The organism is Sphingobacterium sp. SG20118 (assembly GCF_044740685.1).
Lineage (GTDB): Bacteria > Bacteroidota > Bacteroidia > Sphingobacteriales > Sphingobacteriaceae > Sphingobacterium.
This window is the reverse complement of record NZ_CP172826.1, coordinates 2,652,888-2,710,558: the sequence shown is the minus strand read 5'-3', so window position 1 is coordinate 2,710,558 and position 57,671 is coordinate 2,652,888. Positions and strand designations below refer to the sequence as shown.

Below are 57,671 nucleotides of genomic sequence, written 5' to 3'. Positions count from 1 at the left end.
TTTCACAAAGCTATCCAGTAAATTACTCTTTGTTGTTTCTTCTTCTTCGACAACGTGGTAGATATGCTTCATCTGGCTCTCATCTCTTTTTAATATTCCTTTTTCAGTCATGATCTGCATCAGCTTTAAAGTAGAAGTATAGTTTACCGGTCGTTCTTCATTAATTGCCTCATTGATCTGTCTTACAGTAGAAGGCCCTAGTTTCCATAGCGCTCGAAGTATTTCAAGTTCTGCTTTAGTAGGTTCATTTTTTTGGTTCATATTAGGTATGATATTTTTCATATCATAAAGGTAGGAAAAATTTCGTACGAACAAAACTTTATCTTTAATTTTTTAGTCTACCTATAGCAGATATTGCTAAAGGTCATGGATTTAGCTTTAAGGATATTGAAAATCATAGCTGTTTAGCTGCATCATTTTTAGCAATTATATATTTGAATAGAGACCATTTAGGTGTTAACGGAGGTATCTATTCTGGGTATTATTTTCCAAACCAATCAAAAAGGCTCTACCATTTCACCTATCCATTTCCACCATTCACCGAGTTTTTTGTTGAGTTAGTCTAATCGCCATAGGGTAGGTATGGATTACACCCTACTTTTGAGTCAACAAATAATAAGAACTGCAAAGCAGGCATCAGGGGTGAGTTGGTGGATGTGGGGCTGATGCAACTTAAATACTAACATTATAAAATAAAGACATTATGAAAACTTTAGTAAAAACATTCGCAGCAGCAGCCTTGATCGCAATAACAACATTCACAATGGCAGCAGGCAAACCAGCAGGAGACAACTCTAAAAAAGCAGTCGTCAATCTATCCACAGCAAATCTAGCAATTGACCATTACGTAGCAGTTATGACAGAGGGAGAGTCGGCAGGAGTAGAGCAATTGTTTACAGCAGATTTCAACCAAAAAGTACAGGCCCCACAAGATAAAGCGAACAGCCGCTCAGAAGTTATTTCATTCTTGAAAAAGCAAAAAGGAGAGCAGTTGAAATGTAAAACAAACACCACAATCTTAGAAGACTCCAATGATTATATGGTGGCAAAAGTAACCCAACAATTTGAAGGGTTTACCAAGACCGATTTAATCACTTTGATCAATGATGGGGGTAACTGGAAAGTATCCCAATCCATCAACTCGTATAAGTAAGTTAAGTTTAATTCATATGTTTAGTAAAGGCCACATCTAGAGATGTGGCTTTGTTTATTAGTATCCTCAGCTATGCAATTAGGCAACAAACGATTAATATCGCGATTATCCACGTATTTCGGTTTGTGTAGGGCTATATAACGCTGAAACATGAGACTAGCCATTTTATCGTCATTGTTTCGCGCATTGTTGCAGTAGCTACCTTTTAAGGGCACATCAAAATAATCATTAAGTTCGGTAGTAGATTTAAATATCATAATGTATGTCTCCAGAAAAGCTATCCGAGATATCACAGACTTTATAAGTAGGTGATGCCATCTGAAGTAGCTTTTCAATATATTGCTATAATTTGTCATCCAACCAATGTATAATATTGAGCAGGAACTGCGCATTTTGTATAGCTCCAGGATGATTCATACCTCTCTTCTCACTTTTGATGCCTTGGAGCTGTGCAGAAAATGGAGCCCCATCCCCAAATATGACCACTCTGCCCTTGCCGTATTTAAGATACGCGCCGTTCACTAAGCCTCTTCCAGAGATATAGGGAAGGCTCTCCGGTAGAGGTCTTTTTATTTGAGAAACATTGCTCGGAAGATAAATATTGTAGTCATCTCCCAACGCAGAAATAACATCAGCGTGTGAAGGAAACTATAAACCCCGTTCCTCCCCAGCACATGATGCTGTCGATCTCTTTGCCAGGAGAGCTGGTAATCTGATTTGAGATAAGTGTCTTTCTTTCCTTTGAAAACACTTCTGGTAAACCATCCTTTCTAAGTGCGAAACCATTAATTATATTTATTCCAAATCTTCCTGCCAGTTCATTAACAGAAGCGCCACACGGCATATGATCCGTTACGAGAAATAAGCTCCCTCCAGCTGCAACCCATGTGGACAGTTCATTTATCTCCTTTTTAGAAAAAGCTGACCTTGCAGGTAGGTTCCACTCTTCCAAATCATACATCGCGTTCACCGTTACGTAGATCTTTGCTCCTTTTAAAAGCTCCCAGCTTACATTTTCTTTGTTGCTTACCACATTATAGCCATCGTCTCGGAGCAAGTTACTGAAACCCGAGTAGGCACCTTTCAACGTTGAGGCATTATTATGCGCCTCATCAAATAATATCAGAGGACCCTTTCCCCTTTTGTAAATAGGAGCAGAAATTGGATAGTTAAAATTTTCGTCCGACACCTGTTGAGCATCCGCAGGGTTCGCCCCAATCGCAAGCAAACACCAAATAAAAAAGACCTTAAAAAACCTTCGTTTGATCATCACGGACTATTTTACTTTTATCCAGGTATCATTTTCAAAACAGGTCACCTGCGAAGCTTCACCATTACTCAATAAAAACGTAAGCGGGAAGGTACCGTCATCATTCAGGAAAAAAGTTTCTGATCTGGGCGTAAAGGCAATCTCTTTATTATCCCACATTTGCTTTATCGTCACTCCACTTCCTGAAGAACGGATGTTTATCTTAAGATTATTATCATCATTCAAGATGTAATACCCTTCCAACCGTCCAAGTTGTTCTACAGATAACTGTTTGTTCTTTTTGGGATTAAATCCAACTTTTGTCGTCATTATCCTTCCCAGTATCTTCGCATGATTAAAATGACCAGAACTGTCTTTTAAGAATTCAATTTTGTGACCTTCTTCTTTTGATTCAAAGTTCGTTTCATTGATCCGGACCAGTTGGAATTCTTTGTTATCCCATAATTGTTTGGCAAAAAGAAGGTTGTCTCTAAGCGCAAACTCAATAAAAGCAACCTTATTAGGAAGCTGGTAGTACCCTAACAGCTGATCCAAGGGTACTGGTTTAGATTTTTGACTCTCTCCCTGTATAGTAGCATTTGAATGTTGCGCAAAACAGTGGGTTGAAAGAGATGCACTTGCAAATAAGAGATTCGCTACAATTACACAGATTTTTGAGATAGCTGCAGATTTGAATAATTTCATTGTTTTCATAATTGTATTTTTTTTATGAAGCAATGATAACCCTTTGTTGTTTATGAGCAGTTCGGATGGATACAGCTGAACATAATTGCTATCTAGAAGCGTTTGAATTTGCTTTAATGTATTCTTTTGGAGTGAGGTTAGTGGCTTTTTTAAAGGTGGTATAAAATGTCGTTTTGGAGTTAAATCCAGCCCTTATAGCAACGCCGAACATATCTAAATGTTTAGTGTCTTCCGATAATAAAAGAGATTTAGCTTCCTCAGTCCGTAACTCATTTATAAACTGATAAAAATTCTTTCCAATCCCATTATTAAGAATATAGGAAAGTTCATGCGTGCTGATACCTATTTTACTTGAAAGTACTGAAAGTGTCAGGCTTGGATCCAGATATAGTTTTTGACCTACTGTTTTTTGCATTAAGATAGATTTGAGTTCTTCAACCTGTTCACCTGTAAGCCTTTCATTGCGTATTGTTTTTGGTGTAATTTCGTCTTTTTCTGCAGGCTGATACTTTTCTAAAGCATAAATTGATTTTTGAGTAAGCGTTGCATATGCCAGAAAGATTATACCAAAAAAATACAGGATAGGGGAATAATAAGTTACGTGAACGTTGGACATACTCAATATACGAATGACAATCATGAAGAGTACGGAAATCAATAAATATCTTAGCCATTTCAGATCTATTTTATCGGTAAACGAAGCCAACATTTGTAGGTTCTTTTGGTGACGACGGAGCAGAGAATAACAAACGATCCAATAATAAATCATCTGGACGAAGAAAAAATACCGGACGATAAATCCAATCCAATGTGGCAATATGGGGAGGTCATATTGTTGATTAAACAGTTTTGGCATTAAGTAGATAAATGAAAACATAAGGAAAAGCAGGAAAGGAACGAAATGAAGAAACCATTCCTTTTTATTTAAAGAAGGCGATACATAGTGGTGCACGGCCAAATACAGACAGGGGAGCATAGCCCATCTAGGCAGTTTCCAGCAGATGAATAAGCAAACTGCCTCCAATTCCAAATTCTTCAAGGAAAATTTGAGTAAAATTGCATGCAAGGATACCATAAAATGCGCCAAGCCATCGGTTAGCTCGGACATTCACTTTTTCGAACCCGATAAAAAGCAGGGATCCTAATAGCCATAGTGCTCCAGCTGAAAAGGCATTGAAAGCAGATAAGGTATTTATTTCAGACATCAGATCAATTAGATTGTTTTCATAAATTTATGATATTTCCAAGAAAATTAAAACCTACATGCTCCAGATCGGAATCCCTATCCACCCGTGTATTGAAAATAACACCACCAGATAAAGCAAGAATAGGATATTAAAAGTCATGATGAATTTTATCCATTTTTCACCTATCTGCGGCCAGCGTTTGTACAATAAATATGCGGCGGTCAAAATACTGATTCCAAAAAAGAGCATACCAGCGAAAATGGAAAAAGTCGTACCATTCAGGGTCGTATAAAGTTCCTTGTGAATCGCATCAGTCACCCCCAATATACGATAGGAGGCTAGGAAAGAGACTATGCCCAGGGATGGTAATAGCACTAAACATAGATCTATGATTTTTATTTTTTTAAAAAAGACTAGTGGTATTCCGACCAAAGTATAGGTTATGGACAGCAAAGCTGCGAGCAGGCCAAGGTAAATCGGGATCTTTTGCAATAAAATTGGTAAATAAGGTGCTTTACTATAAAACCTGTTACCATAACCCTGAAAGAAAGGGTGTCCCTCATTATCATGACCTATCACAAATGAAGGTATTATATCACCTTTCAAGTGGAAAAGACCATTTCCTACGTGAATCAAGGAGTCTACCTGTCCATTTCCTGTATTGATAATAAGTTTGTCGTTATCAATAGACAAAAGGTTAATCCCTCCAAATATTCTTCTGTAAAACTCCCATTGCTCATTCTTAGGGTTCATAAATTGGTAATATCCCAGCATAGGTTCAATCTTCGACTTATCTATTTTTACAGTGTGTATTTTGGGAATCTCCATATTTTTAGTTAAAAAGTCTTCAATGAGTTCGGATACTGGCCATAGATTTGTATTGCAATTGGTAGAAATAGTATATGCCAATCCGGCCTCTCTGTTAAAAAATATCCAGGAACTAAAACCTTCGCCTTTACCATTATGCCCTCTAAATGTTATTTTTTTATTATTCGGGAATAAATCGTTTCCCAGTGCATATCCTGTCTGTAGTCCGTGCTGGCTTGCCAATGTGCTGTGGACTTTCTCCATATCGAGAAAATTATGCTCACGAAATAGAGTCCCAGCGTAACTTTTACTAGGATTCAGGAGGAAATGCATAAATCTGGTCATATCAGATGCGTTTGATACCAGTGCACTAGAGGCACCGTTGCTACTTGGCATATAAAACGGAAGCATGGTATAGTTTCCATTCCTAAAATCATATCCCTTAGCATAGTGCTGTCCACTTTCGCCACTTAAATCAAATAGGGTGCTATTCATCGCTAAAGGTTTAAATAGCGTCTGTTGGATATATGCATTCCAAGGAATGCCGGAAACTTTCTCTATGATGTATCCCAAAATATTATAACCCGGGTTTGAGTAGGACATCCTTTCACCAGGTTTCCACCGGGAACTAAGCGATTTTTTTTGCGCTTCTATGGCATTTAGTCCTATTAATCGTTTTCCTGTCATATTGATCATCTTATTCAGTATAATATCTTCAAAACCGGCTGTATGTTCCAAGAGATGTACAAGTCTTACAGGGTGAGTAGACTCCCATTTGTTGGTGTATGGGATTTCCGGAGCAATGGTCTGCAATCGATCTCTGAGTTTCAGTTTTCCTTCAGCTATTAAATTCTGGATTCCCATTGCAACAAAAAATTTTGTAACAGATGCAAGATGAAATTGTGTTGTGCTATCCACTTTTATTTTGTGCTCTAAATCGGCATATCCCAATCCACCTGAAAATAATGTGCTGTCTTTTTTGACAATAGCAATCATCAAACCCGGCATATGTTCTTGTCGGAGTACACCTTCTATTTTTTTTAACAATTGATCTATTGCAGGTGCAGGAAAATCATGATGCTGAAGTTGTGCATTAACCATTTTGCATGATAATATCATACAAAGTATGGTCGAAAACAATTTTATACGTTTATTCATCGTTATGTTTTTTTAGCAAATTACATCTGTAATGCACTGTTTTAGTCCGATTCTATCCAAACGAACTAATCAATCCCCTTGATTTAACCACATTGGGGCGAGGAAGAAAAGAATAGTTAGTGCGTAAATGGAAAAAGAATTTCACCACTTTTCTGGAATCTAGCTGAATATTATAGTAGTCAGCTTCGGTAGTTATTCGCACGCTGTTCGAGAAGGCTTCGGGAAATGTCTACTGTTTACCTACGGTTGCTCTACAATTTCCCTATATAAACAGTAGGCGGGGGGGTAGGCGATGTGTAGGGGAACTGTATAGCCACTCCGAAGAAGGGGCGAAGCTGGTCCGAACAAAGGCTGAATCAATACTGAATGAAATTCCCTTTCCTACCTCCCATACGGTTTCCCGCCGTCAAAGAACAGCACGTTTACATAATATTGCACACAAATGGAGATAACTCAACTACTTTGCCTTTGGTCTTTTATTTTTAGCTTATATTGATTCTGGCATTTTGGCAATAATTATTTTGTCAAAACACTTGACAATAAATATTTTGTTACTATATCTCCTTGAACTAGCGAAAGATTATCTGAAGGAAAATCACTTATTTTGCTTACCCTATAATTACCAACGTTGTCAAGGTCGTATTTTGAATTTTGAGATTTTTACTTTGTAAAAGTATATGAACAATTTTAATCACTCATATAGATTGCTTGGAGTCAACCCTTATCAATACGAAGATATTGATAATGTCTTAATTTTTAGCCTCGAAACATAGTGAGAACTAGGTGTTGTTTTATATATTTTCAGCTTCTGCATTCAGTTTTTCGATTTCCCAATCAACGTGCTTTTCAATCAAACGATATAAGGACAAATTTGACTGTTCCAAGCCTTTGTAAATTCGTTCATTTTCAAGATCATCTTCACTATCTTTTGGAATATGTAGATTGCGATAGTAATTATACCAGACATATTTACCTAAGGAATAGATGAGATCAGATTTTAACTTATTGTCATCTGTCGATTCGTATAGTTTGATCGCTTTACGAAAGCGTCTAGGGTTGAGTATTGTTCCTTCCAAATCCGCATCAGAGTCAAATAATAACCCCATTTGTTGGTTGAAAAGCTCAATTTTATCCCTAATATCATTAATATCCATACCTTTTACGTTATCTATTCTTCTATCAAGTACCAATTTAACACTTTATTTTTTGCTTTTCACCTAATATTGCAGATTTGGAGGCAGAAGCTTAGGTATTGAAATAGCAGGTGCAAAACATAAAAAAAGCCTTAGCGGTTATTTAACTGCTAAGGCTTTTTTTTCTTCTTCTAGCAGATCCTTCCAGGATCGGTGCATCTATTTTAGGCTTGAGTGTTTTGACTGTTTTCAGCGCAAACAAACTGCGTTTTATTGCATTGATAAATATTTTCTATATGCTGTAATAGGAGAGTCCTTTAGCACTCTCGATCAGTTTAGCGAGAGATGCCTTTTTGTCAAATCCAAACTGGTCTTCCTTTAGCACAAGATTTATCAATTTCTCGATATTTTTTTTTAGGGAGCTCCAATGAGATAGATAAGTCAAATCTACGCAATAGCGCTTCGTCCAGCATTTTCTTTAGGTTTGTAGTGGCTATAACCATACTACTTTGCGGTAAGTAGTCAAACAGCTGCAAAATGGTATTCACCACACGTTTCATTTCACCATGATCTTGGCTGTAGTCACGTACCTTGCCCAAAGCGTCAAACTCATCTATAAATATGATGCAATCTTCCTGAGCAGCCTTACGAAATATCTTTGCTAGGTTTATTCTTTGTATTATAACTATTAAAGACTGTAATATTGTTGTGTAATTTCGTAATTACCTCATAGGTAGTGTTTTGATTGTGGTTTTGTTGAATTTTTAATTCTTTGTATTTACAACACTATTCTCTGTATTCATTTTGAGCTTGCTTCACTTTAATTCTTTGTATTTTAAATTAAAAAGAATTTGTAGCCAAAGGAATTCCTGTTGAATATTACGAATTAATCCAAAAAGATTTGATCAATAACAACAAATTTTTCAAAGAAAACAATTATACAAACGTGGATTCAATTTTAAAAGAATCTAATAAGCAGATCAGAGATTCACTAGGGTTATAGCTGTCTAATAGACTACTCATATCGTTATTAATTCAAAATATATCCATAATAGTTAGCGCGCTAATTTATTAAAGAATTGATTGGGCAAGTTTGAGCGGAAAGCGCTCAGGTAGGACTACTTTTTCGGTTTCGCTAGGCACTTTTTTGGTTTTACTAGCTACTTTTTCAGTTTTACGAGTTACTTCTTTAGGATAAGTGTTCTCTTCTTTGGGATATATGTTCCCTTCTTTGTATTAAGTTGTTTCTTCTTTGGTACAAGTATTCTCTTGTTTGGAACATGTGTTCACTTCTTTTGGACTTGTGTTCTCTACTTTTGGATAGATGTTTACTTTTTGGGGAGAAATGTTACCTTCATTGAATAAGTGTTCTCTATTTTGGGATAGATGTTTACTTTTTGTGGAGAAATGTTACCTTCTTTGGAATAAGTGTTCTCTAGTTTGGGATAAGTGTACAATTGTTTAGCAGACGATGCTACTCGTTTACAATACATGTTAACTTGTTGTCGATAAGTGTCCTGATTTTCTGAACATCTGTCCACTTGTTTGCATAAAGGGACTACTTATTAATAAGAAGTGATTCCTTGAACTGAAGAAGTAACTAGCGAAAGGTAACAAGTAGTCAAGGAAAGCGGCATGATTTGATCTTAAACACGTATTTTGAACCTTAAAAGCTGGTTTGTGAATCATTGACCAACTGGTATAACTCCAATTTTGTTAGAATGATTAATAATTGTTGGGTTAATAAATATTCTATTTTTATTAATTTGAGATAGGAGAAACTGGCAAAGCTAACGTTTACTCTTTCCCTACAGTTGCTCTACAATTTCCCTACAGTTTGCCTAAATAAACAGTAGGCGGGAGGTAGGCGATGAGTAGGGAAACTGTATAGGCGCTCCGAAGAAGGGGCGAAGCTGGTCCGAACAAAGGCTGAATCAACACTGAATGAAACACCTCCGCCTTCCTTACGGTTTCCCGCAGTCAAAGAACAGCACGTTAATTTAATATTGCACACAAATGGAGATTACATAAAACCTATCGTGCTCCTAGATGAAGAGCATTTAGATTTGAAAGTGATTGGTGTATTTGAGAAGGTATGTAATCATGTTTGATAACTAGATTGTCCGATTAGGTGGCGGATTTAAGAGTAAGCTTAGGAGAAGGATTAGGAGAAAGTTTAGGAGAAGGAATAAGAGTAAGTTTAGGAGAAGGAATAAGTCAAAACGACGCAATAGCGCTTCGTCTAGCATCTCCTTTTGGTTTGTAGCGGCTATGACCATACTACTTTGCGGCAGGTAGTCAAATAGCTGCAAAATGGTCTTCACCACGCGTTTCATTTCACCATGATCCTGGCTATAGTCACGCACCTTGCCTAGAGAGTCAAACTCATCGATAAAGATGATGCAATCCTCTTGCGCAGCCTTACGGAATATCTTCGCTAGGTTTTTACTTGTTTCGCCTAATTTAGAAGATACGATAGCGCTAAGATGGACGACGATTATCATCTTCATTCAATTCTTTCCCGTTAAGGAATGATTGATAATCAATGGACTTGACATCATTAGGTTCCAGATTAATCGTAAATTCCTGATCAGGAAATCTTAATTTTAATAAAACTGGAGCCTGCATTTCCTTGACTAGCTCAGTAAAATTTAACTCCGGCAAACTCAATACTTGATAATTCTTGAGAACACTTTCCGTTTTTACTTTAGCTTCTAAAGGCACTTCTACCTTTTGTAATTCGATTGAGATTTCCTTAGCCATAATTTAAAAATTTAAAGTTTAAGATCTGTTAGTTCTATTCTTGTAGATATAGCATCTGTACGATTATCCAGTACCTCCACCTTACCGCTAAATATTACGGATACTTTACTATCTTTTTCAATTTTCATCGATTCGGGCATATTACATACTGTCATAGGTAGTTGTCCCTCTGTTTTAATATAATATATATAGTCACTTACCGCTATACCTTCTATAGATCTAGAGTAATTAAGAACCCCTTGTTTATTGCTCAAAGTCAAGGTTTTTGTATTTGAAGAGAAATTACATTTTTTAAACTCACTTATGGGATCTTCGTCTTTACAGGACAACATCAACATACATAAAATGGCGAAAGATATCTTTTTCATTGTATTATAATTTTAATTCCTAATTAAAACGAGTATTTTATATATTATGCTACATAACTTCAGATTTATGCATTTTGCTTGACATATAATATTTCAGTAATCATTTACAAGATAAGTAAAATAAATTTCCCAGAAAAGAGAAATTAAATACATATGGGTTAAATAAGGATTTGTGTATTCATCAATAGCATTTAGTAAACAATTGGATCAATCTGTCTAAAATAGTCCTTAAATTGAACCATTCCATTTTTTCGATTTACAACCAATAAGCTTCCTTTTATTAGTAAACAATAATTCGGATATTTGTAGAAAGACCAGTTTTGCTTTAACATAATTACCATGTCCGATATTCAAGAGTTAATTACACAGATCAGAGCATTCCGAGACGCACGCGATTGGGAACAGTTTCACAATTCCAAAGATTTAGCTTTGGCGTTGAGTATAGAAGCATCCGAGCTTCTTGAGCTATTCCTTTGGAAAGGTAATGAAGACGCGAATCCCGATAAATTGAAGCATGAACTTGCAGACGTGTTGATGTACGCGCTATTATTGGCAGATAAACATGGTCTTGATGTTAAGCAGATTGTTGCCGAAAAGATGAAACTCAATAACGAGAAATATCCGGTAGAGAAAGCAAAAGGTACGGCAAAGAAATACAACGAATTATAATGGCCAAACCTTTCCAGATAATTCCATACCCATTCGATTCGCAGTTGGAGCTTACCTTACTGCAACAACAGCGCGATTACCTGTCGTGGCCTATTGTATACTTTCTTCAGGACAAAAAGGAGGCTTATGTAGGTGAAACCACCGATATGGTCACCCGTATGAAAGCACACCTTAAGACAGTCAGAAAACAGCAGTTACATTCCGTATCCCTTATCCGGAGTGAGCTGTTCAATAAGTCTGCCACCTTAGATATTGAGTCTAATTTGATACGCTATATCGCCGCTGATGGGCAGTTTGATCTGCAAAATGGTAATCTCGGAATATCCAACCATAAGTTCTATCAGCAGAAAGAAGTGTATTGGGAACTATTTCGTGATATTTGGACCGAGTTGAGGGCAATGGGTATCGCTCGGCATTCACTCGAGCATATCGATAACTCAGACCTTTTCAAGTATTCACCTTACAAAAGCTTATCTCGAGAACAGACCAATGGATTGAAGACCATCCTCCGATGTTTGCTCGATGATCGTGCACGAGTAAGTTTGATACATGGGGGAGCAGGAACAGGTAAATCTATCTTGGCCATATTTCTTTTCAAATTATTGAAAACCGATTTACAGGATTTCAATAAAGCTGATTTTGATGAGTCCGATGAGGAACTATTTCAACTGGTGGAAGATGTACGTCAAAAATATGGAGATTTAGAAATGGCACTCGTCATCCCTATGCAATCCTTTCGTAAGACCATCAGTAAGGTCTTCAAAAACATTAAGGGATTGTCCCCAAAGATGGTCATCGGACCAGCCGAAGTAGCCAAGAAGAAGTATGATTTATTGATTGTAGATGAAGGACATCGCTTACGTCAGTGGAAAAATCTAGCCGCCTACTATGGTACATTCCGTAAAGTTTCCCAGCAATTGGGATTAGACGAACTCAACTGTTCCGAGCTGGATTGGGTACAACTGCAGTCCGATAAATCCATTATCTTCTATGACGAGTTCCAATCCGTCAAACCGTCCGATGCCGACAAGCAATGTTTTCTTGATTTGCAGGCATTGGAAAGCACCCGTATTGAACGCCTGCGCTCACAGTTTAGAGTAAAAGGAGGCGCACATTATATGGAATTCGTACATCAACTTTTCTCCGATAATACGACACTATTGCCCCAACCATTTGATAGCGTACATTACGATTTTCAGCTCTTCGATGATCTAGATGCAATGGTCAAGCAGATCAAGCGTAAGAATGATTCAGAAGGCCTGTGCCGCATGGTAGCAGGATTCGCCTGGGATTGGATATCCAAGAAAGATAGATCGCTGTACGATATCGTTATTGGCGACACACAGTTACGTTGGAATAGTACCGACGTAGATTGGGTAAACTCTACCCATGCTATCCATGAAGTCGGTTGTATACATACCACCCAAGGCTACGACCTCAACTATACCGGCCTGATTATCGGGCCCGAGTTGGATTATGATTTCCAAAACCAGTGCTTTGTCGTGTACAAGGATAGATACCGGGATAAGAACGGTAAAAACTCCATCACTGATCCAGCCGTACTTAAAAACTACATTCTCAATATCTACCGTACCATTCTGTTTCGCGGTATTCAGGGTAGCTATATATACGCCTGCAATGAAAATCTACGCGCCTACCTTGCCCAATATATCAAAGCTCATCAAGTACTCGGTCAGGAGCCCAAAGCTGAAATGCTGATTACCGATGTACCATCCGAACAAAGCATACCTTATTATGATCTAAGCATCGCAGCAGGTAGTTTTTCGGACGTACAACAACAAGGAAAAGCCCGATATGTAGAGGCAGCAGGTGCCTATGATCCAGAACGATACTTTGCCTGCACCGTAGTAGGAGAGTCTATGAATAAGATCATACCCAACGGCTCTATTTGTATATTCGAGCGTTATCAAGGAGGCTCCCGCAATGGTCTGATCTGCTTAGTCGAATCGAGCAGTTTCGAAGACCGGGATTTTGGTGCTAACTATACAATTAAAGAATATAGTAGCAAGAAAACTATCAGTGAAGAGGGGTGGGAGCATCAAGAAATCACACTTTTGCCTAAATCTACCGATGCATCCTATCAACCTATTGTACTCCGAGATGAAGAACTTTTAGACTTGAAAGTGATTGGGATATTTAAGAAGGTATTGTAACCATGTTTGATAGCTACAGGTATGAAACAGTTATAGAAGGACAGTATATGCTCCGAAAATTTGCTTCATAATCTTTCATTGGGTTTTTCCAGCTGGACGAACAGCTCTCAATTGTGAATTTAACTGCAAGTTATGAAGGAGAAATTTTGACTGTAATCTTTACAATAGACATACATCAATTAAAAACATAAACATTCTCACTTATAATAAAATAGGCAGAAAAGTGTGATTTATCCTAATAATTGCAAAATGGAGTTCTTATAGGATGAATTATTCTTGTAATTTTCTTTTTAAATGTAAGTTTATGATATACCATTGGATGTTTTTAAAAAGATTCCTCCGATACTATAAAACTAAATTTGTTTTGCTCCATTTCAATTTTTTTATAATGAATATCTAAACCTAGTTCATCAAAAATGTTCTTAACACCTACTTTAGTATTATTTGGAGTTCTTAGTCCGAATATTACTTCTGTAATTGATTCTGGATTATAGCTAAATAAACCTTTTATAGGTGCGATATATCTATATTCATTTTCATATTTCCAAACATCAAATTTAGTGGTTAAAAAAGTATTCTGATTCAGATTGCCACTAAGTGGGTCGCTATCTAAGTATTCTTTTGTGTAATTAATTTTATGTGGTCCATTCGGGGCTGATATTAATTTTCCATTTTTTAAATTAGTCTCATATAATTCATTTCCCGGTAGGAACGATAATTTTTTAGTATCAAATGACATACATACACCTGTGTGTTGCGATGAGTAATGTGACCACATCAAAATACTTTCTAAATTCTTATAATCTGAAAAACAGGTTATTCCATTATTGATAAATCTATGTTCGAACGTTTGGTTTATTAAGTTTTCAAGCTCATTTGGATGCTCTAACATGTAATCAATTTTTTTTGGATTTCCATGGAAGTGTTCTAAATAAAATAATTTTATTTTATCGCTATTATTCCAGAGTTTAAAACGAAAAATTCCTTCAAAAGGATCATTAAACTCTTTTAGATTATTGAAGTATAATTCGCTATTTTTAATGTTATTCCAGAAGTTATTATTGACTGTGCAAAATTTTATTATTTTCATTAGAGATCTAGCTTTAGTTGATGTTTTTGTATTTTTAGGATTTTAGCTTTTTTTGTCATTTTAGTTTGATGATCATTAAAGATTTCTAATACATCAAAAACTCTAGCATCTTTAATAACTTCTGTCCCTAAATCATCTAATATTTTTATTATTTCTAACCTACACTTTATACTTGTACCATTGGAAAAGCTATGTTCCTTATTTAATACTTCATTTTTAAATTCATTATCTAGTAAAGTGAAACTTATTGGTTTATTATTGTAAACTCCCTTCCATTTTATATTATTATTGTTTAATACTGGAGAAATGATTTGAATATAAGCATCTTCAATGCTTATCGGTTCAAAATCATTGTTTTCTAAAATTTGAAGTTCAAACATGTTTCTGTCTATCACTTTCTCTTCAGATGCCAATGAATAATCTTGATATAATTCAACTGCAGATATTTGGTATAATTTAGGTTCTTTAATAATTTGTTGATAAAATCTCGATTTAAAAAATTTTATTTTTTGAGTATCATTTATAAGTATAATTAAGTTCTCAACAATTTGATTTTCTTCCTTTTGAGGAATAGATTCGTTCTCTAATTGCTTTGTTAATAATTTGATGTTTAGTTTCTTTTCTTCCTTAGTAAGTTCAGTCAGTTCTTTATCTTCCGAAATATGACTGGATAACACATTTATCAGCACACCGGATATAATTGCGCCCAAATATATGACATACCTTTTGTTTTTTTTCTTCGAGAAGAATTTAAACACATCTTTTATGCCGCCTTGTTTTAAAGCTTCAATTTCAACTTTGATGTCTATTTCAATAAGATGTGAAATTTCAAAGATTAGTTTGTATAATTCTGCTTCAGATCTATTCTTTATAACAGCATCCATCGAATGGCTATTATCCTCTAAGAAGTAATGTAATTCTAAATTATTCAAATTATTATGCATAATACAAGTATTGTTTTTTTAATTTTAAAGCTATTAATTCTATAACTTTAAAATTGTTATTTGTACTTTTCATCCTTCCATGAGCTATAGATGGGATACCTCATTTATCTATTTATGTTCTTGCAAATCTGTAGTTCATTGTGATAGGGTTTTCAGTATACTTTTGAAATATAGTATGTCTGTTACGTCTTAAGTGATATGCTTATAGATTGTGTTTGATTGCTATTGAAATGTGAGTTAAATATGTTTATGAAAAATAAATATCTCCAACTTCGTGTTTATATTGTATTCTGGCTGAAAGTTCTTTTTCTATCTCTGTACTCTCACTTTGTAGGAAGATTAGATTTCCTGATCTACTTTTTTTCATTATATCATTATTGCCCCTAATTTCAATTAGATTTTTAATGATATTAAATTTAGAAGTTATACTGTGATAAATGATAATAATTCTACCTTTGGAATTTATTATCTCTAGTTTCCCCCACCATATCAAAAACTTCGTTTATATATAATGCATCGGATTTATCAAGTGAGTGGCCCCAGAAAAAGAATTGATAGAGGTCATCTTCACTATTAACTTCACGTACAAATTTTAAATCAATATTGAAATTTAACTTTTGAAAATATTTTGTGAAAGGAATAAAGTTTGGAGCATCTTTATCAACGTTTCCCCAGTCATTTATTCCCAAAACAATATTATTGCTTTTTAAATCTCCATGAAGAAATGTGGTTGGTATTTTGGAAGAAACTAACTTCGAAAAACTTGGTGTATAATTAAAGGTAAAGTGATGATCGATTCTTTGTAATAGCACTTTTTTATTATCAAACCCTATTAAATCATATAGAGGAAGTACTATTGTCTGCAAGTATTCACTAAAAATATCACGGAAAATATTCAATTCTTTTAGAACGATATCAAATAATTTATTGCTTTCAAAATCTACATAATAGTCGTCAATTAATTTAAAGTATGTAGGGTTTATCCATGTAAAGGTTGAAGTTGGATTAGATAGATGGATAATTTTAAAATCAAGAAGTGTTAAATAACTGACATAATCTATGATTTGCAAATTTTTTTGATACCTTAAATTAGTATCTTTATTAATCCTACCACTTTTTAAAAAAGTGTTTAGTCTAATTTCCTCCAAGTTTAAATGTAAAACTGTTAGCGCTTTTTCTATATGTTTTTCAAAATCTATCCAAGTCTCAATTGAATATTCCCGTGATAAATACTTATACCAGGTGTTTCCTTTAATTTTATTTTGAAATTCTTCAAAATCTGGAAAATTGGTAGAAGGTAAATTGCTTGACTCTTTTAGAATTTTGATATCATCCTTTATCATGGACCATTGAAACTCTGTTAAGCTTATGAGTTTATTACATATCCTAATAAACTCTGAATACCCTGTAGGAAGACCAAAACTTAGGTCAAACCCATTACCTGTTATAAGAATTCTTGGCATTTTAATTTGTTAATTTTTTTTCTTTTCAGTTTTTAAAACAGCTAAACTAAGATAGGTTAAGTTTTTGTTAAAAACAATAAATCATAAAGTGGTTTGTCGGAAAAGTATTGGTAACTAATTGCTTGCAATAAAATTTGAACTGGGAAGACTGTATATGTTCTTTATTTCCTCTAAATGTTTGAGACCTTGCGGTTAATTGCCTGCTGATTAAAAGAACATTTCTTCTATCGTTTTCTTAAATCTTATGTAAAGTCGTGTAAATATAGATTTAAAATTGCATAAGATTATTCTAAATGTAGTAATAATACTTTGTTAGATTGTGTCTTTTGCCTCCTCAATCAATATCAGATCATCTTCTATCTTAAGGAGACAGAGGATTACAATTCTTAAGTATGCTAAATAATCCATATTACTTGATTCGTCATTCGGTATGTTTGCACCGTGGAGGTATTTATTTCTTAAGTCCGGTCCATTTGTAAATTCCTTTTTGTTTAGGTAGTAATTTAAATAAGTGACCTCACTCTTTGTAAACAAAGTACTTTCAGTATAACACAATCCTTCATGAACCAGGATATCCAACTCTTTTCGAAATTGAGGAGGGAAGTGCCAATAGTTTATCACCCCATTTTCATGAAGTTTATAGTATACAAATAATTTAATTTCATTTTTGATTCTAAGGAAGTTATGATTATCGATATATAAATGTCCTTCCTCAATCAACTTATTTATTTGTGGTTTCATATATTCTTCGAAACTCTCAAATGGAATATTATTTTCATTTGCTAGTAGCAAATAGAAATTGTCATATTTATCTTCATATGGCTCGATATAATGGAGCATACTTTGATCGGAGAAGAACAAGTGGAACAAATTTCCTATTTCGGTATCTAAATTTGGATAGATATATTTGGTTGGTACATTGCTGTTCAAGCCAGAAAAACTAATAGGTTTGGATGATATACTCAAAAGCTCAAAATCTATTTCACCATCATTAACATATAATTGATATTGGCTGAGTAATGATTCAAGAGAAGGAGCGATGATCCTAATTTTTTCTTCGTCCTTCAGGTTTTCAGAAGGTAAGTTAAAGTACAGTTTTTTTAATTCATGATCTACAGCTGACAACTTAGATAGATGTTTGTCAATGATCTTTGAAAAACTGCGTTGTTCTTTTTCGAGTAGTGTTTGTAATAAGAATATTTGATAAAGTGAAAGCATATCTTTACGACGGAAAGCCATACTGATGTGATATTCATTTTGTGATCGCATGAATATAGATTCTAGTGTGCTTGATTCACTTTCTTTACTGATTAAGGTGAATAGTCCTTGTTCATCTGTAAAATGGAATAAATCATGAAATAACATGGCAAGATCTTCAGCATCAAGTAGTGATTTTAAAAAACTATAATTGTATGAGATCTTTAATATATTATCTTCATACCGATATAGTACCTCTTTTTCTTGCTCTTCGACTGTGCTAATATCAATGCCATAAACTTGAGTTGTTGCCAAGTTACTGTTAAAGAACAATTCCGATAATTTATTATGTGTTCTTTTGGCCTTTAATCTGGTTTTATTGGATAGTTTGAGTTCAGGAGAATCCTTGGCAAATTCAATTAACGAAACAAAGTTGAGGTTTGGTTTCTCAAGATCTAAATAGTCACAAATTATTTTTTCCTTATCTCCATGTGTCAAAGATTTTGGAAAATTAAGCTTTTGATTTTTATCTTCTGATTGTTCTGTCTCTAGAAGTAATTCAGCACAGTCCGGATGAGTTAATAAGAAGTCCCGAATGGTAGTTGAAAAAGCAGTAACAATTCGAGGCTGTTTTAAAATGTTTTTTATTTCTTTAGGTTTGGATTCTAAAACCTTTAATAATGCATCATTAGAAATGGCCTTATATACTTTTAATTGGTCAATAATTTCCCAGAAGTGATTTCGGTAATGAAAGTCTAATTGTTCGAATAAATTAAATAGTGATTCTGAATTTACAGTGGTCAAGAATGCTTTTTTAACATTGTTCCAGTCATTTTCAGCTTTATCCTTTATTTCTTTTCTCTTTTTTTCATCCCATGTATTCAAATACATTTCGTGGTCAAGGTATAATTTGGCATTATAAAGCTCTATGTGGTCATTAATATCTAAACTTTCTTTTTTATCTATTTCAGTAAAACGGTTCTCTAGCTCCTTTAGATAATGTCCAGACGCAAAATCACGAGTTGAAAAAAATTGTATTCTTCGCATAAAACTGTTTTTTAATAAATATAATTTAATAAGGCTTATAGTTATTAGCAATTTACGTCAAACGAAATTAATAAAGAAATGTCTTTAATCAATTTTTAAATTCACTTTCACCTACCTTACTGTTTCCCGTAATCTAAGTGTAGAACGATTACTTATTATTGAGAGAAAATGAAGTTTACACAACTATTTTGTTGAGTTTCTAATTCTTTGTATTTACATCACTATTCTCTGTATTTATTTTCAACTTGCTTCACTTTAATTCTTTGTATTTACGATCATAATGCTGTAAAAGGTAATCTAATGAATGTAATCCATTTCAGAGTGTCATTATTTGCCTAATTAAGGAATTACGAATCTGGCACATCTAAACTCATAGTTTTTGGAACATCTCCTTTTATGAATAGATAAATCCTTTTTCCACTTCCCTTACGGTTTCCCATATACTAAGCATAATATGATTACTTATCATTGCGTGATATTGCTACTGGTGTTTTTGAGCTCTAGTTCTACTTGATAAGTGATGCGATTTCTGAGTTGATGAAACGGAGCTAGCCTACATAGTAAATGTCTTTAAATACATAGCAATAGGTTGACTGTTATTATATAATCAATAAAATAATTATTATATTCAAAATTTATTTGTGGTCTTTCTTATATTTTCAAAATATTGAGATGGAGTGGCCACGTTAGCCATACTATTGAAAATTTATGACTTTTTTAGAAATTATTAAAAATGAGATTACAAATGTGCCTATAAAATACGAAGGTTCATTTATAAAGTTAGTCAAACAGAAAATAGACATTTTTGGGAAAGTTGTCAATGCCCTTAACCAGGAAGATATAGAAGACATAGAAAATTTTAATCTTCAAGAGTTTAAAAAGCAAAATAAAATCCTCAGAAATGGAATTATAAAAACCATATGGGCATATTATGATGGAAAACCTAGTGAAGCTTTAATGCTCTTAGAGGATACCCTAAAAGATTGTAAAATTGACCAGTATCTGAACATGAATAATAATCTCAGTCAGAACTCCAATTTGTATAGAATCAGAACAAGACAAGGGAGTTTTCCATTTTTAAAGAAAGAAATGTTTCATATCCCTTTTGAAAAACGGAATATAGTTAGTACCCAAAGATTCAGTTTACCAGGATTACCATCTTTATACCTTGCAAATTCAATCTATGTTGCATGGGAGGAATTAAAACGTCCTGATTACAATCAAATACAGGCTACTAGGTTAAAAAATCAAAGAGACTTATGTTTAATGGACTTAACGACTGATATTTATAGAGATAATTCTTGTCGTAATGTGGACCATCTAAGGATTAATGTCAATGAATTGATGAATAAAGTGATGATTTGGCCGTTAATAGCAGCATGTTCAATAAAAGTGCAACATTTTTCAGATCCATTTAAACCAGAGTATATTATACCACAACTTTTGATGCAATGGATAAAAAAGGATACAAATGTCGATGGTATAAAATATTCTTCTACAAATATTAATCCTTTATTTAAACATAATGCTCACCTGTACAATGTTGTAGTTCCTGTAAAATCTACTCAACAAGACTCGGGTTTATGCCAATATTTAATAGATCTCTTTTATTCAACACAGACATTACCATTTCAATTAAAACAATTTGTAACACAATCTGATCATTTTAATAGTCAAGGTTCATGTCATGCTACTGTGAATAATGAAGTAAATCAGATAGAGTTGATTAAAGATTCGCCAGAATATTATTTTAAAACTATTTTTGGAATGATGGAACATATGCTACAAGGTCTTAATGAAGATTCAGTTGCAGAAGTGAAAGAAATTTTCCCTAACGCTAAAAGGGTTAGGCAAAGATCTTTTTAGTAAGTGGTGTTTGCTTCAATTTTAAATTAAGATATGGCCAAAATAAAAGTAAATAACGGGATTTATTCAATTATATAGTTAATAATAAAATGGAACTCATAATTTTATATGACTTTGGGAGCTATGGGAATTATAAAGATTCAACAATCAGGAAGTTAGGGTGATACTTAGTGGAGTCAAAGTGTTTTATTTTTAAGGTGCTAGAAGTTGTACCAACTAAAGTGAATCTCATGACCCAGTCGTAGTGACATGTTGTGACTATAGGCAGAACGAGTTTTCCAGAAGAGCCATTTTCAAAATTTAAATCATAAGTGGTAAATGGTGATTCACCGGCAGATATATAATGATTATCCCATATTTCTATACAGGAATCGCTAGTTGCATCGCCGATTAATGGTTGGGATTCGACGATTACTTTGTAAAGTGAAGTCGGGGTGACAGATGGAAAGTTATTGCCTTTAAATCTTCGAAAGCCTACCTTTGTCCAGAACGCTTCTGATTCATCTGATATAAATTTCAACTCAATTACATAGATTCCACAATTAACAAATAATGAAGCTAGTTTCTCAAAAAATTGTCTACCCAGGCTTCGATTTCTGAATAAAGGATTAATTTCAAAGAGATCGATATATGCAATCCTATCTTGCAGTCGCCATGTCGCAAAACCTATTGTTTTGTTCTCAAATGTCAAACAGGACATTTTTTTCAGGTTGAATGAATGCTCAATATTATCAATCTCATTATGGAAACTATTGCTTCCAGGCCTGTGTTCTTTTAGAAGCCAGTCTTTGACTTCATCGAAGTGTCTCTGATGGGTTTTATGGTGAAATTTCATGATCAATTACCTGATGTTGTTTTCTAAAGAAATAATTGTCTTTTGTTTTTAAAAGTTTGAAAAGGTGAAGAATTACAGCGAGTTAAAGTGTCTTGCATCACTTTTGTGACGCAAGACACTTTTGCTCATTTAGACATCACAGATCCTCATTAGGTATGATAAATAATACTAAATAGCCTGATCTAAGTCTGAAGCAGTATCATCATTACCAAATAGCTTTAACTGGGGATCTTCCAAGATTAATTCACTAGTAATCAGTAGTTGATACGATTTAGGTCTTACGTTGATAATCTTCATTAGCTTCTCTGCCTTTTGACAATCACCATTAGAGAAATAAGATAATGTCCATTTTGCATTTTGACTACTTGATTCGGCTACTTTTTCAAAGTAAGGGACGTCGATCTCATTATACGAGTGTCCTAAAATAATAACTTCATCAACCTCAGTGAGTTTTGTGAAAAAATCTGATTTGTCTTTTATAATTTCACTAGTATTTTTAGCCATGTTACTATAGAATGTCTCAACAGCTTCTTCTGAAAATTTTTCATGTCCTGCTTCACTTGAATTAATATTTCCATCTTCATCATAGGATAAAAAAGCGTTCTTATCTCCATACAATGCTTCTCTGACATTGAAGTCTGTTAGATCTTTTCCATGTCCAAATATCAACTCTTCTCCAACTTTGTTATGAATATGAAGGACATTGGAGAATGGAATTCGGTATACCTCTTTTAGTAACTCTGTATAGTTAAACGTCAGGTAATATGCTTCCTTATCTAGGTTATATTTTTTACCTACTTCAGAAGTCTGTAAGGATTCAATCCATTCTTCAAACCCTGAACGAATACCGTCTAATAATTCTTTGCTCGCACGCTCCATATTTAGCTGTGCATCATACCAATCTCGATCTCTAAAATTATCTGATGAAAAATTAGGTGTATTTTCAGAAATAATTGTAGAGAATGATTCATAGTCGATATCTTCCTCTAAGCTCCTTTCAAAATCAGACCATAGTTCTGAATTTTGACCTGTGAAGTAATATTTTCCCATTATTTCTAGGACATCAGGTCTATTTGCTTCGAGATACTTATAGAAGTCTGAATACCTACATGGTAAGCCATGGCTAATATCAAAGCCGTTTCCTATTATATATAATTTCATTTGTTATTCTGATTTAGGTATTTTAGAGCACATTGTTTTGTTAAATACTCTATTCCTCATTTTTACTTTATTTTTGAAATGGCGAGATATATTTTGCGTGATCTCATCAAAATCGTCACTCATATCCGATTTTATACGGTAGAAAACTTTTATTCCAGCACAGTAGTCATTTTCAAAAATCATATTTTATAATTAGACGATGGTCCTTATTCCCCCAGAAATTTGCAATAACAATTAAAAGCAAAATTATTACAGTTGAGGTTGTAACTATATCCGATGATATTCTGCTTAAGACAGGTTTTGCAATTAAAATTTCAATTATCTCATATATAGCATAGCGAAATATGATTAATATGCTTACAGGAATTAAGTAGGTTACTATTTTCACATATTGATTACTTACTACTTTGCTATTTTTATCTTTCATTTATGATTGGTATACGGAGTTATAATTAATATCCACTTTTAGGTATTATAATGGTTGTAAATAAGAAAATACTTCACCGGGTAAAAGGTTAAACTATATTTCTCTAAAAATACAAAAATATCTTTAGCCAATGGAATCTTTATCTTTACTTTGTTGAAACGATATCAATTAAAAAATGGGCCATTGACCATCTTTAAGATAGGAAACCTCAATAAATGAAAAAATATGTTAACTGATGCGGATATAAAAAATCTTGGTGAAATTGGATTAGAAAAGGTTATTTCACTTAGTTGTCTTTATAAATATATTGGAATAGATGATGGAGTTAAATATGTTTTAGGAGAAAATACTTTTAAGTTTACAGATCCTGTCGAGTTCAATGATCCATTTGATTGTAATGAGAAGATGATTTATCTTGTTGTGTCAGCAGAAGATGAAAAGAAATATATTCTTGAGATAGGTAGAGAGAAAGGTCTGTCTAGAAAAAAAACTCGTGAACACTTCAAGAATATAGGAAATAGATCTTTGCAGCACAAAGTGCTAAAAGAAAAGAAGAAAGATTTTAAAGTCAGTTGTTTTTCTGAAATTTCGGATGATGTACTAATGTGGTCACATTATGCTGATAAACACCGCGGCATATGTATCGGTTTTGGATTAGATATAATGTGCAAAGAGTATGTGCTGTATCCTGTAAATTATATTGACAAAATGCAGAAAATAGATGGCAGGGTGATTACGGGTAATGCCTTTTATTATTGGGTTACATTTAAAGCAGAAAGATGGTCTTATGAACGAGAGGTACGGGCTGTATCTAAAACTGGAAAATCCATTATAAACTTTCCTCAAGCAGCTGTCAAAGAAGTTATTTTTGGCTGTAATGTTAAGCCTACGGTAATTTCTTCTGTAGTAAAAAGTCTAAAAAAATTGCGGTACAAAAATATTGAAGTTTCACAGATGGTTATTGATTATAAAACAATGTTATTAAAGAAAAAACCGTTGTGATTTTAAAAGGAGTGCCGTAGGTTAGGTTGCATAAGAGTCTATTTGAGCCTAACATTTTCAAGAATATCCTGTAGAAAGTAGATTTGTAGTATTTATATTTCAAAAATTAAAGAAAGATTGACTTCCTAGCAATTCTTTTGAAGACGTACAGTGTCAATGTATTTATTGTCTGGTTTTGATATTTATTGTGCACAATTTCATTCTGGTAAAATTTTTGGAAAATGCAGTGGCAGAACTCAAAAAAAGTTGAAATAAATATTTTTTGTAAACAATGATTTGAAATTCTACCTCTCCAATATCTTTCTGATCGTGTCGCGCTCTTTATCAGATAGTGCAATTGCATTTTCAAACAAGGGCAGTATATCCTGCTTGCGGTCAGTTTGCAGAAGAAGATCCAGCAGTCCGAGATAAGTACGTATAAGATCAGCTTTGATACCTACAAATGCACGAGGATCTGCAATATACAGTTCCTGTATTAGGGACAGTAAGATCTTTTTCCGTTTTATATCTAATTCAGTAGAGCTGTAGCGTGGTAGAAGATCTTTCTTTTCCAGCTCTTCCAGTTTTACTGTTACTGCCTGTTCGCGGATATACTTTTTCTGTTTGCGCACAAGAAAATCGCGTAACTCTGCCAATAATTTACGATAAACCTGTTGTTGTTCCTTTTCACTAAAGAGGTTGTCGTCCGCAGATACAGCGATATCATCTTGCTTAAAATTGTCAAAGAAATCTGATTCTATATAGACTGAGTGATGGAAATCAATTGCATTATTGTTAAAACTACTCAGCAATTTTGCTACTTCCGTTTTGTTGTTGTTTAAAAAATAGTAATAGTAGCGGTCACCGATCGGTTGTTTCCAACGGATATAATTGACCAGGAAACTGTAAGAGTTTTCTTGGTTACTATAAAGGGTAAATATTTTGCTATCCGTTTCCTGGATCAAATTATCATAATTAAGCACAGTTCCATTTATACGGATGCGGTAACCCCAATCTCGATTGAGGTGTAAGTACCATCCAAATTCCAGCGCTAGGAAATCTGTAAATTCTTCAGATTCTAGAGCTGCAGCTGTCAGATTAAAGATACCTGCCAACTTAACCGATGTCCCAGTTCCTTTAGCCTTAGCAAATGATTTAATATCCCTGATATCGTAATGCTCTTTAGTATCACGGTCTATGCGTATACTATAAGAGACCAGGTTATCGTCCATCATTACAGTCGTATCCCAAATCGCACGGGTTGCAAACAAAGAAAAAGAAAAGCGGCCTTTTCCCTTTTTTCCACGCGTATAAGAACTACGTTTTAAACTGTTTTTCTTCAAAGAATCTAAGAAATTACCGAAAGAATAGTCCAGAGTTTCTTGTGCTATTCCTTCACCATTATCGCGAATGCTGATACTTTCGATAAATCCGAGCGCATTACTTGTTATATCGACAGATACTTCAGCTGCTTTGGCATCAAATCCATTCCAGATATATTCTGCGATGACATGCTTGGCATCTTTCGGCAAACCTGCCGATTCTATACTTGCATTGGTGATCTTTGTATTATTTCTCATAATGGGTTCATCTATCTAAAAGTACGATAATAAAAGAGTAAATCAAAAAAGTTAGCTAATATTGTTAGTATATGTTGTAGCTTTGTAATAGAGGTTCTATTTGATAGATGTGTAAGATTAAAGGCTTAAATTAGACTATATCGATTTATTTTTTAATCAGATTCTAAAATTCTGATTAAAAAATGTAAAAATAGTGTTTTAAATATCTTAAAGGTACTTTAGTCAAAGCATTAACATATTAATAGCACTTGTATTGCTATTAACCATAATAATTCATTAATTTTGGTCGTAATTGTATGACTATAACTATATCAAAATGCAGGTAATAAAAAGTAAAAAAATAGAAGGTATTATTGACGAGATTATAGATCAATACAGCTATGCCGATACTTCCGAAAGACCTTGGATTATAGGCTTTAGTGGGGGGAAAGACTCGACCGTTTTATTGACTTTGGTTTGGATTGCTCTTTTAAGAATTAGAGAAAATATGCCACATCCATTTCAATTGCGTAGAAAAGTCTATGTAGTTTGTAATGATACTATGGTAGAAAATCCGATAATTGCTTCATATGTTGAAGATGTGTTAAAGCAGATCGAGACAGAAGCAAGAAATCAAGACTTACCTATTTTTGTAAAGAAAACAACCCCGAAATTAGAAGAAACATTCTGGATAAATGTGATTGGAAAAGGATATCCTGTTCCAAATAATTCGTTTAGATGGTGTACAGATAAATTGAAAATTCGCCCCACCTCTAATTTTTTACTGGAACAGCTAGATGAGATGGGAGAGGCCATTGTTCTTCTTGGAACGAGATATGATGAAAGTGCCACAAGAGAACGTTCTATCAGGAAACATGAAGTAGCGGGTAGAAGATTGTCTAAACATCAGACCTCACCGAATACTTATACATATGCTCCGATTAAGGAAATGATGTTAGAGGAAGTATGGTATGTAATTAATGCAGTTCCGTCTCCATGGGGCTTTGATAATAATATTTTGTTTCAAATATATTCTGATGCCAGTTCTGACGATTACGAGTGTCCTACTATTGTAACAGATAAAAAGCATACCTCTTGCGGTCAGAGCCGATTTGGTTGTTGGACATGTACTGTAGTTAAGAATGATAAGTCTATGACCTCCCTTGTAAATAAAGGTAGAGAATGGATGGAACCTCTTTTGAACTTTAGAAATTGGTTAGTTGAAGGTAGAAACCTTCCCGAGAATAGAAAAGATCAAAGACGTAATGGTCAGAAGGCTATTAATGATGAGGGTGAGAATAATGGCACTTATACCGAAGTATACAGGTATAAAATCTTAAAACAGTTGCTTTTGATTCAAAAAGAGATACAAAAGGAACGACCTCATATTACGCTGATTAATAATCAGGAATTAATTGCTATTCAGGTTATATGGAATAGAGACATGTATTTTGACCACACAGTCGGCGAATTGTACAGAGAAATTTATAATAAAGATATCAGTACGAATAACATTAAATCTTTAGATAATACAGAAAAGCGTATTATGCGTGAAGTTTGTGAGGAAGATATGGAGTATTTTAATCTCATCGATAATTTAATATCACTGCAGGAAACTAAAACACTATTGATTTCTAAATATGGTTTACATAACGATATTGAAAATAGAATTGAGAAATTTGCAAATGATAAAGTGAAGTAGGGCAAATATGAAAATTAGAAGAATTAAATTCAATAATTTCAGAATTTATAAAGGAGAAAACGAAATTGTGTTTGAACCTGTTTCTGGAAAGAATATAAGTATCATTGCTGGTAAAAATGGGTTTGGGAAAACCACTTTCCTAACCTCTCTTATCTGGGTTTTCTATGGTAAGATGATGGTAGAGGTTGAAGATAAATACAAAAGAGATATTAAAAATGCTGGGGGTTATGAGAAATTCCTTATTACATTATTAAATCGCGATGTAAAATCAACATTCTTAATAGATCCATTCTTACCTACACAGTTTTCTATAGAAATAGAGATAGACAATCTATCTATTCCTTCAATGCCTTGTAACTCTGTAACGATAAAAAGATCATTTGATTTAGCTACAGAAACAGAAAATTTAACTGTGTTAATCGATAATCTTGAAAATGAATTAACTAAAGAGGTCGGATACGAGGTTTTTATTAATGATTTTATATTACCGAGAGAGATTGCTAAATTCTTTTTCTTTGACGCTGAGAAAATAGTGACATTAGCAGAAGCTAAGTCCAAGGCGGAATTGAAAAATTTAAGTCGAGCATATGCAGAAGTTTTAGGGATTAAAAAATATGAAGATTTAAAAAGAAATCTTGAAACGTTAATGGTGAAACTTCGTCGTAATGGAGCAAAACCGGACGAAGAAAAGAAATTAGAAGATTTACTCTTAAAAGAAGAAGAACTCAAATCTTTAGTAGAGCATAATCTTGATAAAAAGCAAAATGTTGATGAAGAAGTTGGAACATTAAATAAGCAATCCGATGCATTACAAGAAAAACTTATCAGAGAAGGAAATGGTATTACGGTCGATGAATTGAAAGAGCTGAAAGAAGAGCATGAACAACTGAAAGAAGTCGGAGATGAAATTAGAGCTAGGCTAAAAAAAATGATGGATTTGGTACCATTAGTGATTGCAGGGAAAAAGTTGCTTTTGCTAGATGGTCAATTGGAATTGGAAAAGAAATCTAATGTTGAATTTAACTTTAATAACGAACAATTGAAAAGCTTGAAAAGAGCGGCAATTGAAAAGTTGAAAGTACTTGACATCCCCGAATCTACAAATCAAGATATTATTAAAATATTTCATGAGGTTTTGATTGAAAAATCTAAAGATGATATCGTAAATCAACAAAATATTTTATTAGATTATAATCCTGAGCAATATAGGGAATTTAAAGCTGTAGTAGATAACATTAAAAACGGGTTTAAGCGACAATTTTCTAGTATAGTTCAAGAGGATAAAAACAATCGTTTAGGTGTATCGAGAGTTTTTTATAAAATCAAACAAGCAGAAGCAAGAAAAGATAACCCTTTAGCTCAAAAAATAAGAGAAGATAAAATAAAAATAGACCACCGGATTTTCCTATTAGCAATTGATAAAGGCAAACTAGATGAAGAACTCAAAAATCTGGAGATTCAATTATCAACAAACCATAAAATATTATCTGAATACGAGAAGAAGTTTAAGTTAGTAGATGCCGATCGGGCTAAGAGTTTAGTTACTCAACAACTTATAGATAAAATAAGTTTAATTATTCAGCGAATTAAGGAAGATAAAAAATATTCCTTACAAAAATCCATTTTGCTTGGGCTTAAGAAAATTATGCATAAAAGTGATTTTGTACAGGATGTGAAGGTGAATGTACATGATGATGTCATGGATATAGATCTATTAGATAAAGATAAAAATGTAATAGATAAGGAATCTTTATCAAAAGGTGAACAGCAACTTTATGCAACTGCTTTATTAAAAGCACTGGTAGATGAGTCTGGTATACAATTTCCCGTATTTATAGACAGCCCTTTACAGAAATTTGATAAATTCCATTCGCAAAACATAATTAGAGAGTTTTATCCTTCTATTTCTGAACAAGTAGTATTGTTTCCCTTGTTAGAAAAAGAATTGTCAGAAATTGAATACGACAGTCTTAAAGAAAATTTAAATAAGGTTTATGTGATTGATAGTATAGAGGGAAATTCGACATTCAGAGCTGTTGCGATAGATGAATTATTTAATGAAATAAAAAACGAGGATTATGTTTACACAAGTTAAAACGAGTAAAGAGAACAAAGATATTGTAGTACAACTTAGCCGTAAGCTTAATTTAGGAGCAGAAAATGTAATAGCAAGGATAGCGTTCACATATTCTCTATCTCTGGATCGTAAACTTGATTTAAATCACTTATCTGATTTTGGCGGGAAGGAATATTCACGTTCAGTTTCTGTTTGGTGATTATTATGATACCTATATAGGGATGCTTTGTGTGCATTATAGAATATATAAAACTGATAAAGATCTTGCTAAATATGTGAAGTTACATATTGATGATGGTTTAGAACTTTTAAATAAGGAAATAGAGAAAGCACCTAATATTGATGGATTTGATTTTTTAAGTGAGAAAATCCTTTTAAGCATTTAATAACCAACCTATGAACTCAACAAATGTAATTCAAGGAAATCCCACAAAATTATTTTTTATTGAAATGATAACTCGAGACATTTCAATAAAAGACTCAATTCTTGATTTGTTAGATAATTCTATTGATGGAGCAAATAAAATTAATCCGATAAGCTATGACGGACTTTTTATTGATATTACGATAAATAATAATGTTTTCATAGTTAATGATAATTGTGGTGGTTTTGATTTAGAAACTGCTCAGAAGTATGCATTTCGATTTGGACGACCTGATACTGCACCTCCAACAGAAGGTTCAATAGGTAGATTTGGTGTTGGCATGAAGCGTGCCCTATTCAAGATTGGTCAAAACTTTGAAGTAGAGTCGAGAACGGCACATGATCATTTCCAGATTGATGTTGATGTTAAGAAATGGAAAGATCAAAAAATTAAAATTAAAAATGAAAAAGATGATCTTGTAGAAGTTGAAGATTGGAACTTCTCTTATACAATGATTACTGACGAAAGTTTAAATTTAAACGAAAATGGCACCTATATAAAGGTTTTTAATTTAAACAAGGAAGTCGCATCTATTTTTGAAGATAATTCATTTTTAAATGAGTTGAAGGATGATATTGAACGCCTACTGAATTTTAGTTTAGAAAAAGGAATAAAAATTACGTTAAATGGTAGGGTTTTAAGAAAGAAAGGAATCGTATTATTTAGTTCTGAATCTAAACCTTATATTGTTGAAAAATTCATAGACGGAGTTCGAATTAGAATTGCTGCTGGATTAAGTTTCTGTTGGTGAACCAAAAACCTCTGGATGGTATATTTATTGTAATGATAGATTGGTTTTGGAGGCTGATCAATCTGATATTACTTTGTGGGGTACATCAGGATTGCCGAAATGGCATCCAGATTTTGTTATGTTTAAGGGGATAATATTTTTTGATTCTGAAGACACCTTAAAACTACCCCTTACAACAACAAAGAAGGGAGTAGATTCTACATCAGATATTTTTACAAAATCTAAATTCTATATGCGAGAAGCTATGACTTCAGTTCTTGCGTTTTTAAAAGAAATTCGACAGTTGGGTAATGAAGCTAATGATTATAGGAATTTACTTGGAGAACAGGAAGATATAGTTTCTGTAATGGATTTGAAATCTATATCTATTACGCAGGAAAGAAGTTTTATTGCACCAACATTAGATTTTGAAAAGATCTCTATTAAAAAAAATAATACTCGTATATCTTTTGAGGCACCAGAAAAGACCGTAACATATTTGAAGGGATACACAGAAACAAAAACAAATAAGGAATTGGGAATGTTTTTGTTTGAATATTATTTAACTATGGAAGGTATTATAAATGAATAGTGCTAAGACCCTTAATTATGAAACTAGGCCTGTAAAATTTACTGAGAGAAAAATGATACTTGCTAGTATTTCTAAGTTGGTAAGTCAGTTTGGAGGAGACTACCAATATATAGGTTTTGGAGGGCTGACATTCACGGATTTTAAATTATTTCATAACGAGCTACATCTTCGAGAAATGTATAGCATTGAAGGGGGAGATGTATCCATAGAAAAACTTAATTTCAATAAACCATTTGGATTTATTAATGTAATACCACATTTATCAACAGTGGCTTTAACAAATGGGAGTATCGATCTAACTAAGAAGTCATTGGTGTGGATGGATTATGATGATTGTTTAGAAAATTTTTTCTTTGATGATATAACGGCTTTGTTTAGCAAATTACCTGTAGGTAGTATTTATATAGTAACTTGTAATAGACAATTAGATAATAAAAAATCTGGTGTTCCTTATTCAGTAGATGATTTTATAGAGAATTTTGGTTCAAATACCCCTTTTGATATACAATCAAAAGAACTTAATAGAAAAAATAGTTATAAAGGAATTAGGAGAGCGTTGAAGTTACATTTGGAAAATATATTAAAACAACGTTCCAACTCTGAAGGAATAGTTTATGATTTTAATCAACTTTATAATATTTTATATAATGAAAACCGAGGTGCCGAGATGTATACTTATGGAGGAGTTATAACAACAAATACAAGTACTATTCAGGAAATTAATTTATCCGAATTTGACTTTATAAGGAGAGATGATGATACATACAACTTGGTTTTACCAAATTTTACTCGAAAGGAGATAGATCTTGTTAATGTACATATACATGGTGAGGAAAAAGAACTTGTTGACAGGAAAATTATTGATCAATCTGAATTAGATATCTATAAGTCAATATATAAGTATATGCCTTATTTTCTTGATGTTAGAGTATAGAGACTTTTTGTTAGAACTATTAAAATAAACTTCCTTGCGCTATAACATTTATGCATCAAATTTCTAATGAGTGTAATTTTGGGGTATGTAAAAAGAAAATAGGGACTTACTGATACAAAAGTTTATTTTACGCTCCCAAAAGGAAAAGTTATCAAAAGAGCTTTTAGGCTGTGGTAAACTTACCAAATAACCTCAGTTCTTCTAGAAATTCTAAAATATGACAACCTTTTATACCTAGGGCAACACGTTCTGCCATGCAATTACGACTATAATTATCCATTATAGTTAATCAACAGATTTTCTTACAGTGGAATTTTCCGACTACCACAAAGTCCAGGTTCACGTTAGATATTCAAAACTAACTGACTGAATTTACTTTTTCTCATTATCCTAAATAGTAGCATTATATTCAACATAGATACCGTGTTGATTATAATGCTACTATTTAAATTTTATAGTCAATTATGTTTAACTTGTAACTTTCTACATCAATTAATGCTTGTCTAAATTTTGGTTTTAAATTATTATCTTCGCATGCAGTAATTATTTCTATTTTATCTTCTACCTTCATTTTAGACCCAAAGATTAGCTGAGTTAATGATTCTGGTTTGAATTTAACTGTACCGGGAATATTTTTGACAATTCTGTACTCGTCTTCATATTGCCAATTAATAGCTTTAGAGTAGAGTATTCTATTAACTATCTCCTCGTCTGTGTGCAGCCATGCCCAAATATCATCGTAATGTGTTTGGTATCTTACTTTTTTAGCTTGTGAATATTCTATATCATCAGAAAAATCAAATCCGAAACAAACTCCGCTATGATTATACGTGTAGTGAGACCACATCAAAATATTGTCACACTTACTACTTAGCGATAATACCCCTTTTTTATTATGCATTGATTGGATTCTGCTTGCTATATTATTTCTTTCTTTTTGGTTATTAATGTATTCATCCGTGAATTTACCATCAACTAAAAGTTTTATATCTTCCATTTTAGCACCTTCGAATTTATTTTCTTTACGGAGTTTCATGGTATATTGCGTTCGTATTTGCGCAGCCTTTATTTCATTTAATTTACCATCGAATCGTAAATGGACCTTTCCGTCAAATGGATCATTAAATGAGTTTATACTAGAAAAATACAACTCTTGGTCGTTTAAAATTTCTAAAGTTCGACTTTTTGATTCTTTGGTAAAATCTCGATATTTATATAGTATCATATTTGATTTTTAAAATGATTAACGACTTGTTCTAATGCAATACCTCCATAAAGCTTAATTATTACATTCTTTGCTTTTAAAGTGATGTTTTCAGGAGATGTAAAATTTTCTTTTAGTGTGTCTATTTCACCTTGTGTAATATAAAAGTCTAAATTTTCACCATTCTGAGCAACTTGATACATCTTAAATAATTTTTGAGGATTATAGTTGGTTAGTTTTTCTTCAATTGCCTGTCCATAAGACTTTTGAAGTTTATTAATGGTAGTCAAATTTGCGCCAGCACTAGTTCTGTTTGTAACTCCCTTTTGGATAATACTTATTAAATTAGCACCTTTTAGTGCGTTTGTTAGACCAGGTTTCATACTTTCACCTTTTAATAGTATATCAGACCATTGATTAAAGTCGGTAACTTCAAAATCCCTGTAATCAAAAAATTTTAAGGAAAGAGAATAATCATTGTTAAAGAACTTAACATTACCTAATGAGTTTATAAAAGTTATTATTTTATTTAGATTAATTGTATTTAACTTTTCAGCTTGATCAATAATAAATAGAAATAACATTTCCTGACCTACAACAGTCCTAAGTAAATTATTTTTTTGATCTTCTTCAAGCTTACCAGCCCATTCAGATAAGACTGTTTTTCTATGTAATGATTTTTCTTCATTCTGATCAATGAAAGTATGAATCTGTTTCTCAACTTTATCTGTACGTCTTCTTATATTGCTTTCAACTTTTAATGATTCGTGAGTGTTTAAAATAAAGTTGAATATAAGTTTTCTTTCTTCACCAGTATATGATAAAATAGATTCTTTAATAGACTGAGTAAACCATATGTTATTAAAAACTTGAGTTAAAATATTAACAAATATAGATGTTTTTCCCTTTAATAATTCTGTGATTTTTATAGCACTAGCTTCAAATGAGGAGTCTTTTGTACAATCTTGATTATAGATATTTAGTAATAAATTAATGAAGTCACTACGGTCTTTATCTTCTTCATGAGTCGAAATAGTGCCTGTGAAAAATTCACCTTCAGCTTGCTGAATTTCTTCAACATTTTTTGATTTTATTTGGATTAACTTTTTAAAAATATCAATCTCTGAATCTAATAAACCTGAGTTTGCAAGACGTTCTAAGAAGCTTTTTTTCTCCTTTAAGGAAAACTCCTCCACTGATTCTGCTGAGTCAATATCTTCTAAGATTACACCGTTTAATTCTAGACAGACACTTCTTATATCTCTAGTTTTATCTACATTTTTGTATTTCAATAAAATATTTCCTAAAATATTTTTATGAATTGTCATAATGTTTGATATTTCCCAAGGAAATAGGGACTTATGATTTGATAAGAATCCACGACTCTCTTCATCATCCTTTCCAGACTCTTCTATCAAATATCTATTTATAAAACTATTGTCCGAAAGTAGAAAATCATCACATTGTAGCATTTTTTGATATACATCTTCATTATTATTTCCAGGATCATTTGAACCTAGTGATTTAGAAGTTATACGTCTGTGAATATTTCTATCATCAATAAATATTAATTTTTCTTCTGAAACTAAACGTGGGGTGTTATTAACATCAATGAACAGAGTTCTTGTAGCTTGAATCAAATCTATTGCAATGTCATTTTTAAAAATTACAAATGAAACAGGAATACTTACATTCTTATAAGTAATTTCACTTCTACCTTTATAAAATTCTCGTATTGCACTAACACGATGTTGTCCATCAATAACTAGTGCAGATATTTGTTGCTTATCCCATTTAAGATTAACAGGAAGATCATATATGTAATTTTCGCCTGGATATGTTTTAGTAATTTCAATTCCGGCTATTGAATCGAAGCCTGATTGAGATTGATTAAACTGCTGGCTTGGTTCTCCGTTTGTTTTCGGCAATAAGACAACTGTAATGGCAGGGAAAAATTTTATTGTTCGGTTTTCAGCCTCTAAATATTCAGTTTTTATTTCTTTAACTCTATTAGCCGAAATATTTCGTTGAATAATTTTATTCATTCCCCATCTAGAGTCTCCTTTTAAGTCGTCTACAAGTAGAATATCTCTATTTATTAATAATTTTGAAATTGGGATATTTGATGTTAATACATTAGTCCCAAATTCAGAATCTAATTTTTGGTTAGAATGAATAGAATAATAATTACTTGAGTAATCACTATCAGGTATATTATTTATTTTTATTTCCATAATTTCTACTTATTTGTAATTTTAAATTTCCACCCTCTATGCAACATTCTGTGGCAATTTGCGCAGACGAGCATTAAATCATCCAAAGATGTTTTAGTATTTTCAACCAAAGTGTGCAATGGATTTTTGTGGTGACATTCCATAAATCCTGCACCAGCATTACCATATGCTTTTTCATAGTTAAAGGAGCAGAGTTCACATTCTAGCTTGCTATATTTTTTTAATGCTAATTCCTTTTTCTTTTTAACTAGCGTGGGGTTCCTTTCACGTGATAGGTGATACCGATATAGTAATGTACCTTCCATTCTTGAAAAATTTGGGTCTATTTCAACATCATTGGTGGACAGAATAGATTTAGCAATTTCAGGATTCTTGACACTTTCTTTTATTGCATTAGCAAGATTATGCAGTAAAGGTTTCTGGTCTTTGAACTCATCGAATATGACTTTATCCAACTTACTTGATGAAGACATACCTTTACCGGCATAAGTGTCGTCTAATGCTAAGAAATTACTCAATTTCAAACCTACACCATTAGGGTTGCGGAATCTTTCAGCATCTGGCTTTTCTTCAAATAATGGAAGGCTATTTATAGTCTCCGATAATTCAATTATTAGTGGATTACGCGCGTGTATTTGTCCTGGTTTTAATTGAAAATATAAATCCAGAGCAAGTATCAATTCGTCTCTATGCCATTTAGGGTTTCTCATTTTTTAATTCTTTTAAATTCCCAAGGAGTAATAGCTGCGGGTTCTCTCCAGAGTCCTATTTTATTTATCATTTGTCAAATAATCAGCTTGAGGGAAATCTTCCGAATTATCGATTAAGTCGGAAGGCCATTTTGGCCAGATCTTAATGTTTTTTATTATTCTGGATTATCTAATATAATCTGTTGAACAAAATCTCTGGCGATTTTAAGCTCAGGGTCATTTTTTAGATCCTTTACTAGCACATCGTTAATCCATTTAGGTCCGTGGTTTCCAACACTTTTTACAAAACTTTCCAATTCTCCAACATCTGGAATCAATAACCCTTTTTTAATAAATTTAGATTGAATTCTTTCATATGCTTGTGTTGCTTGACCACTAGGAATAAATGCTTTTCCTACTTCTTTGGCTTCAGTCCAAGGTGAACTTTTTTTGAGTATTTTTTGAATTTCTGTTACTTTGTTTTTAGGAAATATTCTATCAGATACAGATTTTAAAATCTCTTCAATTTCTAATTTTACATCTGAGGATAGAAATTCTGGACGTTTGCTTTCAATTTCAGTTTTTACACGCTTCCAGTCTGATTCAACTTCATCCCAATTTCCATTTAAGTCTTCAAAGATTGTTTTTAAAGGTTCAATATTATTTAATACATCAAAATCTGCAATTACCACAATAGGAACTCTTAATTTGTTCAGGGCTTTAATTGCAACGGGGATTCTGTGTTTACCATTAACATTTATAAATAAAATGTCGGGAATATTTGAGTCGATATCTTCATAAAGAGAATCTAACACTGCTGAATAAAAACGCGAGTCTGAATCACTTTCACAAATCACGACTTTGGAATGAAATAATCCACTCAAAATATTAGAATGACGTAATAATGAATCATTCCAGATGAGATCTATTTCAGCTTTATCTAAAATAGAAATATTGTTGACATTAGAATTTCTATTAACTCTCACTATTTTAAGATTTTTAGGGTTTTCTTCCAAAAGGCCTTTCAAAAAATCTTCACTATGTGTTGCTAGAAATAATTGTTTTTCTGAAGGTAGATTTTTCGCTATCATTTTACCTAATAGCTTAGCTTGTGGAGGATGTAAAAAAGCTTCTGGCTCATCAATAAATAACAATGTATAATTAGATATGAAAGAATTAAGCAAAACTCCCACAAAACTTCTCATGCCATCACCTTGTTGATGTAATAGATCAAGCTTTTCAATTTCAATTATGTAATTTTCAGATACTCTATCCTCACCTTCATTGGGAATTGGTTTTTGACCTACATAAAGAGGTACTTCACTGCCGGCATTTCGATGAACCAGCAGATCCATATTAAATGCTTGTTTAAAATATGAGCTAAATTTTGCTTCAAGATTATCGTTTTTTTGTAAAAAGTGAATTGGGTGCTGAATGGCTTGGTTGGTTAATCTAATGCTTTGGGCAGGATTGGCTGCAGTTAATCTCTGTTCAGTACTTAGTATATTTGAAAATATAGGTGATAGTTCTTTTATACCATCTAAATAATTTGTTATAAAACGATCAAAATTAGAAACGCTAATATTGTAACCATAACCTTGGTAGGAGGGATACCCACTATTATTATTTATAATGGAGTTTTTTTCAATTGATTCTTTAAATTCGTTTAGCTCACCTTCTCTACCAATAAGAATATTGGTAATTATTTTTGTTTTATTATTTTTATTTACAAACTTATTAGAAATTTCTTTTAAAGAAGCACTTTTACCTGTATTGTTTGCGCCAACAAAAACAATGATATCATTTTTATCACATATTATTTTCGTTGAATCGTTAAACTCAATCTCTTTAATATAAAATCTTGGATTCATAATATTATAATTTATATTTTATTAATTCTTTCTAAGAATTACTTACGCCCTTTTGATTTCGCAAGCTCAAATTGTTTAATTGCTGCGTTAAATAGAAACATAGAACCTATCAATAGATTTATAGTTACTAAAAGGATGATGCTTACTTTATTCATAACTGTTAACTCTTTTTAGTTTTTATACTAATCAGTAATAATTGGCTTGTGTTTGAGATAGCTAGCAGTTTTAGTTACAATTTATTCCTCTAGTTTTTAGAGGTCTATCTTCAAGAATATCATATATATATGAAAATAGAGTTCTCGGCTGCGCTCGTAACTCAAAGTGACAGTATTAATTTCAGTTTACTCACGTATAATAGTTATAAGGCTGGGAAATATATTTGCAGCTAGCTGCAAATCAATCTTTTTCAATTCTCCTTATTTCTTTTTGGTATTCTTCAAACTTTGAAAAAAACTCTAACAGAGATATATTTGCATACCGGCAAATTTTGGAAAAAGTTGAAATTGGCACATCGTATCCTTGACTCTTTATTAATTTTTCAATTGTAGTTCTGCCAATTGAGGTAATTTCTTCATACTGCCGTATAGTCGGTTTAATCCCGTTAACTTTAATTGGCGCAATAAATTCGACATAAATAAAACTCAATAAGTCATTTTCTAAATCTTCCTGTTGTTCGTCTTTAGCTCTTGCCATTATTTTATGATAAAAAATCTTGTCCGCTATAGCGGACAATTGAATATTATTAACTATATTTGTATTAGTTATTAAAAAAGCGACACGTAGGGCAGAACTTTAGTTCTGCCAAAAACGATGTTACTCTCGTCTGAAAACCGCTAATTGAACACGAGAGGACTGCGGTTCGCCATTTTCTACTGGAAATGCTATCTTTACGATATATTACCAGTAGGGTGAGCCGTCTATAAGTCTTCTTGAGTTCAAGATTCAAGTCTCGTGTAGACTTGATGACAGGTTTCTTAGCGGTTTCCTGGGCAAGGAGCAGGATGGTTCATCTTATTGGTTTTTCAACCAATTTGACCTTTCCCAATCTTCCAGAGTGTACATCGTTGTCATAACCATTAAATAATTATGATAGAACGAATTAAAACCATCCACAGAATCCACAGTTACCTGATCCAGGATCAGCGTCCGCGGTTCGCCCATTCCAATTTAATAAAGAACAATTTTCGCCCACCGAAATAAGCGGATACTAAAAAACATAATGCCAAAGGTGAGGGGGTTGCTTGATCCAAATCAAAAGGGCGATTCATGCGTATTGTAGTAGGGCGTATACACCAGACTAGATACTCAAGATGTCGCACTCTAGATAATTTATAACTAGCTTGTTCCCATCAATATATGGCTTATGTGACTGGTTATATTCTATTGGTATACAGTATTTGTACACAATAAAACGGAATCAATTGTCACTTTTTCAATTCGTAACTCTAAAAGTACATTTTTTCGTTTATTAAAGCAACTTATTGTCGTCACCTTTTATCGTGACACACTAATATTTTATCGTCGGTTTTTGTTCTTAACCAAATTATGCAATATCGGAAGCCCTATTATAACCAATTGTCGAAGACTTAAAATTGCATTTTTCTTATTTATTTTTTTAACCTGGTTTCCTTAAAGGCCCATGCTATGCTCAAATTAGTACGCTTTTAAGGGAGCCAAATAAAAGTTTTAAGTCATGCAAAATACTTGCTATTTGGATAGTTATGCACTAACCTTAAGAGAGGAAATGTCGTCGTACAGAAGTGAAAAGGAGATTCCTATTGTCAAAAAACCAATTATGATTAATCTTTTACCAGAACGATTTTTTAAACAGGAGTCTATTGATAGTGCTCAAGAAGCGCCACCAAAGGCATTGCAGTATGTGAAGGAGGAACGGCCTGCACAGCCTTATTATTCACTGCTGATCCGTTTGCTCGAGCCTTCGGATGCGTACAGTATGGTGGTGCGCAATGACCGTACCGATGTATTGCGGATATCGCTCATCAACATGTCGATCTATGAGATCTATTTGTTTGCTTTAGGTTTACCTGCCGAGTTTCCGACCAATCAGGTATTGGTATTGGGTGAGGAGCGCAAGCATTTTATCTCGGATGATCCATTCGGAATCTTACCTACTTATGCGTATGAGTTGGCTGTTCCCGCTAAAACAGAACGCGAAGAATACCGTCAGCGGATACTGAACGATATGAACAAACACTTCCAGTTAGAAGTGAGAGTCGAGAAATTGAGCATTGTGAAGGGTAGCCGAAAGGTATTGACCATTAGTGGTGAGTCTGTGGAGTTGATCTGGGATGAGCAGTTGATGATGATCGTGAAGGCTAACAAAGTTGTTTCTTCCTAGTGTCATGATTAGACAGGCAAAAGTCCCGCCCTAATTAGGTAGGATTGCGAGTCGTCAAGGATGACTTCATGTCGATGAAAGCGTGATGATAACCAATTATGATAAATTAACGACAGACGTATAACGCTTTTCGATCCATTCATTTTATTATAGCCTGAGCGCAAGCTTATGGACACCTGACTAGCTTCGATTGTAAGCTATCCTGGATGTCTATTGCCCTCAGGTAAGCGTCAAATTTAACCTTACAAAAAATGATTAATTTTTATAAGGATGGGAGAGTACATGCCTATTTTAAGGGTATTCTCCAGTCCATTTATAACCTAAAAAACAGGTGCAGAAAGCTAGGGATAGCACGTCGATATCCTACTGCTGAATATGCGCTTGAAAATAATATTGCACATGCAACTACTGCGTGTTTTGGTAGTCAGGTTTTCACTGATGATATTTCGTCAATACTTGGGGACAGCTGTGTACCTGAGTCGGGATTGGGCCGCCATTCGTTTGGTGGTTCTTCGCCTAAACACCAAACAATAAGCAGAGAAATAGCAAGCAAATACCAAGCGAGAAGCAAAGGAGAAGCAACCAATAAGCACAGAAACGGCAACCAAACAGCAGAGGAGAAGCAGAGAAAGACCAGAGCCGAAGCAGAGGATTTCGCAGAAATAAGCAGAGGAGAAGCAATGGATTTAGTTGAAATAAGCAGAGCCGAAGCAACGGAGGTGGTTTTGTCTGATGAACTTCTGACCAACTTCGTACCAACTTCTAACATTCTACGAGTGGGCTTCGAGTCCGCTTCGAATTTTCTTCGAGTCAAACAGGATGAAAACTCAAAGCCAACTCGAATAAAATTGGATAAAAAGCCGAAGAATGGCAGAATATGGTCAGAAGAAAGGGGGTATAAGGTCGGTAGAAGGACTGGAGTTAGTGCGGATAGGTTGTTCTCAAATTCGGGTCAGCTTCGTACTATGTTCGTACCAGCTTCGAAGTATTTACGACCTGCTAAATACCCTTTAATTACCTTCCAATTACCTTTTCTTGGGCAGCCGATGTGCGGGGGATGTGTCGGAGGTGTGCAGGAGATGGGTGAGGTACGAAGGAGGTTAGAAGGAAGTACGAACCCGGTACCCAGAATGTACTGTTTAGGTACTGTTAGTTCACGGGGAAGCTACCGAAAAGGTACTGGGAGTGTACTAAGAAGCTACTGGAGAGGTACTAAAGAGCTACTGAGAAGCTACTGGAAGGGTACGGCGTTTTGTAAGTTCTGTGTTTCTTCTGGTCGGGAAGCAAGTAGTTCGAGTTTGGAGGGATCGTTATCTCAAATAAGCGCTTTTAAGCCTTTGAAATTTTTAAGTCAAGTATTTACTCGTGTTGAATGTGATAATCCTTTAAATCGTCTAAAATGCTTTTCAAACTTAGCGCAAGGAGTAGGGAAGGGTATTGAAAATAAGGGTGTTGTCCGTTTGTTTGGTTCTGCACGGTTTTCGATTATGCCGATTTTACTGCTGCTGATGACGTTCGGAGCTTTAATTAGCCAAGCCCAGAGCAAGCAGGGCTATGTATTGCAGGGCACGGTGGTATCCGCAGAGGATAAGAAGCCACTTCAAGGCGTATCTGTGCGCGTCGAAGCAGAAAATATCAAGTTCTCCACCAAAAAAGACGGTACATTCAGTATAACAGTATCACACCGAAAAGGAATGGTCAAATTCACCAATGTCGGATACAAAACTGTTGAACAGGAGTATACTTCCGGAGTAGTATTGTCTGTGCAACTAACTGCGTCAGATAATCAACTGGAAGAGGTCGATGTTGTGAGCACGGGATACCAGAAAATCCCAAAAGAACGCGCAACGGGGAGTTTTGTGACCATCGATCGTGAGCTGTTAGATAGACGTGTTTCGACTAACATCATCGACAGACTTGAAGGGGTGACAAGTGGCCTTGTATTCAATAAGAGCGTACAGCCTGGGGAGAACGAATCACTACTCAGTATTCGTGGTCGTAGCACACTTTTTGGAAATACCAAACCACTGATTGTGCTAGACAATTTTCCATATGAGGGGGATATCGATAATATTGATCCGAATAGCATTGCGCATATCACGGTTTTGAAAGACGCTGCTGCTTCCAGTATCTGGGGAGCTCGAGCGGGCAATGGTGTGATTGTGCTCACGACCAAGCAAGGATATGCTAACCGTCCACCTACAGTAGATTTTTCAACCTCGGTCAATATTGGAGCAAAACCTGATCTGTATTATTATCCGAGGATGAGTAATAAGGATTACATTGATGTGGAGCGTGAACTATTCAACAGAGGGTTCTTTAACGGTAGGATCAACAGTAATCCTCGTCGTCCATTGTCGGATGCGGTGGAGCTCTTGCTGAAGGAACGTAATGGGGAATTATCGGCTACAGAAACGCAGGCAGCGTTAGAGGGTTTGGCCAGCCAAGATGTGCGTAAGGATCTAAACCGATATTTTTATCGAACAAGTGTTAATCAACGTCACGGAGTAGATATCTCTGGTGGTGCTAAGCGTATTCGTTACTACTTTGGAGTTGGGTATGACCATAACCAGGACAACCGGATCCGTAACGGTATGGAACGTGTCACCGTTACTAATCGCAATCATTATACCCTGATCGAAAATAAACTGGAACTCAGCTCCACGATTGCGATGAGCACTAGAAAAACCGATAGGAGTAGCAATGTCGAATCGTCACTCTCAGCCTGGCCTTATCTGTATGCGAGATTGGCCGATGATGCAGGAAACGCCTTGCCCATTCCCATTACCCACAGTTTTTCCTATACAGATACTGCCGGGCAAGGTCTGTTGGATGATTGGCTATTTCGGCCATTGGACGAGTTGACCTTGAGAAGCAATACAACCAACTTGGTCGACTATCGGATTGGGTCGACTTTGAAATATAGCCCGATGAAAGGTCTTAGCACAACTTTGTTGTACCAATACTATAGTGGTAATGAGCGTAAAGAGATGCTTAATGATGGAAATAGTTACTTTGTACGCGATATGGTCAATCAGTTTACCCAGTTGGATTTGGCAGGTGGTCGAGTGCTGAAGCGTGCAGCTCCTCAGGGGGCTATTTTAGATCGCGAATTGGATCGTTATGTGTCGCAGAAGGTGCGGGCATTGATCGAATACAATCTCCGAAAGGATAGGTCTGACTTAGCAGTATTGGTAGGCGCAGAAGTGTCAGAGTTTGCGACAGAAACAGATGGTTCACGGTTATATGGTTATGACGAACGAAATGCGACGAGTCTTGCGGTAGACCTGGTCAATACCTATCCAACATTGCCCACTGGCGGTGCACAGAATATTCAGAATTTAGCAGAGCATAGGTTTGCTTCGGACAGGTATGTGTCTTACTTTGGTAATTTTTCGTATACCTACGATGGGCGTTATACCCTAAGCGGTAGTGCCAGAAAGGATGCTTCTAACTTGTTTGGTGTTCATACAAATCAGCGAAGTGTACCACTTTGGTCTACCGGTTTGCTGTGGGATATCGGTAAGGAGACATTCTATGGTATTGAAGCATTACCGATTTTGAAGTTGCGGGCTACATACGGCTATAATGGGAATGCGGACAAGAGCGTGTCAGCTTATACCACTGCTAGGGCGGGATTCGGAGCGAATCGGTATGGGGTAAATTATTTTACTATTCAGAATCCACCTAATGCCGACCTGCGGTGGGAGCAGATTGGTATGCTCAATATCGGACTGGAGTTTGGTTTTCGTAATCAACGTCTTTCAGGTAGTGTGGAGTACTTCCTAAAAGATGGTAAAGACTTGATGGGGAGCCGACCGCTGCCTTCGAGCGTGGGTATAACCCAGTTCAAGGGTAATAATGCCAATCTGAGTACACAAGGGCTAGATGTGCAGCTCAGCAGTATCAATACCACAGGAGTATTTCGTTGGAATACCAATGCTCTGTTGAGTTTGGCCAATGATCGTGTAACAAAATATTTGGGGCGACCGATTACTCCAGCAACATATGTACAAAACAATTTTCCATATCCCTATGAAGGAAAACCCTACAACTCGATATTTGTCTTGCGCTGGGCTGGTCTAGACCCTCAGACGGGTGCGCCACGTGGATATAAAGATGGTGAGATTTCCACGGATTATACCAGTTTGGTCGGTGTAACGGATGATAGCGAAATTATTTATACCGGAAGGGGCAGAGCTGGGGTATTTGGAGCGCTACGTAATACGTTTGCTTATCGTGGTGTCGAGCTTTCCTTTAATGTGACCTATAAGCTTGGTTTTAACTTTAAAGCTCCGTCGGTATCGTATCGAACGTTGCTTACAGCAACTGGTGGAAATACGTTACAGCCAGGTTATGAGCAACGTTGGCAGCAGCCCGGTGATGAGGAACGTACACATGTGCCAGCATTTTATTATCCCGTAAATAATAACCGAGAGGTTTTCTACAGTCATGCCGAGGTACATGTGCAACGCGGCGACCATATCCGCTTGCAGGATGTGCAGGCTTCCTACAGAATAAAATCAAAGGGAATTTCTTGGCTTCGAGAGATGAAAGTATTTGCTTATGCGAATAACCTTGGTCTGCTTTGGAAAGCAAGTGATACGGTTCTGGATCCAGACTATATATGGGGCACACCGCCACCATTTTCATTGGCACTGGGTCTTAATATTGGATTTAATTGATTAAAAAAAAGATAAAAATGAGAAATAGACTTAGATATGGCTACCTCATGACAGTGATGGTGTTGCATGGGGCTTGTACAAAAACCTATCTGGATAAAAAGCCAAATTCCAGTATTGTGGTACCCACCCGTTTGGAGGAATTACGTGGATTGTTGGATAATGAGACAATTGTGTTTGAGACACCGACACTTGGAACCCAATCTGCAGATGAATATTATTTTAAATATGAGGATTGGCAGGCCATGAATCCGAAAGAGCGGAATGCTTATGTATGGGCAAAGGATCTTTATGAAGGACATGCTTTTAATATAAAGGATTGGGATGTACCTTACCAACAGATATTCTATTCCAATATCGTGCTTGAAGCTTTTCATATGGGTACCGTGGATTCATTGTCTGATGAAGCTCGCTCGATAATGGGCAATGCTTACTTCTTAAGAGGGCGGGCATTGTTCAATCTTGCTGAGCATTTTGCTATGCCTTATGACGAACAGACGGCTCATAATCTACCCGGAATACCGTTTAAAACAAATCCAGATGTTGTTGTTTATGCTAAGAGAGGTTCCTTGTCCGATACATATAAGCAGATTCTTTCGGATATGCAAAGGGCAAGAAACTTACTTGTAGATAAAAGTTTTTTAGAGAATAAATTGCGCGTGAATAGGTTGACGGTATGGAGTTACTTGTCAAGATTTTCGTTGTCGATGCGAGACTACCAAAGTGCAATGCAATATGCAGACAGTGCGTTGACTGCATATGATTATTTAATTGATTATAATGGAATCAGTCCTACGCAGATCAATCCGTTTCCTGTAAATAATCGGGAGACGATTTTGCAAAGTCGTATGATTTCGGGTGTTCGTGACCTCTCGACAACTTCTGGTACGTTACACGTTGACTCAAATCTTTATAATTTCTATAGCTCAGATGATTTAAGAAAGACACTTTGGTTCCAAAATGTTAGTGGTCGGATATTGATGAATCGATCGTATGCTGGACTTATTCAGTTCTTTAGTGGGATGACTACCGCTGAGCTTTTGCTGATCCGAGCAGAGTGTAGGGTTAGGTTGAATCAATCAACAGGAGCATTGGAGGATTTGAATAAACTACTTGTAAAGCGTTATAAATCTGGAACATTCAATCCGATTACCTTGTCTGATTCTCCCGTCCTGCTGGATCGGATTCTTTTGGAACGAAGAAAAGAGCTGATATTAAGGGGGCTACGTTGGAGTGATATTCGGAGATTAAACCTTGAAGGACGAGGAATCGTCTTAACACGAAAACTGAAAGATGACCTCTACGAACTCCAGCCGGGTGATCCTAGATATGCCCTTCCAATTCCTGATGCAGAGATAGAATTGTCTGGTTTTGAACAGAATATACGTTAATCTATAACTAACTAATTCAAAAATGAAAAATTTAATTTTATATAAAAGTCGATGGTATCTCTTATTCTTAATAATACAACTACTTGGTTACCTATCACCATTGCTTGCTATCCAAGATGTGGAGGGAGATCATTTTAAAATTAGTGGACGTATCGATATCGAAGATTGTGATAGTGTCCAGCTCCAATTGCATACTTATTATTTGCCTTTATCAATCAATTCTTTCCAAAAAATTGTGGTTCCAGTCATTGACGGTCGATTCGAATATGAAAGTGATACGCCGATCAATGGTAATCATCCCTTCAATTTGGGGATATATCTGTATGTGAAAGGTCGTGCAAAGGGGCTTTTGGAAGTGAAAAATCTGTTCTTAGCACTACCGAATGATCAAATAACACTTGATGTTGGGAAATCTGTCGTAACATTTTCTGGGCAGGGTGCTGAGAAATACAATGGCGATGGGCATTGGATCGTTTCGTTGCTAAAAAGTTGTTCGAAGGAACAATGAATGAAGTGCTGGGGAGGGCAGATGGGGCCGAAAAATTGGCTATCATAGAAGCGCAACATGACTCTCTATATCAGGAGAAATTACACTATATCGAAGCGAATAAGGGTGGGCTAACGGATCAAGAATATCGGATACTGAAGTATGACGCTCTAGGTACTCGACAGCATATATTACTCAGGACTATCTCAATACTTGCTGCGACCTTAGGAGTCAAAGATAGTTTATTGAAAGCACATTATATTGCACACTTTCAACAATTGTACCGTGATTTTGAACCAGATACAGTAGATTCGGAAATAAAAGCTTATGCACAGAATTTTGCGGAATATCAATTCGATGTCATTCATCTCAGGCATGCCTTGAATCGAGGTGGGGGCGGGAGTTTTCTCTTTGGTAATGAACGAGAAGTGTATCACTACATCAGAAATCATTATAGTGGTTTGTTGCGGGATAAGTTGCTCGTCATGACCGTACAAAGATATAGAACCATGGATTCCGACTATGTATTGTTGAAGGAAGCGTGTCAGGATGTAGAAGATGATTATTTCAATCGTTTGGTATGCTTTAGTTTGTATCGTGGGGGGATTGGAGCCAAAATGCCTGGATTTGAGTTGATGGATACTGCTGGAGTGATCCAAACTTTTGTTCCTGAAAAAGGAAAAGTAACTTTAATCGATTTTTGGTATACGGGCTGCGGTGCTTGTGCTCTCATAGCGGATAAACTACATACCTATTTGGACTCCATGCAACACGTACCGGAGTTTCAGATGGTATCCATATCGATCGATAAAGATAAAAAGGTTTGGAAAAAAAGTATTCAAAGTGGTAAGTACACGCATCCTTCAGAACTAAATTTTTATACGAAAGGACTAGGGTCTCGGCATCCCATGACTATGCATTTTGATATAATTGGATATCCGAGGTTTTTATTGATTGATAGGGAAGGAAAAATCCTGTCATCATATGTTTATCCAACGCTTCAGAATATATCCGAATTAGTTAATAAAGCATTAAGAGGTATTTAATCACATATGGCGGTATTCTAGAATACCGCCATATGCTTCGAAATTGAAAAATAGCGAATTAAAGTGGTCGATACTCCCCTCGTATTTCTGTCGAATCAGTCAACATGCTATCATGAAAGTAGCAAGAGGTCAATTCTGTCTCGGTACATTCCCATGCGCCAGGAGTACCAGCGGGCGCATCTTTCAATGCCAAATCTACTGGGGTTGGTGGATTACCTATCCCGTTCGAGATATAAACTGTTGGTGCTTTTGTTGTCTGACCTGCTGCAATGGCACCACCAATTGCAACAACCATAGCTAAGGCAGCTACTACCGTTTGGAATTTACGCATAGGCGTATAATTAAGTTAATTGTTCTCTCCAATTATTTAATCAGGCTGTCGAGATTGACCTGTATTCGAAGTGTTAAATTTTTTATTGTAGATTTCTTTTATAATGTTGTCGACCAAATGACGGATGATAATCATCGGCTTGTTATCTTCAGGACGAATCAGGAATATGGCCGTCACTCCTAATGCAATAAAGCTCATGTTGAGGAACAGCTGCTGTTTCCAAGAGAGATCAAATAACCCTGCACATGAACAAGGATATCCTGGGCCAAATGCATAGTTAAGAATGAGTATGATGTAGACACCCAAGATGATCAATAAACCTACACCGATGGTTAATGCTATCTTTCGCTGTTTGCCCAAAGCTAGCCATAATGCGATGATGCCCATTGTTGTCGGCAACCCGTAGGCTACTGGAGCTGCAAGCCAATCCCAAAAGGGCATGCGCTCCATCTGCCCTAAAAATTTAGGCATCTCACTCCATTTGTTGATGGTTGTAAACAGGAATGTTAAAATATAGATCCCCGAAATGGTGTCAATGATGTAGTTTCTTGTTTTCATAGCTGTTATATTTTTCCTGTTTACCTATTTATTCTTCGCGTTACGGCAATCCAATTTCCTGTCGCTATTTATATGCAACTATTTATTAATCAGATATTTAGTTTTGTTATTTGGTTTTTGTATTGTATCTTTGTTTTAACCATTTATAAACTCATTGTCTTCTATATATAACTATCCTAACTGACGGAAATGTACCGCCTGTATTTTCATTTATTTTTTAAATGATTGAATATCAACGATATAATTTTACTTAAAACGGTTGAGATAAGTTAAAATTGGAAGTAAAACCTAAGATATGGGAAAGAAAACCTTTAGTACATTGATTGATGATCCGGACCAGGGGATACGGCTCATCGTCGAACATTATCGAGTTCAATTATTGAGGCAGATCCGCCGTTTCATCCATAATGATGATGAATTGGTCAAGGAAGTGTTTCAGCTTACACTAATCGAGATATGGAAAGATCATCGAAACATTGGTGAAATGGCTGACCCCTTTGTGTGGATAATGGCGATAGCTCGAAATATTGCTTTAAGTACCCTTCGAGCTGAACGGAAGCATCTTAAAGAACCGATCGAAAACCATGTGGATGTATGCAGTAATGAACAGGCGGATACGGAGCTGGTCTACCAAGAGACGCTTAATGAGCTGATGCTACAGGCAACTGAACTTACTCCAAAGGAAAAAGAGATTTTTATAGGTTCTAAAGTCGATGGAATGGATAATAAGGAGCTGGAAAAAGTCCATAAGCTCACGCCGCAACGGGTCAGGAACTTGCTGAGTTTCTGCAAAGAGGAAGATCAGGAAGCTATTCAAGCGTTGATCGGAACATTCAATTGAGTTATTTATATACTAGAACGGATTAAAATGGGACACAACAATATAAATATAGAAGACTTAATAAGAAAGCAATTATTGGAAGAGATCTCTGCGGAGGAAGTGCAGTTGTTGGAGCGGGAGAAAATCAAGTATTCGGAAGATGTGTATGAGCAGATGGTTGTCGAGGTGCTACGGGAGCTGGACGGACAATTGCCCAAAGGTATACTGCGAGATTGGCAGCCCGATGTTGAGGCTATCATCAAAAAAGCGAAAGCTTTAAAACCGGAAGAGGAATTAACAGTAAAAATGCCAAAGGATGAAAAGATATTCTTGGTTGTTGCTGCTGCTGTGGCTGTAATCTTCTTCTTTGGCGCCGTCGCTATTAATTATTTCAAAGTACGAGATGATGTTAATTATATACTGCCAGTGGGAAGCAACAGTTTGCACTTTGCGAATGACGGAGATATCCCGTCTGAAGAGTCTTCCTGTATGCTATTGGTTGGTGAATCGACCTGGATAGAAGTATACCCTGATGATGTGGGAATCATAAAGCAAGTGGGGGACCTGTTGATCAGCAGAACTAAGGAAGGTCTGTTGAAGATCGAAAGAAGGGAGGGGTATGGACATGAGGCGCCGACTATAGAACATATAGAGATCTACACCAAGGCACGGCAACAATGTGTGCTAGAGATCGAAGATGGCACGCGCATCAGGTTGAATGCGCAGACTCATTTACGCTATCCGCTCCATAAAAGGGATACATCGTACGTAGATCTGATTGGTGAGGCTTATGTAGCGACCAGTAAAAACACACTGGTTGTAGGTACTGTGAAAGGTAAAGTGACTGCAACAGCGAGTGACTTTGTCATTAGAGCAAATAAGGATCATACCAAGTTGGTGCTCAATAATGGGGCGTTGGATCTGTATTCCTATAGTTTGAGGAAAAGCGAGTCCTTGTATTGCCACGGTGATCTTGGGGTACTGAAGGCAGAGCGATCGCATAAGTCAGGTTTGCAAATAGATACACTTTTTCGAGAAGTTGATATGGATTTTGAAATGGCTAAGATGTGGACTCGTAAGGTACGCTCTTATAAAAATATATCAATGCAGGCATTTGTTGAAGAAATGAGCCGTTGGGAAGGGTTTACAATAAAACGATGGGACTGTTTGTCACAGGAGAAATTAGTCACGGTATCCGTACATTATCAGAGCAATCGAGAAGTGGTATACAGCGCTATACGACATGCTGGGTTGATATTGTATGAAGACAGGGGAAGGATCAGCTTCTGTCCGGATGATGATAAAAAAACAAAATATCGATGATTGGAAGGAGGAAATGATGATGAGTAGTTATAAACGGTTTGTGGACAGTGTATTTTATAGTATCGATATCAATGAATTCATCGAGAGACGTAAATGTCGCGCGACAGGCAAGATGCGATTCAATGGTAGGGCGGAAGCTATTTTTTTTATTCACTGGATTAAATGGAGGCTTCGAAAATATTTGGAAAATCCTGATCGAAGAAAACATGGTAGTATGAATATCGGAGCGAAAGCAGCTCCTCGATATGCATACTACTGTGAGCTTTGTGATGGATACCACATCACCAAAAAGCCTCCGTATGACTATCAACAAAAGAACAATAGGAAATATTAATTCACTTATTAATCTGCCAACCCAACTTGGTTTGTTTAATTTGAAGACTTTTTATCTAATTAAACAAATCATATTTATGAGAGATCAGGAAATTTAATACCAAATTATCGTAATTTGCAATACATAAACCTTACATATGACGAGTTTTTTTAAGAAGTTATTTGCACGTAAAATTTCGCCTGTTGACTGGGAGATCGTAAAATATTCAGAAAAGGTATATCCAGAAAATTCGATTACGCTTTTATTGTTAACCATGCCAAATGGTTCAAAAGGTACAGGATGGGTAGATATGGCTTACCGAAAATATGAATTTAAAGAATTTTGCCCTTATCATGTCAGAATAAGTGTCGATTTTACTGATCAGGTTGCCGACGACAATGCTGATCTAGATATGGGAGAAATTGAAGATTTCTTTTCAGATGAATTGAAGAAAATATGCATCTGTCACATTATTTCTAGAGTAGTGTCAGAGATTGGGATGGATATAGATTATTATGTTGAAGTAGACGAACCCATTGAACAATATTTGAGAAAGCTTTCTCTGGCAAAAAACATATTTGTATCTTTCACTTATAAAATTGATTTCGACCCTAAGTGGAAGAAAGTTAGTCATTTATTTAATGCTTAGAAAGGAGTATTGACATTGAAATACGGCTATGAGTATAGTGAAAATACCGAAAAAATTTCGAGATATTTTGAACACTTTACGAAGTGGACAAATTGTAATTGGTCTAGAGCAATTAGAGAAGATAAAAGGCTTTGAACCACAGAAAGCTATCGTTAATGCAGAAATAGATTATTTCAATAGTAATTACGAAAGTGCGATGACAAACGATGAAAATGGTTTGCCATTTAATGACCAATGGTATGCTGGAAACGTTTTAAGTGAACACTTTTCTGCATACACAAATACGGCTTTAAGAACTGGCAATATTTCAAGAGCTGAAGGTTTTTACAATAATTTCTTGACTGAAAAAGAAAAATTAAATTTACCTGAACATCAAATCCGTACTTATAGGCATCAGATCAATCATCATTTAGCTAAACTAAAGGGTGAAAATGGTTTGAGTATTTGGAGTAAGCCACTCAAAATTGTAAAAGACGGGAAATCAACTGATGAATTTATTGCACAATTGAAGGAGTGCCGACCGCAATTGACATTTGATAGTGAAAAAGGAGCCGAATATCTACTTCACTTTATGCTAGAGTCAGGAAATACGGACGAAAGTCTAACTTATTATGAAAAGTTTGCTGATAAAATTTTCATTGGTGATATCCATATAAATGCCGCAAGACTTTTTCTTTTGACAGGACAAATCGATAAAGCAAATCAAGCCTTGGTAACATTTGCAAAAAATTGGTATCCTGTCGAGCACATTCAAATAACTCCAATGGTCTTGTTCGACTATGAAGATTTGTTACCGCTTTTGACAAAAGAATTTAAACAAGAAATTTTAAATATTCCAAAAGGAAATCAATAAGGCTGAACGTTTTTTGAATCAAATATAAAGGTAGTGAGTCAATAACAAAAAAATCAGCTCCTCCGTTTGGAAGAGCTGATTTTTTATTATTGATAGCATTTGTCAGCTATAGCTTTGTAGTTAAATGATAGGGCAATGTCACCTGGTCCAATTGACTAGTCCATACTTGTATCTGGCGCTTTGCCGATCAGTTCCATAAATTGATCTAACTTAGGGGTAATGATGATTTGAGTCCTTCTATTTCTAGCTTTTCCATCCTCACTGTCATTTGGTGCGATCGTATTATATTCGCCACGGCCAGCTGCGGTCAAACGTTTTGGATCTACACCGTAGTTGTTTTGCAATGCCATCACCACGGAAGAAGCTCTTAAGGTACTTAAGTCCCAGTTGTTGCGGATATTAGGCATGTTGATAGGGACATTATCCGTATTACCTTCTATGAGTACATCGTAACTGTTGTAATCTGTGATAATCTTAGCGATCTTAGATAATGTTTCTCCTGCTGTTTCTGATATCTCATAGCTTCCAGATTTATACAGCATATTATCAGCAAGTGATATATATACGACTCCTTTTAATACTTGAATATCTACATCTCTGATTTCTTCTCTGCTTAGGGAACGTGTCAGGTTGTTTGTTAACACTAAATTGAGTGAATCACTTTTGTTTTTACTGTTTACAAGCTGTTGAATGTATTTGTTAGACGAATTGATTTCATCCACTAGCTTTGAAATATTCACATTTCCTTGATTGCTAGAATTCAGACAGTTGTTTAAGGCTGTCTGTAAAGCGGCAACATTTGATTTTTCAGAAGCAATCTGCTCATCCAGACTCTTAATTCTGATTTTTGAGCCACTTAAATCATTTTCAGTAGCCTGCAAGCGGCTATTGAGGTCTTGATTACTTTGTTGTAGCTGTGTGTAATTTGCTTGTAGTGCGGCAAATTTTTTATTACTCGTACAACTGGATCCTAACGCTGCTAGCGCTAGGAGGCTACAAATTATTAGCGGATATTTCATCGTTATAAAATTAATAAGTTATTTCATCGATCACTTGACCGAGTGCACAACACAAAACTGTTTGCCGTCCGGGCGCACAATCTGATGTTGATACATAGTATAACATAAACGAATAAAAACGGTTCTTATTTTAACATATAATGGCTTGCTGTATAACCGCTATAATTTTTTGATGTAATCGGCAATGTCTTTTTCTACTGTGTTTTCGCTTTTTGATAGATGTTCTGTTATGCGATGCCGTTCAGTTTCGGTTTTATTCTGGCTCAATTTCTTTTGCCCTTGTAAATCGGTTACCTCTAATTCAAATGCAACAATTCCCCGTATCATTCCTTTTTTAAACTTATCGGGCAGACTTTCCCATTGTTGCAAATAGTCTTTTTCATAGAACTGTATCATCTGTTCCAATGCTTTCAGCTTTGCGGTTTCGTCTTCAACAATCTTTGCTTTACCGTAGGCGTGTACAGCAATGTAATCCCAAGTGGGTACGCTTTCCAGCTTATCGTAATGAACAGGTGATATATAAGCGTGTGGTTCTGTGAATATGACCAATGATGTGGTTGCCCCAATGTACTTGCTTTGCTCATTGGCTACGGCAAAATGAGAACCTAGTATCAGCTTATCCTGACTGTCCTCAATAATAAAAGGCAGTTGTGTGGCAATAGGAATACTGTCTTTTACCGTAACGATTGTGGCGAAACTATACTGTTTCATAAAAGCCACTATTTCGGCCTTGTCTGTAAACTGAAAATGATTGGGTGTGTACATATAAGCTACCTTATTTGATAAATTTTTATCGTTATTGCTTCGCTTTAAAATGGGCTACGCCCGATATTTCTACGGAAGCACCAGCTGGAAGGTCTGCAACCGCTATACAAGTTCTTGTTGGAAATCTGTTTTTGAAATAACTACCATATACGCTATTCAGTCTGTCATATTGTTTCATATCCTTTAGGTAAATGATGGTGCTTACCAAATCATCCATAGTCAGATTATGCTTTTTTAGCTCATTTTTTAGGTTTTCCATTACCTGCTGAACTTCTGCTTCAAAACTGGCATTGGAAAGTTTTGATGTAGCCGGATTGATACCTACCTGACCGGAAACAAACAGTAATTCGCCTGCCTTTAATGATGAACTAAATGGAAGTTTAGTTTCTATTTTTTCCTGTGCATTTACTGAAAAATAAAATACAGACATCAGAAGTACAAAAATTACTTTTTTCATAGTTGATTATTTAGTTACTTAAATCTTTTCTCATCATTATATCGGTCTGCTCGTCATCTCCCAATACGAAAATGTGTTTGTCAAACTCCACAAATCCGTTTTTCTGATAAAAGCGGATAGCTCTTGGGTTTTCTTCCCAAACACCCAACCATACATTTTTGACCTTTTTTTCGTTGGCTACCTGCATTGCTTTGTCATACAATATCTGTCCTACTTTTTTACCGTGATACTCCTGCAATACATAGATACGTTCTATTTCAATGCTACTGTTATCCTGCAATTCGGTTTGGGAAGCTCCAAAGTTCAGTTTCAGATAACCGATGACTTTTTCTTCCAAGACAGCAAAATAAAATTCTGAACTTTTATTGTTAAGTTCTTCTGTTAGCTTTTCTTTGGAAAATCCGTCTGCTAAATATTTGTTCATATTTTCTTCGGTATTGCTTTCCGAAAATGTTTCTGAAAATGTTTCCCTGCCTATTTGTTGTAACTGCTCAATATCGTTTAATGTTACTCTCTGTATTATTATATTTTCCATTATTATATTAATTTTTATACACTCCATTCATAATTAATCCACTCGTTATTCTCCTTCGCTCCCAAATGCTCATAAAATCTTTTTCCTGCTTCATTCCAAGAAGCAACTGTCCATTTAATCTGTCCGCAGTTATTTACTTTAGCTTCTTTTTTTAAAGCATCCATCAATTGTTCTCCAATTTTTGTCCTCTGTATTTTTCATCTACATAGAGTTCTTTCATATAAATCGCAGGTCTGTTTTGCGCGGTGTACTGGAGAAAATAATATACTAACATTCCTGCTATTTCATCGTTGTCCTCTGCAATAATGCAATGAAAATCTGGCGGATTTTTGCGAAAACCACTTTCCCTTACAATTTCCGGAGTAATGGCAAAAGCGTCAATATATTTTTCGAAAACTACTAAATCTCTCATCAACACCCAAACTTTATCGCTATCTGCCTCAACAGCTTTACGGATAACTATTCTTTTATTTTCCATATTACGATTGCTTTTCGTTTAATTGCATCAAAAATAACCTTATATTGGATTATATTTGTAGTCCAATTTAAACAAAATGGGTAGTCCAATTTTAACACAGTATTTTAACGATTTGCATATTGACCATTCTTCCGAGAGGTCTGTTTACCTGCAATTAGCGCATGGCATTTTATCCCTGATCAAAAGCAATAAGCTCCGTTCGGGACAAAAGCTACCAAGTTCAAGAGATATTTCGGCTATACTGCATATTAACAGGATAACGGTTTCAAAGGCTTTTGAAGAATTGCAAACGCAGGGTTGGTTAGAAAGCTTTGTGGGGCGTGGTACGTTCGTTTCATCACATATCCCCAAAGCAGAACCCGAAGCTTTGCGAAATAAAGTAATAAAAGCAACTCAAAAGAAGGCGGGTTTTATTATTCAATCCAAACCTCATTTTGATGTACCAATTAAGGTTGCCAATACTGAACTTCATTTAGACGATGGATTTCCCGACCCCAAATTAGCACCGATAAAAGAATTGTATCGAGCTTACCGCAACCAACTGTCAAGAGGTGGTCTTTATAACAGGTTCGGGAGCTACAGTTATCCCAACGGCTCCGAACTTTACAGAGAAGCAATATCCAAACATCTGAACGAAACAAGGGGTTTAAAGACTACTGCACAAAATATCCTGTCAGTAAGAGGTACTTTAATGGGAATAAACCTTGTATGCAACGGTTTGATTGATGCAGGCGATGTCATTGTTTCGGGAGTACCAGGTTGGAATAGAGCGGAGATGAACTTTGTTCACGCCAAAGCCAAGCATATTACAATACCTGTGGATGAACACGGTTTAGTTGTTGATGAGTTGAAAAAGATATGTCAACAAAGAAAGGTAAGGATGGTATATGTAACCCCTCACCATCATTACCCGACAACGGTATCGCTTCGTATTGACCGCAGATTGGAATTGTTAAAACTTGCCAATGAATATGGCTTTATCATTTTTGAGGATGATTACGATTTTGATTTTCATTATAAGCACCGTCCGCTGTTACCAGTTGCCAGTGCTGACGATAATGGAATGGTTATTTACTGTGGTTCGTTCAGCAAAAGTTTTTCGCCTGCCTTTCGCTTAGGTTATCTGGTGGCTTCGGAAAATGTGGTTGAACACCTTTCCAAAGTCCGTATTTTGTTGGATAGACAGGGCGACCATATTTTAGATAATGCTA

General features: G+C 35.1%; 53 protein-coding genes and 1 pseudogene (2 of these 54 cut by a window edge). 23 read left to right on the top strand and 31 right to left on the bottom strand.

What is annotated here, in order from left to right:
- Positions 1 to 282: the 5' portion of a BlaI/MecI/CopY family transcriptional regulator gene (locus ACFX5U_RS12630; protein WP_400260921.1), read on the bottom strand. The gene continues 123 nt to the left of window position 1, outside the view; 282 of the gene's 405 nt are visible here — the first part of the coding sequence; its start codon is at positions 280 to 282; the stop codon falls past the left edge of the window.
- A gap of 421 nt (positions 283 to 703) precedes the next feature.
- Here ACFX5U_RS12630 and ACFX5U_RS12625 point away from each other — a divergent pair, with 421 nt between their 5' ends.
- On the top strand, positions 704 to 1,153 hold the full coding sequence (locus ACFX5U_RS12625) for a nuclear transport factor 2 family protein (RefSeq protein WP_400260920.1): 450 nt from the start codon (positions 704 to 706) through the stop codon (positions 1,151 to 1,153).
- 342 nt (positions 1,154 to 1,495) lie between these two features.
- Here the strand turns inward: ACFX5U_RS12625 and ACFX5U_RS12620 are convergent, their stop codons facing one another.
- The 11 genes from ACFX5U_RS12620 to ACFX5U_RS12570 form a co-directional block, all read right to left on the bottom strand.
- The gene (locus ACFX5U_RS12620; protein WP_400260919.1) at positions 1,496 to 1,771 is read right to left on the bottom strand and encodes a hypothetical protein; all 276 of its coding nucleotides are present in this window, start codon (positions 1,769 to 1,771) and stop codon (positions 1,496 to 1,498) included.
- Between the two features lie 13 nt (positions 1,772 to 1,784).
- Positions 1,785 to 2,423: a hypothetical protein gene (locus ACFX5U_RS12615; protein ID WP_400260918.1), complete on the bottom strand. Its 639-nt coding sequence runs from the start codon at positions 2,421 to 2,423 to the stop codon at positions 1,785 to 1,787.
- 6 nt (positions 2,424 to 2,429) lie between these two features.
- Positions 2,430 to 3,116, bottom strand: coding sequence for a hypothetical protein (locus ACFX5U_RS12610; protein ID WP_400260917.1), 687 nt, complete (start codon positions 3,114 to 3,116; stop codon positions 2,430 to 2,432).
- A gap of 79 nt (positions 3,117 to 3,195) precedes the next feature.
- Positions 3,196 to 3,816, bottom strand: coding sequence for a helix-turn-helix domain-containing protein (locus ACFX5U_RS12605; protein ID WP_400260916.1), 621 nt, complete (start codon positions 3,814 to 3,816; stop codon positions 3,196 to 3,198).
- A gap of 274 nt (positions 3,817 to 4,090) precedes the next feature.
- Positions 4,091 to 4,312 (bottom strand): hypothetical protein, encoded by a 222-nt coding sequence (locus tag ACFX5U_RS12600; protein ID WP_400260915.1) that lies wholly within the window; start codon positions 4,310 to 4,312, stop codon positions 4,091 to 4,093.
- Between the two features lie 54 nt (positions 4,313 to 4,366).
- The gene (locus ACFX5U_RS12595; protein WP_400260914.1) at positions 4,367 to 6,259 is read right to left on the bottom strand and encodes a serine hydrolase domain-containing protein; all 1,893 of its coding nucleotides are present in this window, start codon (positions 6,257 to 6,259) and stop codon (positions 4,367 to 4,369) included.
- 791 nt (positions 6,260 to 7,050) lie between these two features.
- Positions 7,051 to 7,413 carry a hypothetical protein gene (locus ACFX5U_RS12590; RefSeq protein WP_400260913.1) on the bottom strand — a complete coding sequence of 121 codons (363 nt, stop codon included), beginning with the start codon at positions 7,411 to 7,413 and terminating at the stop codon, positions 7,051 to 7,053.
- A 335-nt stretch (positions 7,414 to 7,748) separates the two neighbouring features.
- On the bottom strand, positions 7,749 to 8,048 hold the full coding sequence (locus tag ACFX5U_RS12585) for an AAA family ATPase (protein ID WP_400263592.1): 300 nt from the start codon (positions 8,046 to 8,048) through the stop codon (positions 7,749 to 7,751).
- A 1,458-nt stretch (positions 8,049 to 9,506) separates the two neighbouring features.
- Positions 9,507 to 9,902, bottom strand: coding sequence for an AAA family ATPase (locus tag ACFX5U_RS12580; RefSeq protein ID WP_400260912.1), 396 nt, complete (start codon positions 9,900 to 9,902; stop codon positions 9,507 to 9,509).
- Positions 9,874 to 10,155, bottom strand: coding sequence for a hypothetical protein (locus ACFX5U_RS12575; protein ID WP_400260911.1), 282 nt, complete (start codon positions 10,153 to 10,155; stop codon positions 9,874 to 9,876). The genes ACFX5U_RS12580 and ACFX5U_RS12575 overlap by 29 nt, the downstream gene beginning before the upstream one ends.
- Before the next feature lie 11 nt (positions 10,156 to 10,166).
- Positions 10,167 to 10,523, bottom strand: coding sequence for a hypothetical protein (locus ACFX5U_RS12570; RefSeq protein WP_400260910.1), 357 nt, complete (start codon positions 10,521 to 10,523; stop codon positions 10,167 to 10,169).
- Between the two features lie 339 nt (positions 10,524 to 10,862).
- Between ACFX5U_RS12570 and ACFX5U_RS12565 the strand changes: the two genes are divergently transcribed.
- Complete coding sequence (locus ACFX5U_RS12565) at positions 10,863 to 11,192, top strand: nucleotide pyrophosphohydrolase (RefSeq protein ID WP_400260909.1); 330 nt, start codon at positions 10,863 to 10,865, stop codon at positions 11,190 to 11,192.
- A complete protein-coding gene (locus ACFX5U_RS12560) occupies positions 11,192 to 13,366 on the top strand; it encodes a DNA/RNA helicase domain-containing protein (protein ID WP_400260908.1) in 2,175 nt (724 codons plus the stop codon). Before ACFX5U_RS12565 ends, ACFX5U_RS12560 begins: the two co-directional genes overlap by 1 nt.
- Positions 13,367 to 13,691: 325 nt before the next feature.
- Here ACFX5U_RS12560 and ACFX5U_RS12555 read toward each other — a convergent pair whose 3' ends face one another.
- The 4 genes from ACFX5U_RS12555 to ACFX5U_RS12540 all read right to left on the bottom strand — a co-directional run bounded on the left by ACFX5U_RS12555 (position 13,692) and on the right by ACFX5U_RS12540 (position 19,107).
- Complete coding sequence (locus tag ACFX5U_RS12555; protein ID WP_400260907.1) at positions 13,692 to 14,456, bottom strand: DUF2971 domain-containing protein; 765 nt, start codon at positions 14,454 to 14,456, stop codon at positions 13,692 to 13,694.
- Positions 14,456 to 15,388: a hypothetical protein gene (locus tag ACFX5U_RS12550; RefSeq protein ID WP_400260906.1), complete on the bottom strand. Its 933-nt coding sequence runs from the start codon at positions 15,386 to 15,388 to the stop codon at positions 14,456 to 14,458. Before ACFX5U_RS12550 ends, ACFX5U_RS12555 begins: the two co-directional genes overlap by 1 nt.
- A gap of 461 nt (positions 15,389 to 15,849) precedes the next feature.
- Complete coding sequence (locus tag ACFX5U_RS12545; protein WP_400260905.1) at positions 15,850 to 16,863, bottom strand: AbiH family protein; 1,014 nt, start codon at positions 16,861 to 16,863, stop codon at positions 15,850 to 15,852.
- A gap of 312 nt (positions 16,864 to 17,175) precedes the next feature.
- Positions 17,176 to 19,107 (bottom strand): hypothetical protein, encoded by a 1,932-nt coding sequence (locus ACFX5U_RS12540; RefSeq protein WP_400260904.1) that lies wholly within the window; start codon positions 19,105 to 19,107, stop codon positions 17,176 to 17,178.
- A gap of 708 nt (positions 19,108 to 19,815) precedes the next feature.
- Here ACFX5U_RS12540 and ACFX5U_RS12535 point away from each other — a divergent pair.
- Positions 19,816 to 20,973, top strand: a complete 1,158-nt coding sequence (locus ACFX5U_RS12535) for a hypothetical protein (protein ID WP_400260903.1) — start codon at positions 19,816 to 19,818, stop codon at positions 20,971 to 20,973.
- 130 nt (positions 20,974 to 21,103) lie between these two features.
- On the opposite strand, the gene ACFX5U_RS12530 is transcribed toward ACFX5U_RS12535, so the two are convergent.
- Both ACFX5U_RS12530 and ACFX5U_RS12525 read right to left on the bottom strand, forming a co-directional pair.
- On the bottom strand, positions 21,104 to 21,808 hold the full coding sequence (locus tag ACFX5U_RS12530) for a GNAT family N-acetyltransferase (RefSeq protein WP_400260902.1): 705 nt from the start codon (positions 21,806 to 21,808) through the stop codon (positions 21,104 to 21,106).
- A gap of 168 nt (positions 21,809 to 21,976) precedes the next feature.
- Complete coding sequence (locus ACFX5U_RS12525) at positions 21,977 to 22,969, bottom strand: bacteriophage abortive infection AbiH family protein (RefSeq protein WP_400260901.1); 993 nt, start codon at positions 22,967 to 22,969, stop codon at positions 21,977 to 21,979.
- Positions 22,970 to 23,621: 652 nt separating this feature from the next.
- Here ACFX5U_RS12525 and ACFX5U_RS12520 point away from each other — a divergent pair.
- Entirely contained in the window at positions 23,622 to 24,398 is a 777-nt protein-coding gene (locus ACFX5U_RS12520; protein ID WP_400260900.1) for a DUF2971 domain-containing protein, read from the top strand.
- 284 nt (positions 24,399 to 24,682) lie between these two features.
- Here ACFX5U_RS12520 and ACFX5U_RS12515 read toward each other — a convergent pair whose 3' ends face one another.
- Positions 24,683 to 25,957 (bottom strand): ATP-binding protein, encoded by a 1,275-nt coding sequence (locus ACFX5U_RS12515; protein ID WP_400260899.1) that lies wholly within the window; start codon positions 25,955 to 25,957, stop codon positions 24,683 to 24,685.
- Between the two features lie 316 nt (positions 25,958 to 26,273).
- Between ACFX5U_RS12515 and dndC the strand changes: the two genes are divergently transcribed.
- Genes dndC through ACFX5U_RS12480 form a run of 7 tightly spaced genes read left to right on the top strand, consistent with a single transcriptional unit; the run spans position 26,274 to position 32,396 of the window.
- Entirely contained in the window at positions 26,274 to 27,638 is a 1,365-nt protein-coding gene (gene dndC, locus ACFX5U_RS12510) for a DNA phosphorothioation system sulfurtransferase DndC (RefSeq protein ID WP_400260898.1), read from the top strand.
- Between the two features lie 7 nt (positions 27,639 to 27,645).
- On the top strand, positions 27,646 to 29,733 hold the full coding sequence (locus ACFX5U_RS12505; RefSeq protein ID WP_400260897.1) for an AAA family ATPase: 2,088 nt from the start codon (positions 27,646 to 27,648) through the stop codon (positions 29,731 to 29,733).
- On the top strand, positions 29,717 to 29,914 hold the full coding sequence (locus tag ACFX5U_RS12500; RefSeq protein WP_400260896.1) for a DndE family protein: 198 nt from the start codon (positions 29,717 to 29,719) through the stop codon (positions 29,912 to 29,914). Before ACFX5U_RS12505 ends, ACFX5U_RS12500 begins: the two co-directional genes overlap by 17 nt.
- Entirely contained in the window at positions 29,874 to 30,101 is a 228-nt protein-coding gene (locus ACFX5U_RS12495; RefSeq protein ID WP_400260895.1) for a DndE family protein, read from the top strand. Before ACFX5U_RS12500 ends, ACFX5U_RS12495 begins: the two co-directional genes overlap by 41 nt.
- A 10-nt stretch (positions 30,102 to 30,111) precedes the next feature.
- Entirely contained in the window at positions 30,112 to 30,891 is a 780-nt protein-coding gene (locus ACFX5U_RS12490; protein WP_400260894.1) for an ATP-binding protein, read from the top strand.
- A 46-nt stretch (positions 30,892 to 30,937) separates the two neighbouring features.
- On the top strand, positions 30,938 to 31,462 hold the full coding sequence (locus ACFX5U_RS12485) for a hypothetical protein (RefSeq protein WP_400260893.1): 525 nt from the start codon (positions 30,938 to 30,940) through the stop codon (positions 31,460 to 31,462).
- Positions 31,455 to 32,396 carry an O-methyltransferase gene (locus ACFX5U_RS12480; RefSeq protein WP_400260892.1) on the top strand — a complete coding sequence of 314 codons (942 nt, stop codon included), beginning with the start codon at positions 31,455 to 31,457 and terminating at the stop codon, positions 32,394 to 32,396. The genes ACFX5U_RS12485 and ACFX5U_RS12480 overlap by 8 nt, the downstream gene beginning before the upstream one ends.
- A 445-nt stretch (positions 32,397 to 32,841) precedes the next feature.
- Here the strand turns inward: ACFX5U_RS12480 and ACFX5U_RS12475 are convergent, their stop codons facing one another.
- The 5 genes from ACFX5U_RS12475 to ACFX5U_RS12455 all read right to left on the bottom strand — a co-directional run bounded on the left by ACFX5U_RS12475 (position 32,842) and on the right by ACFX5U_RS12455 (position 39,087).
- The gene (locus tag ACFX5U_RS12475) at positions 32,842 to 33,621 is read right to left on the bottom strand and encodes a DUF2971 domain-containing protein (RefSeq protein WP_400260891.1); all 780 of its coding nucleotides are present in this window, start codon (positions 33,619 to 33,621) and stop codon (positions 32,842 to 32,844) included.
- A complete protein-coding gene (locus ACFX5U_RS12470) occupies positions 33,618 to 35,834 on the bottom strand; it encodes a hypothetical protein (protein WP_400260890.1) in 2,217 nt (738 codons plus the stop codon). Before ACFX5U_RS12470 ends, ACFX5U_RS12475 begins: the two co-directional genes overlap by 4 nt.
- 5 nt (positions 35,835 to 35,839) lie before the next feature.
- The gene (locus ACFX5U_RS12465) at positions 35,840 to 36,544 is read right to left on the bottom strand and encodes an HNH endonuclease (RefSeq protein ID WP_400260889.1); all 705 of its coding nucleotides are present in this window, start codon (positions 36,542 to 36,544) and stop codon (positions 35,840 to 35,842) included.
- Positions 36,545 to 36,699: 155 nt separating this feature from the next.
- Positions 36,700 to 38,394, bottom strand: a complete 1,695-nt coding sequence (locus ACFX5U_RS12460; protein WP_400260888.1) for an ATP-dependent nuclease — start codon at positions 38,392 to 38,394, stop codon at positions 36,700 to 36,702.
- 396 nt (positions 38,395 to 38,790) lie between these two features.
- A complete protein-coding gene (locus ACFX5U_RS12455) occupies positions 38,791 to 39,087 on the bottom strand; it encodes a hypothetical protein (protein ID WP_400260887.1) in 297 nt (98 codons plus the stop codon).
- A gap of 1,000 nt (positions 39,088 to 40,087) precedes the next feature.
- Here ACFX5U_RS12455 and ACFX5U_RS12450 point away from each other — a divergent pair.
- The 5 genes from ACFX5U_RS12450 to ACFX5U_RS12430 all read left to right on the top strand — a co-directional run bounded on the left by ACFX5U_RS12450 (position 40,088) and on the right by ACFX5U_RS12430 (position 48,359).
- Positions 40,088 to 40,753, top strand: a complete 666-nt coding sequence (locus tag ACFX5U_RS12450) for a hypothetical protein (RefSeq protein WP_400260886.1) — start codon at positions 40,088 to 40,090, stop codon at positions 40,751 to 40,753.
- Positions 40,754 to 41,004: 251 nt separating this feature from the next.
- Entirely contained in the window at positions 41,005 to 45,438 is a 4,434-nt protein-coding gene (locus ACFX5U_RS12445) for a SusC/RagA family TonB-linked outer membrane protein (protein WP_400260885.1), read from the top strand.
- 17 nt (positions 45,439 to 45,455) lie between these two features.
- Positions 45,456 to 46,826, top strand: a complete 1,371-nt coding sequence (locus tag ACFX5U_RS12440) for a RagB/SusD family nutrient uptake outer membrane protein (protein ID WP_400260884.1) — start codon at positions 45,456 to 45,458, stop codon at positions 46,824 to 46,826.
- Positions 46,827 to 46,848: 22 nt separating this feature from the next.
- Positions 46,849 to 47,334: a hypothetical protein gene (locus ACFX5U_RS12435; protein ID WP_400260883.1), complete on the top strand. Its 486-nt coding sequence runs from the start codon at positions 46,849 to 46,851 to the stop codon at positions 47,332 to 47,334.
- Positions 47,316 to 48,359, top strand: coding sequence for a TlpA family protein disulfide reductase (locus ACFX5U_RS12430; protein WP_400260882.1), 1,044 nt, complete (start codon positions 47,316 to 47,318; stop codon positions 48,357 to 48,359). The genes ACFX5U_RS12435 and ACFX5U_RS12430 overlap by 19 nt, the downstream gene beginning before the upstream one ends.
- Before the next feature lie 58 nt (positions 48,360 to 48,417).
- Here ACFX5U_RS12430 and ACFX5U_RS12425 read toward each other — a convergent pair whose 3' ends face one another.
- A complete protein-coding gene (locus ACFX5U_RS12425) occupies positions 48,418 to 48,690 on the bottom strand; it encodes a hypothetical protein (protein WP_400260881.1) in 273 nt (90 codons plus the stop codon).
- Between the two features lie 36 nt (positions 48,691 to 48,726).
- The gene (locus tag ACFX5U_RS12420; RefSeq protein ID WP_400260880.1) at positions 48,727 to 49,248 is read right to left on the bottom strand and encodes a MauE/DoxX family redox-associated membrane protein; all 522 of its coding nucleotides are present in this window, start codon (positions 49,246 to 49,248) and stop codon (positions 48,727 to 48,729) included.
- Positions 49,249 to 49,543: 295 nt separating this feature from the next.
- Between ACFX5U_RS12420 and ACFX5U_RS12415 the strand changes: the two genes are divergently transcribed.
- The 5 genes from ACFX5U_RS12415 to ACFX5U_RS12395 all read left to right on the top strand — a co-directional run bounded on the left by ACFX5U_RS12415 (position 49,544) and on the right by ACFX5U_RS12395 (position 53,206).
- Positions 49,544 to 50,089, top strand: a complete 546-nt coding sequence (locus tag ACFX5U_RS12415; RefSeq protein WP_400260879.1) for an RNA polymerase sigma factor — start codon at positions 49,544 to 49,546, stop codon at positions 50,087 to 50,089.
- Between the two features lie 27 nt (positions 50,090 to 50,116).
- Positions 50,117 to 51,391: a FecR domain-containing protein gene (locus ACFX5U_RS12410; RefSeq protein ID WP_400260878.1), complete on the top strand. Its 1,275-nt coding sequence runs from the start codon at positions 50,117 to 50,119 to the stop codon at positions 51,389 to 51,391.
- Entirely contained in the window at positions 51,363 to 51,725 is a 363-nt protein-coding gene (locus tag ACFX5U_RS12405) for a hypothetical protein (protein ID WP_400260877.1), read from the top strand. The genes ACFX5U_RS12410 and ACFX5U_RS12405 overlap by 29 nt, the downstream gene beginning before the upstream one ends.
- A gap of 136 nt (positions 51,726 to 51,861) precedes the next feature.
- Entirely contained in the window at positions 51,862 to 52,353 is a 492-nt protein-coding gene (locus ACFX5U_RS12400; RefSeq protein ID WP_400260876.1) for a hypothetical protein, read from the top strand.
- A gap of 28 nt (positions 52,354 to 52,381) precedes the next feature.
- Positions 52,382 to 53,206, top strand: coding sequence for a hypothetical protein (locus ACFX5U_RS12395; protein ID WP_400260875.1), 825 nt, complete (start codon positions 52,382 to 52,384; stop codon positions 53,204 to 53,206).
- 155 nt (positions 53,207 to 53,361) lie between these two features.
- Here ACFX5U_RS12395 and ACFX5U_RS12390 read toward each other — a convergent pair whose 3' ends face one another.
- From ACFX5U_RS12390 to ACFX5U_RS12370, 5 genes and pseudogenes are all read right to left on the bottom strand, one after another.
- Positions 53,362 to 54,225 (bottom strand): OmpA family protein, encoded by an 864-nt coding sequence (locus ACFX5U_RS12390; RefSeq protein ID WP_400260874.1) that lies wholly within the window; start codon positions 54,223 to 54,225, stop codon positions 53,362 to 53,364.
- A 159-nt stretch (positions 54,226 to 54,384) separates the two neighbouring features.
- Entirely contained in the window at positions 54,385 to 54,990 is a 606-nt protein-coding gene (locus ACFX5U_RS12385) for an FMN-binding negative transcriptional regulator (RefSeq protein WP_400260873.1), read from the bottom strand.
- Positions 54,991 to 55,021: 31 nt separating this feature from the next.
- Positions 55,022 to 55,447 (bottom strand): RidA family protein, encoded by a 426-nt coding sequence (locus ACFX5U_RS12380; RefSeq protein ID WP_400260872.1) that lies wholly within the window; start codon positions 55,445 to 55,447, stop codon positions 55,022 to 55,024.
- A gap of 10 nt (positions 55,448 to 55,457) precedes the next feature.
- Complete coding sequence (locus ACFX5U_RS12375) at positions 55,458 to 55,982, bottom strand: GNAT family N-acetyltransferase (protein ID WP_400260871.1); 525 nt, start codon at positions 55,980 to 55,982, stop codon at positions 55,458 to 55,460.
- Positions 55,983 to 55,996: 14 nt separating this feature from the next.
- Positions 55,997 to 56,394, bottom strand: a pseudogene (locus ACFX5U_RS12370) (GNAT family N-acetyltransferase).
- Between the two features lie 142 nt (positions 56,395 to 56,536).
- Here ACFX5U_RS12370 and ACFX5U_RS12365 point away from each other — a divergent pair.
- Positions 56,537 to 57,671, top strand: the 5' portion of a protein-coding gene (locus tag ACFX5U_RS12365; protein ID WP_400260870.1) for a PLP-dependent aminotransferase family protein. Its footprint extends 344 nt past the window's final position; 1,135 of the gene's 1,479 nt are visible here — the first part of the coding sequence; it begins with the start codon at positions 56,537 to 56,539; its stop codon lies off the right edge, out of view.

Excerpts from the sequence above, each read along its gene's own strand:
- ACFX5U_RS12625 (WP_400260920.1), top strand. The coding sequence starts at position 704 with ATGAAAACTTTAGTAAAAACATTCGCAGCAGCAGCCTTGATCGCAATA.
- ACFX5U_RS12615 (WP_400260918.1), bottom strand. The coding sequence starts at position 2,423 with ATGATCAAACGAAGGTTTTTTAAGGTCTTTTTTATTTGGTGTTTGCTT.
- ACFX5U_RS12610 (WP_400260917.1), bottom strand. The coding sequence starts at position 3,116 with ATGAAAACAATGAAATTATTCAAATCTGCAGCTATCTCAAAAATCTGT.
- ACFX5U_RS12605 (WP_400260916.1), bottom strand. The coding sequence starts at position 3,816 with ATGTTGGCTTCGTTTACCGATAAAATAGATCTGAAATGGCTAAGATAT.
- ACFX5U_RS12600 (WP_400260915.1), bottom strand. The coding sequence starts at position 4,312 with ATGTCTGAAATAAATACCTTATCTGCTTTCAATGCCTTTTCAGCTGGA.
- ACFX5U_RS12595 (WP_400260914.1), bottom strand. The coding sequence starts at position 6,259 with ATGAATAAACGTATAAAATTGTTTTCGACCATACTTTGTATGATATTA.
- ACFX5U_RS12590 (WP_400260913.1), bottom strand. The coding sequence starts at position 7,413 with ATGGATATTAATGATATTAGGGATAAAATTGAGCTTTTCAACCAACAA.
- ACFX5U_RS12580 (WP_400260912.1), bottom strand. The coding sequence starts at position 9,902 with ATGAAGATGATAATCGTCGTCCATCTTAGCGCTATCGTATCTTCTAAA.
- ACFX5U_RS12575 (WP_400260911.1), bottom strand. The coding sequence starts at position 10,155 with ATGGCTAAGGAAATCTCAATCGAATTACAAAAGGTAGAAGTGCCTTTA.
- ACFX5U_RS12570 (WP_400260910.1), bottom strand. The coding sequence starts at position 10,523 with ATGAAAAAGATATCTTTCGCCATTTTATGTATGTTGATGTTGTCCTGT.
- ACFX5U_RS12565 (WP_400260909.1), top strand. The coding sequence starts at position 10,863 with ATGTCCGATATTCAAGAGTTAATTACACAGATCAGAGCATTCCGAGAC.
- ACFX5U_RS12560 (WP_400260908.1), top strand. The coding sequence starts at position 11,192 with ATGGCCAAACCTTTCCAGATAATTCCATACCCATTCGATTCGCAGTTG.
- ACFX5U_RS12555 (WP_400260907.1), bottom strand. The coding sequence starts at position 14,456 with ATGAAAATAATAAAATTTTGCACAGTCAATAATAACTTCTGGAATAAC.
- ACFX5U_RS12545 (WP_400260905.1), bottom strand. The coding sequence starts at position 16,863 with ATGCCAAGAATTCTTATAACAGGTAATGGGTTTGACCTAAGTTTTGGT.
- ACFX5U_RS12540 (WP_400260904.1), bottom strand. The coding sequence starts at position 19,107 with ATGCGAAGAATACAATTTTTTTCAACTCGTGATTTTGCGTCTGGACAT.
- ACFX5U_RS12535 (WP_400260903.1), top strand. The coding sequence starts at position 19,816 with ATGACTTTTTTAGAAATTATTAAAAATGAGATTACAAATGTGCCTATA.
- ACFX5U_RS12530 (WP_400260902.1), bottom strand. The coding sequence starts at position 21,808 with ATGAAATTTCACCATAAAACCCATCAGAGACACTTCGATGAAGTCAAA.
- ACFX5U_RS12525 (WP_400260901.1), bottom strand. The coding sequence starts at position 22,969 with ATGAAATTATATATAATAGGAAACGGCTTTGATATTAGCCATGGCTTA.
- ACFX5U_RS12520 (WP_400260900.1), top strand. The coding sequence starts at position 23,622 with ATGTTAACTGATGCGGATATAAAAAATCTTGGTGAAATTGGATTAGAA.
- ACFX5U_RS12515 (WP_400260899.1), bottom strand. The coding sequence starts at position 25,957 with ATGAGAAATAATACAAAGATCACCAATGCAAGTATAGAATCGGCAGGT.
- dndC (WP_400260898.1), top strand. The coding sequence starts at position 26,274 with ATGCAGGTAATAAAAAGTAAAAAAATAGAAGGTATTATTGACGAGATT.
- ACFX5U_RS12505 (WP_400260897.1), top strand. The coding sequence starts at position 27,646 with ATGAAAATTAGAAGAATTAAATTCAATAATTTCAGAATTTATAAAGGA.
- ACFX5U_RS12500 (WP_400260896.1), top strand. The coding sequence starts at position 29,717 with ATGTTTACACAAGTTAAAACGAGTAAAGAGAACAAAGATATTGTAGTA.
- ACFX5U_RS12490 (WP_400260894.1), top strand. The coding sequence starts at position 30,112 with ATGAACTCAACAAATGTAATTCAAGGAAATCCCACAAAATTATTTTTT.
- ACFX5U_RS12480 (WP_400260892.1), top strand. The coding sequence starts at position 31,455 with ATGAATAGTGCTAAGACCCTTAATTATGAAACTAGGCCTGTAAAATTT.
- ACFX5U_RS12475 (WP_400260891.1), bottom strand. The coding sequence starts at position 33,621 with ATGATACTATATAAATATCGAGATTTTACCAAAGAATCAAAAAGTCGA.
- ACFX5U_RS12470 (WP_400260890.1), bottom strand. The coding sequence starts at position 35,834 with ATGGAAATAAAAATAAATAATATACCTGATAGTGATTACTCAAGTAAT.
- ACFX5U_RS12465 (WP_400260889.1), bottom strand. The coding sequence starts at position 36,544 with ATGAGAAACCCTAAATGGCATAGAGACGAATTGATACTTGCTCTGGAT.
- ACFX5U_RS12460 (WP_400260888.1), bottom strand. The coding sequence starts at position 38,394 with ATGAATCCAAGATTTTATATTAAAGAGATTGAGTTTAACGATTCAACG.
- ACFX5U_RS12455 (WP_400260887.1), bottom strand. The coding sequence starts at position 39,087 with ATGGCAAGAGCTAAAGACGAACAACAGGAAGATTTAGAAAATGACTTA.
- ACFX5U_RS12450 (WP_400260886.1), top strand. The coding sequence starts at position 40,088 with ATGCAAAATACTTGCTATTTGGATAGTTATGCACTAACCTTAAGAGAG.
- ACFX5U_RS12445 (WP_400260885.1), top strand. The coding sequence starts at position 41,005 with ATGATTAATTTTTATAAGGATGGGAGAGTACATGCCTATTTTAAGGGT.
- ACFX5U_RS12440 (WP_400260884.1), top strand. The coding sequence starts at position 45,456 with ATGAGAAATAGACTTAGATATGGCTACCTCATGACAGTGATGGTGTTG.
- ACFX5U_RS12435 (WP_400260883.1), top strand. The coding sequence starts at position 46,849 with ATGAAAAATTTAATTTTATATAAAAGTCGATGGTATCTCTTATTCTTA.
- ACFX5U_RS12425 (WP_400260881.1), bottom strand. The coding sequence starts at position 48,690 with ATGCGTAAATTCCAAACGGTAGTAGCTGCCTTAGCTATGGTTGTTGCA.
- ACFX5U_RS12420 (WP_400260880.1), bottom strand. The coding sequence starts at position 49,248 with ATGAAAACAAGAAACTACATCATTGACACCATTTCGGGGATCTATATT.
- ACFX5U_RS12415 (WP_400260879.1), top strand. The coding sequence starts at position 49,544 with ATGGGAAAGAAAACCTTTAGTACATTGATTGATGATCCGGACCAGGGG.
- ACFX5U_RS12410 (WP_400260878.1), top strand. The coding sequence starts at position 50,117 with ATGGGACACAACAATATAAATATAGAAGACTTAATAAGAAAGCAATTA.
- ACFX5U_RS12405 (WP_400260877.1), top strand. The coding sequence starts at position 51,363 with ATGATGATAAAAAAACAAAATATCGATGATTGGAAGGAGGAAATGATG.
- ACFX5U_RS12400 (WP_400260876.1), top strand. The coding sequence starts at position 51,862 with ATGACGAGTTTTTTTAAGAAGTTATTTGCACGTAAAATTTCGCCTGTT.
- ACFX5U_RS12395 (WP_400260875.1), top strand. The coding sequence starts at position 52,382 with ATGAGTATAGTGAAAATACCGAAAAAATTTCGAGATATTTTGAACACT.
- ACFX5U_RS12390 (WP_400260874.1), bottom strand. The coding sequence starts at position 54,225 with ATGAAATATCCGCTAATAATTTGTAGCCTCCTAGCGCTAGCAGCGTTA.
- ACFX5U_RS12385 (WP_400260873.1), bottom strand. The coding sequence starts at position 54,990 with ATGTACACACCCAATCATTTTCAGTTTACAGACAAGGCCGAAATAGTG.
- ACFX5U_RS12380 (WP_400260872.1), bottom strand. The coding sequence starts at position 55,447 with ATGAAAAAAGTAATTTTTGTACTTCTGATGTCTGTATTTTATTTTTCA.
- ACFX5U_RS12375 (WP_400260871.1), bottom strand. The coding sequence starts at position 55,982 with ATGGAAAATATAATAATACAGAGAGTAACATTAAACGATATTGAGCAG.